The following is a 56029-nucleotide window of genomic DNA, read 5'->3' as shown; positions in this document are numbered from 1 at the left end:
CGTCTACCAAAAGCCGAGAATGCCAATGGCCATGCGGTCACGATCAAGCGCACCGATGCGTCGACCAACCCGCTGACGGTGACGGAGATCGGCGGGCCGGGGCCGGACGGGCGCGCGCTGTCGCTGGGAAACCGGTACGACTTCGTCACGCTGGTGTCGAACGGGGCCGGCTGGTGGGTTGTCGCCGGCAACAGCCAGCCCGGCAACGCCCACTATCACGACACCCCCGGCCTGTTCGAGCCGGATTTGAACCAGCAGCTCTATCTGGTCAGCGCCTGGAGCGGGGCGGTGGAGGTGCGGCTGCCGGCGCCGTCGGCGCCGCATGCGGTCGGGCGGACGGTCACCGTCAAGAAGTCCGACACCGGCGGCAACCGCGTCACCGTCACCCAGACCGGCGGCGGCGGGCCGGACAACGAGGCCATCGCGCTGACCGCGCAGGGCCATGCGGTGACGGCGATGTCGAACGGCGCCGGCTGGCACATCCTGGGGCGGAATCCATGACAGGGAAGGACGACGACAGCTTTGCCGGCTTCGTCCAGGGCTGGAACGCCATGGTGGAGCTGAAGACCCCCGCCCACCATGCGGAGATGGCGGGATGGCTGGAGGAACATGTGGCCGGGCCGAACCGGCGGATGCTGCTGATGGCCTTCCGCGGGTCGGGCAAATCGACCCTGGTCGGGCTGTTCGCGGCCTGGCTGCTGCTGCGCGATCCCAACCGCCGGCTGCTGGTTCTGGCCGCCGACCTGAAGCTGGCGATGAAGATGGTGCGCAACGTCAAGCGCATCCTGGAACGCCATCCCGGCTGCAGCCATTTGAAGCCGCCGACCAGGGAGCGCGACCAGTGGGCGGCCGACCGCTTCACCGTGGTGCGGCCGATGGAACTGCGCGACCCGTCGATGGCGGCAGCCGGCATCGGCGGCAACATCACCGGCAGCCGCGCCGACGTGGTGATCTGCGACGACGTGGAGGTGCCGCGCAACGCCGACACCGCGGTGAAGCGGGCGGCCCTGCGCGAGCGTCTGTCGGAACTGGAATATGTGCTGGTGCCGGGCGGGGCGCAGCTCTATGTCGGCACGCCGCATGCGCAGGACAGCCTCTATGCCGAGGAGACCGACGACGGCAGCCCGCCCTTCCTGGACGGGTTCGAGCGGAAAGTCCTGCCGGTCTATACCGAGGATGAGCAGGGCAAGCGCACCTACACCTGGAAGGAGCGCTTCGGCGAGGCGCATGTCGCCCGCATCCGCAAATCCACCGGCCCCAACAAATTCACCAGCCAGATGCTGCTGCGCCCGGTCAGCATCACCGACGGGGTGCTGAATGTCGACAATCTCGGCCGCTACGATGCGGAGCTGGAGTATCGCGAGGCGCTGGGCCGCGCGGTGCTGACGCTGGACGGGGTGAAGCTGGTGTCGGCCACCTGCTGGTGGGACCCGGCCTTCGCCCGGCCGGCGGGGGAGGGGGACGGCAGGAGCAGGGGTGGCGACGGCAGCGTGGTCGCCGCGGTCTTCGCCGGGGAGAACGAGCGCTTCTACCTGCACCGGGTGCTGTATCTGGCCGTCGATCCCAAGGCGGAGGAGACGGAGGCCGACCAGCAATGCCGGCAGGTTTCCCGCTTCCTGGCCGACAACCATTTGCCGGCGGTCCACATCGAGATCAACGGCCTTGGCCGTTTCCTGCCCGGACTGCTGCGCAAACGGCTGCGCGACGATCGGCTGGCCGCCGGGGTGGTCGAGCAGAACAGCCGCACGCCCAAGGCGGATCGCATCATCAAGGCCTTCGACGCCCTGCTGGCTGATCGCCGCCTGCTGGCCCATCGGCAGGTCTGGCAAACGCCGCTTATCCGCGAAATGCGCGACTGGCGCCCTGACGGCCGGTATCGCGGGCCCGACGACGGGCTGGACGCGGTGGCCGGCTGCCTGGGAGCCGAGCCCTACCGCTTCGACCGCAGCACCGCCGCGCCCGAACGCCGCCCCGACTGGCGCGGTGCGGGGACGGTGATGGCGCCGGCGGACTGGGATCTTTGAATGTGGCGGTCGCCCGCTCTCTGAAGTCGAAGTCTGCATCCCGTCCTCTCGACCGTCATTCCCGCAAAGGCGGGAATCCGGCGCGTTCAAGAACTTGGATGCGGAGCTTCCTGGATCCCCGCCTTCGCGGGGATGACGGTCGGTTGGGCGGCGTTCCGGCTTAAAGGGCAGGCAGCCGAGAAGATTTTTGTTTTCGACATCCCCACACCATACGAACGGGAGACCCCGATGCATGATGCCCTGACTGGAGGCCTGGATCTCGCCTGGTGGATCACCGCCGTCGAGCTGCCGGCAATGGGCGGGCTGTTCTGGCTGATCGCGCGGGTGCGCAAGGATGCGGACAGCGCGCTGGACGATCTGCGCAGCCGGGCCGAGGAGGCTCAGGCGCAGGTGCGCGAGAGCCTTGCCGCATACAAGCTGGAGGTCGCGAAGACCTATGTCTCCTTCGCGACGCTCAAGGACGTGGAACAGCGGCTGACCGACCACCTGCTGCGGATCGAGACGAAGCTCGATTCGGGCTTCATGCCGTTCGAGGGCGGGCGGCGCTGACCGGGGCCTTGACCTTGACCGGGACCTTGACCGGGCGGGCCGGCTCAGTCGGCGTGATGGATCATCGCCTGGTAGATCTTCCAGGCGACCTCGACCGACACGCCGCCGGCCCGCGCGCCGGCTGCCAGCATGGTGGCGCTCGGCTTCAGCGGGACCGCGGTCTGACCCGGTTCGCAAAGCGCGCCCATGGCGGTGACCGAGGCGCCCAGATTGGTATCGCAGGGCTGGCTCTTCTTCATCAGGGGCATGGCAATCGCGTTCATGGCGGGTCCTCCGTTGACTTGGAACCGTCACAGCAAAAGCGGTGCCAACCGGTGTGAACGGCCTGAAGTCAGGGAATCGCGGAGGTTGAAGGGGCGACCCGGCCGATCCGGCGGCGAAGGGCGCCGCCGAATTTCAAAAATACCCGCAAAATGCCGAATAGTTTCGAGTGTGCTTTGCAAAATGCAACGCGCGAAGCGTGCGGAATTGCATTCGGGGAGTCGATCTTGCGTTGTGCCGTGGTGAGCAGAGCGGTGGGTTTCCAACCTGCTGCGAAGCTGCGGCTTCGAGGTCTCTGGCCGGTGGCCGCGCGTTGGGTTAGTGTCCCACCGCCATGACCGACCGCATCATTCATCACATGTGCCGCGCGGACGAGTGGGACGCCGCCCGCCCGGCCGGCCGCTATCCCGGCTCGTCCCAGGATGTCCAGGACGGCTTCATCCATTTCTCGACCGCCGCGCAGGTGGTGGAGAGCGCCGCCAAGCACCGCGCCGGCCAGGACGGCCTGCTGCTGCTGACGGTGGACGCCGACCGGCTGGGCGACGCCCTGCGCTGGGAGCCGTCGCGCGGCGGGCAACTGTTCCCGCACCTCTACGGGCCGCTGCCGGTGGATGCCGTGCTGCGCGTCGATCCGCTGCCGCTGGGGCCGGACGGGCGCCATGTCTTCCCGGCCGGCTTTCCCTTCACCCTTCAGGACCTCGTTCCGTGATCGACTTCTATCCGCTTGCCGGGCCGCTGCTGTTCCGCTTCGACCCCGAGACCGCGCATGGCCTGACCATCAAGGCGCTGAAGTCGGGACTGGTCCCGCCGGCCCGCGGCAAGGACGAGCCGGCTCTGCACACCCGCGTCTGGGGGCTGGACTTCACCAACCCGGTCGGGCTGGCTGCCGGCTTCGACAAGAATGCCGAGGTGGTCGACGCCATGCTGAACCTGGGCTTCGGTTTCGTCGAACCCGGCAGCGTCACCCCGCGGCCCCAGCCCGGCAACCCGCGCCCCCGCCTGTTCCGGCTGGTGGAGCAGCGTGCGGTCATCAACCGCATGGGCTTCAACAACGAGGGGCTGGAGGCCTTCGCCCAACGGCTGGAGCGCCGCCGCGAGAAGGCCAGGCGCGCGCCCGGCATCGTCGGCGCCAACCTGGGCAAGAACAAGGACACGGCGGATGCCGCCGACGATTACGTGATCGGCGTGCGCCGGCTGGCGCCGCTGGCCGACTATCTGGTCGTCAACGTCTCCTCGCCCAACACGCCGGGACTGCGCGCGCTGCAGGGCCGCGATCCGCTGCGCGCCCTGCTGGAGCGGGTGCTGGAGGCGCGGGCCGCCTGCGGCCTGAGCCGCAATCCGCCGCTGCTGCTGAAGATCGCCCCCGACCTGACGGTGGAGGACAAGAGCGACATCGCCGCGGTGGCGCTGGAGTCCGGCATCGATGGGCTGATCGTCTCCAACACGACCATCGCCCGGCCCGACATCATCCCGGCGGCGATGCGCGGCGAGGCCGGCGGCCTGTCCGGCGCGCCGCTGTTCGAGCCCTCGACCTCCGTCCTCCGCGAGATCTACGCGCTGACCGGCGGCAGGCTGCCGATCGTCGGGGTGGGCGGCGTGGCGACGGGCGAGGACGCCTATGCCAAGATCCGGGCCGGCGCGTCGCTGGTGCAGCTCTATTCGGCGATGGTCTATGCCGGGCCGGCGGTGGTGCACCGCATCCGCCGCGAACTGGCGGAGCTGCTGCGTCGCGACGGCTTCCGCTCCGTCGCCGAGGCGGTGGGGGCGGATCACCGCTGAGGGTCCGCAGGATGCGGCGGGCAGGGGCGTAGCATTAACGGATCGTCAAGCGGGTGTCCCGACAGTGGGTCCCAGGGTTGGGACACCCGCGCGGTTCCGTGTCATGCTCCTGCCGGAGGCTGCGCACCCGTGAAGGCCCTGACCGCCGACCTCCGCCCCGGAACCGCCGCCTCATCCGCGGCCGTTCCCTTCACCCTGGTTCCCGCGATGACCCTGCTGACGCACCTCGTCTATGCGCTGGCCTATCTGATCGCCGGGGTTTCGGCCGGCGCGGCGCTGTGGGCGCTGCGCCCGGAGGCCGATCCGCTGGTGGCGTTGCTGGCCGGCGCGCTGGTGGCGCTGGCGGGCGCACTGGTCCATGACGTGGTGACGCGGCTGGAGCGCGAGCGCAAGGCCGCCCGCCGCATCGCCCGGCTGAATGAGCGGGTGGAGGAACTGGCCCATCTGCTGGACCAGCGGCTCGCCGCCGATCCCGGCGCCCAGCCAGACGGCGGGGGCCGCTACGACGCGGTGATGCAGGAGGTGAGGCTGCTGCAGTCGCTGGTCGCCCGCCTGACCGAACGGCGCGCGCCCCGGCCGCCGGCCGCCAGTGCGGAGCGCCGCCCCGCGCCGGCCCCGTCCGTCACCGCTCCGTCCACCGCCGCGCCGTCCGCGCCGGTGGCCGTGCCGATGGACGACGCCGCGGTGCTGGAGGCGGTGCGCGACGCGCTGAAGGCCGACCGCATCGACGTCTATCTCCAGCCCATCGTCAGCCTGCCCCAGCGCAAGCATCGCTTCTACGAGGTGTTCTCGCGCGTGCGGGCCGCCGACGGGCAGCAGATCATGCCCGACCGCTATCTCGACATCGCCGAGCGCGAGGGGCTGATCGCCACCATCGACAATCTGCTGCTGGTCCGCTGCGTCCAGCTGATCCGCGAGACGGAGCGGCGCCAGCACGCCATCGGTTTCTTCGCCAACATCTCCGCCGCGACGCTGGCCGATGCGGAGTTCATGCGCCAGTTCCTGAACATGATGGCGCAGAACCACGCCCTGGTGCCCAAGCTGGTGTTCGAGTTGAGCCAGCACGATCTGCGGGTCGGCGGGGCGGTGACGATGGGCATCCTGTCGCAGCTGGCGCGGCTGGGCTTCCGCTTCTCCATGGATCAGGTGACGGATCTCGCCATCGACCTGGACCGGCTGCTGCGCCACGAGTTCCGCTGCATCAAGCTGGACCGCGCGCTGGTGCTGGACCCCGCCAATGCCGGGCGCATCCGCGAACTGCGCCACCGCTGCGCCGCCGAGGGCATCGACCTGATCGTCGAGAAGATCGAGACGGAGAACCAGCTGGTCGATGTGCTCGACACCGGCTTCGACTTCGGCCAGGGCTATTTGTTCGGTGAGCCGAGGCTGAGCCGGAAGCCGGAGTGAGGCGTGGACGATGATGCCCCCACCCTAACCCTCCCCCGCTGGCGCGGGAGAGGGGACTGCCGCCGCTTCGCATAAGGCACCCTCTCCCTCGAAGAGGGGGAGGGTCGGGGAGGGGGCCGGCGCAGCAACATTTTGCAGTGCAGGGAAAGCGCACTGCGCCAGTCCTTTCCCCTTGATTTCCGCCACCGCGCTTGACATTCCCCCACGCGGCGATGGAAATTTCGCGTTCCCGGCCAAGTCCGGGCACCCGATGCGGGTGAGACCAACACTAGTGAAATGGTGACTTCGGTGACGTCCAACATCGCCATCACGCTGCCCGACGGCAGCGTGCGGGAGTTCGACCGGCCGGTGACGGGGCTCGAGATTGCCCAGTCCATCGGTTCGCGCCTGGCCAAAGATGCGCTTGCCGTCAAGATCGACGGCACGGTGAAGGACCTCACCACCACCGTCACTACCAACGCCAAGATCGAGATCGTCACGCGCAATCACGCCGACGCCCTCGAGGTCATCCGCCACGACGCCGCCCATGTGCTGGCCGATGCTGTGCAGAAGCTGTATCCCGGCACGCAGGTCACGATCGGCCCGTCGATCGCCACCGGCTTCTACTATGACTTCGCGCGCGACGAGCCGTTCACGCCCGAGGATCTGGAGAAGATCGAGGCGAAGATGCGCGAGATCGTCGGGGCCGACATCCCCATCGTCCGCGAGGTCTGGGACCGTGACGAGGCGGTCGCCTACTTCAAGAAGCTCGGCGAGCATTACAAGGCCGAGCTGATCGAGGCGATCCCGCAGGGCGAGCCGGTGTCGATCTACCGCCAGGGCGACTGGCTGGATCTGTGCCGCGGGCCCCACGCCATGACGACGGGCAAGGTCGGCCAGGGCTTCAAGCTGATGAAGGTGGCCGGCGCCTATTGGCGCGGCGACAGCCGCAACCCCATGCTCCAGCGCATCTACGGCACCGCCTGGCGCGACGAGAAGGAGCTGAAGGCCTACCTGCACCAGATCGAGGAGGCGGAGAAGCGCGACCACCGCAAGCTGGGCAAGGAACTGGACCTGTTCCATGTGCAGGAAGAGGCGGTCGGCTCGGTGTTCTGGCATCCGAAGGGCTGGACGCTCTACCAGACGCTGGAAACCTACATCCGCACCAAGCTGAAGGCCGCCGGCTATGTCGAGGTCAAGACGCCGCAGCTGATCGACAGCTCGCTGTTCAAGGCGTCGGGCCACTGGGACATGTATGGCGACAACATGTTCAAGGTGGAAGCCGACGGCGGCGAGAAGCTGCTGGGCATCAAGCCGATGAACTGCCCCGGCCATGTCCAGATCTTCCGGCACGGCCTGCGGTCCTACCGCGACCTGCCGATCCGCATGGCGGAGTTCGGCGCCTGCCACCGCAACGAGCCGTCGGGCGCGCTGCACGGCATCATGCGCGTCCGCGCCTTCACCCAGGACGACGCCCACATCTTCTGCACCGAGGATCAGGTGCAGAGCGAGGCGGCCGAGTATTTCAAGCTGCAGCTCGGCGTCTACAAGGACCTGGGCTTCGACAAGATCTCGGTGAAGCTGGCTCTGCGTCCGGACGTCCGCACCGGCGCCGACGAGCTGTGGGACCGGGCCGAAGGCGCGCTGGCCCAGGCGCTGCGCGACGCCGGGCTGGAGTATGAGGAACTGCCGGGCGAGGGCGCCTTCTATGGCCCCAAGGTCGAATTCCACCTGACCGACGCCATCGGCCGGACCTGGCAGTGCGGCACGCTGCAGTACGACCCGAACCTGCCGGAACGACTCGATGCCAGCTATATCGGCGAGGATGGCGCCCGCCATCGGCCGATCATGCTGCACCGGGCGATCCTGGGGTCGATGGAACGCTTCATCGGCATGCTGATCGAGCATTACGCCGGCAAGTTCCCGCTGTGGCTGTCGCCGGTGCAGGTCACCGTCGCCACCATCACCAGCGAGGCCGACGGCTATGCCGAGGAAGTGGCGAAGCTGTTGAAGCGCAAGGGCCTGCGCGTCGAACTCGACACCCGCAACGAGAAGATCAATCTGAAGGTCCGCGAACACAGCCTGCAGAAGGTCCCCCTGATGCTGGTTGTCGGAAAGCGGGAAGCGGATGAGCGGACGGTCGCGCTCCGCGTGCTGGGCGGCAAGGATCAGGAAATTCTTGCCCTCGACGCCGCGGTGGCTAAACTGGTTGAGGAAGCGAGATCGCCTGCCGGCGAGACCGTGACCGACTCGCCGTTTTAACCGACCGCGCGACGCCGCCGGCCCGTCCTCTGGACGGCCGGCTTCCGCGTGGTTTCAGACCATGGAGAAGCGTCCATAGCCAGGATTCCGTCCGAAGCCGCCCCGACCCGCGATGGCCCGCGGGTTAACCGGGAGATCTCGGCTCGTTCCGTTCGTCTCGTCGGTGCCGACGGCGAGATGATCGGGGTGGTGTCGTTGCGCGATGCTCTGCTGGCCGCTGAGGATGCCGGTCTCGATCTGGTCGAGATCGCTCCCCAGGCGGAACCGCCTGTCTGCAAAATCCTCGACTATGGCAAGTTCAAGTACGAGGCGCAGAAGAAGGCGAACGAGGCCCGCAAGAAGCAGAAGATCATCGAGGTCAAGGAGATCAAGCTCCGGCCGAACATCGATGACAACGACTATGACGTGAAGATGCGCTCGGCGCGCCGTTTCCTCGAGGAGGGCGACAAGGTCAAGGTGACCCTGCGCTTCCGCGGCCGTGAAATGGCGCACCAGGATCTGGGTATGAATGTGCTGGTCCGCGTCCGCGACGAGCTGGAGGCGCTGGCGAAGGTCGAGCAGATGCCGAAGCTCGAAGGTCGCCAGATGGTCATGGTTCTGGCTCCGCGCTGACGCGGGGCGAGGGTACGGAAAAGGCCCGTCCGGGATGCCGGACGGGCCTTTTTCTTTGCTGAATGCGGCAGTGCCTTGCCCCCTCCCTAACCCTCCCCCGCTTCGCCGGAGAGGGAAATCTGCCGCTTCGACACTTACTCCCTCTCCCGCAAAGCGGGGGAGGGTCGGGGAGGGGGCAACCTGCTCTCGACTTTCCTCAGCGCAGCGGCCGGTCGTCGACGATGACGACATAGCAGGTGTGGCGGGTGAATTTGGCGCAGTTGTCCAGGGCGCCGCGGCGGGCGGCGTCCTCGCTGGGCATGCCGGACTTCCAGCCGAAGGCGCCGTCCTGCGACACCGCGAATGCCTTGCGCCCGGCAGCCTCGACATAGGCGCCGAACTTGTCGCGGCCGGTGGCAGACAATTCCTGCGGCGGCTCCAGCCTGACGCGGGTGCCACGCGGTGGTTCCGCCGGGGTGGCATCGGCGGAGGCGGCGCCGGCCGGGCGGTCGTTGAGATAGGCGATGCGGCAGCCCTTCTGGGTGTGGGACGCGCAATTCTCCAGCGCGCCCTTCTGCGCCTCGTCCAGGCTGCGCATGCCCGACTTCCAGCCATAGGCGCCATCGGGCGACACGGCGAAGGCCTTGTTGCCGCCGGCCTCGACATAGGCGGGGAACTTCGCGCGATTGGCGGCGGACAGCTCCGGCGGCGGCGGAAGCGCCGGCAGCGACAGCGTCATCGGCGTGTCGCGCAGCACCAGCCCGTTCTTCGCCAGGAACCGGTCGACCATCGGCGTCCATTGCGGGATGGCGGTGCTGAAGAAGCCATGCCCGTCCTTGCCGGTGGGCGGGGCGGCGATGAACTCCGCCCGTCCGCCCTCATGAATGAAGGCCTCCCACAGGCGCCGGGCGAGGTCGGGGCCGAAGAACAGGTCGTTCTCGGCATAGATCCACAGGGTGGGAACGCGCGAACTGCGGCCCAGCGTGCCGAAGGCGGCGACCAGCCGGTTCTCCTGGCAGACCTCGTTGTCGGCGACGGAGCCGCGGCCGCCGGCGAAGCTGATGGCGGCCTTCAGTCCCGGCGGCGGATCGGCGCTGAGCGCGATGCTGGCAAGCCCGCCGGCCGAGACGCCGACCGCGACGATGCGGCTGGCGTCGGCGAAGGGTTGGGCCGCGACATAGCGGACGGCCTGACGCAGATCCTCGGCGCTCTGGTGGGCGGAGTGCAGGTAGTCGGGGTTGCTGCAGGCGCCGGTCGTCTCGCTGTAGGGACCGTCCGATCCGCCATAGCCGCGCCGCATCACCGCCACCACCGCCCAGCCGCGCCGCGCGAATTCGCGGGCTTCCGGCAGATAGCGCAGCGGTGTCATCTGCGCCCGGTCCGCCGGGTTGCGCGGCGTGCCATGGCTGAGCAGAACGATGGGGTAGGGGCCGGGGCCGTCCGGCCGCAGCAGCATCGCCTCCAGCGTGGCGGAACTGCCGTCGGGGAAGCGCGCGGGGATCGACAGCACCGTCTGCGTAAGCCCCTCCGCCAGGGCGGGACCGCAGCACAGCAGCATGAACAGCAGGGGAAGCAGGCGGCGCAGGGTCATGGTCGGCGCAGTCTCCGCGACGGAAAGGGGCTGCGCTCTTGTACGCCAACTTTGGCTTGGCGTCAGGGGGGAGGTGCATGCTTGCGATTGCCCCCTCCCTAACCCTCCCCCACCTTCGGTGGGAGAGGGGACCGCCGCCGCAATTGCGCGTAACTCCCTCTACCGCCGAAGGCGGGGGAGGGAAGGGGCCCATGCGTCAGCATGGGAAGGGAGGGGGCAACGCCGTCCTACTCCACCCCCTGCCGCGCCACGCGCAGCGCTTCCGCCAGAACCTCCGCGTCGCCGATGTGGTTGGCGAGCAGCAGGATCAGCTTGGCGTTCATGCGGGTGCTCTGGTCGGGGGTCAGGTCGCGGTGGCTGTCGATCAGCAACTGGTACACGTCGTCCGGGCTGGCGAAACGCTGCTCGGTCATCAGTTTGGCCATGGGTGCAACTCCGGGAAATCAGGGGATCAGCGGCCGGTGGCGCGGTCCAGCGCGGCGGACAGGGCGGCGGCGTCGAAGCGGCGCCAGCGGGCGGCGATGTGCTGGTCGGGGCGGATCAGATAGACGCTGCCCGGCGTCAGGTCGTAGCGCTCGCGCAGGCGGCCGGCGCTGTCCACCAGCTCCCCGGCGATGCCGCGACGCCGTTCGGTCACCGCATGCCAGGCCAGCGGCAGCGGCCCGGCGGCGAGACCGTCCAGCGCTTCCGCCACCTCGGCCGGAACCGGCCCGTCACCAGCGGCGTAGAGCACGGTGAAGCGCCCGTCCAGCGCCTCCATCAGCCAGCCGGCATGGCCGTCACGCTCCACCGGCGCGTCGGTGGCGGGGGCGCCCGGCACCATCTTGCCGGCGAAGGCGTCGGTGTCCGGCGTGTTCAGCGGGCTGTCGGTGTAGGTGGTGGGGGTGGAGAGCCGGCCGGAATTGACCAGCGAGCGGGCGAAGGGCTGGTCGACCGCAAGCTCCAGCACCGCGTCGCGGAAGACGCGGCTCATCTCGCTTTTCGGCGTGATGAAGTCGGTGGAGCGGGTGGAGTTCAGGATGTTCTCCTTGGCCGCCGCCACCCGTTCGTCGCTGTAGCTGTCCAGCAGCGAGTCCGGCGCCTTGCCGTCCAGCACCAGCGCCAGTTTCCACACCAGATTGTCGGCGTCGGGCACGCCGCTGTTGGCGCCGCGGGCACCGAAGGGCGAGACCTGATGGGCCGAATCGCCGGCGAACAGGATGCGGCCATGGCGGAAGCGCTCCAGCCGGCGGCACTGGAAGGTGTAGACAGACACCCATTCCAGTTCGAACGGCGTGTCGGCGCCCAGCATCGCCTGGACGCGGGGGATGACGCGCTCCGGCTTCTTTTCCTCCTCCGGGTCGGCGTCCCAACCCAGCTGGAAATCCAGGCGCCAGACATTGTCGGGCTGCATGTGCAGCAGGGCCGACTGCTTGCGGTGGAAGGGCGGGTCGAACCAGAACCAGCGTTCCGCCGGGAAATCGGCCTTCATCACCACGTCGGCGATCAGGAAGCGGTCCTTGAACACCTCGCCCTGGAACTCCAGCCCCAGCATCTTGCGCACCGACGACTTGGCGCCGTCGCAGGCGATGACCCAATCGGCCTCCACCGCATGGACGCCATCGGGCGTCTCGACCTGAAGCACGACATGGTCGCCTTCCTGCTTGGCCGAGATGACGCGCGACAGCCAGCGCAGGTCGATCAGGTCGTGCTTCCGCGCTTCCGTGACCAGGAAATCCTCCAGGTAATATTGCTGGAGGTTGATGAAGGCGGGGATCTTGTGGTCCGGCTCCGGCAGCAGGTCGAACTGGTAGACCATGCGGTCGCCGTTGAAGACCTTGCCGATCTTCCACACCACGCCCTTGTCGATCATGCGCTGGCCGACGCCCAGCCGGTCCCACACCTCCAGCGCGCGCTTGGCATAGCAGACGGCGCGGCTGCCGACGCTGACGGTGTCCTCGGCGTCGAGCACCACCACCGGCACGCCCTTGCGCGCGAAGTCGAGCGCGGCGGTCAGCCCGACCGGACCGGCGCCGATGACCACCACCGGATGGCGCCGGACGGTGCCGGTGCGCTGTTCCTCCGACGGGACAAAGCTGTATTTCGGATAGCTGAAAGTCGCGTGCATTGGGCGTTTCCTCCCCCGGAAACCATGACAGGACGCGTTGGCGGCCCGGCCGCGGAGCGGCCGGCTTTGCGGTGATTTGTTATTGTTGCCAACGATACAGTTTCATTTGATACCAATCAAGCCCCGATCCGAAGGATTGGAGAGGGAGTCGGTGAAGCGATACAGACATGCTCACTATGACGGAAAATCAGTATCGCGTACAGCGTACGGCGGTGTAGCCTCGTGGCAAAAGACCGGATAGAGACACCGAGGAACGCCTGACCATGCCCAACCCGACCGTCAACCCCACCTTGCCGCGCCCGACCGTCTACGCCATCGACGGCGTGATCCCCGTCATCGACCCGACCGCCTTCGTCCATCCCTCCGCCGTCCTGATCGGCGACGTGGTGGTGGGGCCGGGCAGTTATGTCGGCCCCTGCGCCAGCCTGCGCGGCGATTTCGGCCGGATCGTGCTGCAGCGGGGCAGCAACGTGCAGGACAACTGCACGATCCACGCATTCCCCGGCCATGACGCCATCGTCGAGGAGGACGGGCATGTCGGGCATGGCGCGGTGCTGCACGGCTGCATCGTCCGCCGCAACGCGCTGGTCGGGATGAATGTGGTGGTGATGGACGGGGCGGAGATCGGCGAGGAGTCGATCGTCGCCGCCATGGCCTTCGTCAAGGCTGGCTTCGTCGTGCCGCCGCGCACGCTGGTGGCCGGCCTGCCGGCCAAGGTGATGCGCGACCTGCGGCCGGACGAAATCGCCTGGAAGTCGGAAGGGACGGAGGAATACCAGCGCCTCGCCCGCCGCTCGCTCGCCACCATGGTCGCCTGCGCGCCCCTGGAGGCGGAGGAACCCGGCCGCGGCCGCGTCGATGCCGGCACCAGCCAGCCGCTGCACAAGGTGAAGGGAGGCTGAGCGGCCCCCCTCCCTCTACTCCTCCACCGGCTCCGTCTGCGCGCTGACCGGCGCCGGGCGGGCGGCCAACTGGTCGGCGCGGGCTTGCAGCTTGGAAAGCAGCGTGTCGAGCTGGGTGCGTTCGTCGATCGACAGGGCGTCGGTGACTTCCTCCTCATAGGTCAGGGCCATCGGCACGATCTCCGCATAGATCGCCAGCGCCTTGGGCGTCAGGGTCAGCAGGGCCTTGCGCCGGTCGGTGTCGCCCGATTCGCGCAGGATCAGGCTTGAGTCGAGCATGCGGCTGATGGCACGGCTGACCTGCACCTTGTCCATCGCGGTGCGTTGCGCGATCTCTCCCGCGCTCATCGTCTCGCCGCCGCCCAGCACGGCGATGATCCGCCATTCCGGGATCGTGATGCCGAACCGCTTCTCGTACAGCTTGGCCAGCGTGTGGCTGACCGTGTTGGCCAGCACCGACAACCGGTAGGGCAGGAAGCGCGTCAGGTGCAGCGCCGGGATGTCGGCCGGCGCCGCTGCGGGTTTGGCGGAGATTTTGGATGATGCGGTGCTGGAACGGCGGGCGGGCGGCATCGGCGGGCGTCGTCTGTGATGAAGGTCGCGGGTGGTCCCATCCTGCGCTGTAATTTGGCTCTTGCAACAGTTTCAAACGAAACTAAAATGGTGGCAACGGAACAAGTCTGCCGGTGCCCGTCGCGGATGGGGCCGGCGGCATCGAGGGGGAAGCGCCAATGAAGAACTGGATTTCGTTTCCGAAGGTCGAGGGCACCGCGTCGCGTCAGGCCCATGTCCGGCTCCCCGCCGGCACCTACGAGCGCGAGATGGGGCGCGAGGGCTTCTTCGGCCCGGCGACCCAGATGCACCATGCCCACCCGCCGACCGGCTGGACCAGCTTCGACGGCCCGCTGCGTCCGCGCGCCTTCGACCTGAACCATGTGGACCATATGCCCGGCTGCCCGCTGGAGGCGCCGGCCCTGATGGGCAACGGGGCGACCCAGGTGCGGCTGTGGCGCTTCAAGGGCAAGATGGAGCATCTGGTCCGCAATGCCGACGGCGACGACCTGCTGTTCTTCCACCAGGGCGGCGGCCATCTCTACTGCGACTACGGCCATCTGGAGGTGCGCGAGGGCGACTATGTCGTGCTGCCGCGCAACACCTGTTGGCGGCTGGAGACGGACGAGGCGGTGATGGTGCTGATGGTGGAGGCCACCAACGACGCCTACAAGCTGCCGCACAAGGGGCTGGTCGGCACCCACGCCATCTTCGATCCCGCGGTGCTGGACGTCCCGGCGCTGGACGACGCCTTCCAGGCGCAGAAGAACGAGCGCGAGACCCTGGTCCGGGTCAGGAAGCGCGGGCAGCTCTGCGCCATGACCTATCCGTTCAACCCCCTGGACGCGGTGGGCTGGCACGGCGATCTGGCGCCGGTGCGGCTGAACTGGCGCGACATCCGGCCGCTGATGAGCCACCGCTACCACCTGCCGCCCTCGGCGCACAGCACCTGGATCGCGGGCCGCTTCATCATCTGCACCTTCGTGCCGCGGCCGATCGAGTCGGACCCGGAGGCGCTGAAGCTGCCCTATTATCACTCCAACGAGGATTTCGACGAGGTGCTGTTCTATCACCGCGGCCAGTTCTTCTCGCGCGACAACATCCATCCCGGCATGGTCACCTACCACCCCTCGGGCTTCCCGCACGGGCCGCACCCGAAGGCCTACGAGGTGGCGCAGAAGTTCGAGCGCAAGGAGACCGACGAGGTTGCGGTGATGATCGACACCCGCGATCCGCTGGACGTCTACGAGGCGATGGAAGGCGTCGAATGGGGCGGCTACGCCGACAGCTGGAAGGCGAAATGAGCGGCCATAAGGCCGCCGGACGCTGAATTCTGAGGAAGGGAAGAGACCAATGAAGCTGGCAAGTTTGAAGGCGGGCGGGCGCGACGGCACCCTGGTCGTGGTATCGCGCGACCTGACCCGCGCCGCCCCGGTGCCGGACATCGCCCGCACCTTGCAGGCGGCGCTGGACGACTGGACGGCGCTGGCGCCGAAGCTGGAGGCGGCCTATCGCGCGCTGAACGCCGATCCGGCGGCGGGGCAGCCCTTCGACCCGGCCGAGGCGGCCTCGCCGCTGCCGCGCGCCTACCAGTGGGCGGACGGGTCGGCCTACGTCAACCATGTGGAGCTGGTCCGCAAGGCGCGGGGGGCGGAGATGCCGCCCAGCTTCTGGACCGATCCGCTGATGTATCAGGGCTGCTCCGACGGCTTCCTGGCGCCGACCGACCCGATCCCGGCGGCGACCGAGGCCTGGGGCGTCGATTTCGAGGCGGAGATCGCCGTCATCACCGGCGACGTGCCGATGGGCGTTTCGGCCGACGCGGCAGGCGGTCAGATCCGGCTGCTGATGCTGGTCAACGACGTGTCTTTGCGCAACCTGATCCCGGCGGAGCTGGGCAAGGGCTTCGGCTTCTTCCAGTCCAAGCCGGCCTCCAGCTTCTCCCCCGTCGCGGTGACGCCGGACGAGCTGGGCGACGCCTGGGACGGCGGCAAGCTGCACCGGCCGCTGGTGACGACGCTGAACGGCGAGCCCTTCGGCATGCCGGACGCCGGGGTCGACATGACCTTCGACTTCCCGACGCTGATCGCGCATGCCGCCAAGACCCGCCATCTGGCGGCCGGCAGCATCATCGGGTCGGGCACCGTGTCGAACAAGCTGGACGGCGGCCCCGGCAAGCCGGTCGCTGCCGGCGGCGTCGGCTATTCCTGCCTTGCCGAGCTGCGGATGATCGAGACCATCGAGCACGGCGCGCCGAAGACCCCCTTCATGCGCTTCGGCGACCGCGTGCGGATCGAGCTGTTCGACAAGGACGGCGCCAGCGTGTTCGGCGCCATCGACCAGCAGGTGGTGCGGTACGAGGGGCGGTAAGGCGGCAGCGGTCCGATCTGCAGCCCGATCTGCAGGCTGAGTCGAGGGCGTCGGCGGGGTGTGCAAGCATTCCGCAGGCGCCCTTTTCGCATTTGCAGCAATTCGTCCGGCCGTTGGTATCACGATCCACAGTTGCTGGGATAATTGAACGACCTGTCCTGGAATCGCAAAAATCGGCATGTCAGACGGTCATTATCGAATATAAGGTGGCCCCCTTTCCCCATTTGGTGCCGCCTTTCCGTTCATCCCGGAACTTTGGGCGGACCGGACGACGGTGTCGCGATGAAGGCCAATTTCAGGACGAAGATCATCATCGGCGTGGCCGCCGTACTGGCGGTGGGGGCGACCGCGGTTACGGCGGTGTCGCTGGTTCTGACGCGCGACGCCGCGCACAATGCGGCCGTGCTGCTCGCCGCCGAGACGGCCGACCGCCACGGCGCCCAGGTGGCCGCCGATCTGTCCACCGCCCTGAACGCCGCCAGCGCCACCGCGGCGCTGGTGGAGGTGGAGCGGTCCACCGGACGTCCGCGGCGCGAGACGGTGAACCGCTATCTGCGCCGGACGGCGGAGGCCAATCCGCTCTATGCCGGTGTATGGGTGGACATGTCCGACGACGGATTCGACGGGCTCGATCGGGATTTCGCCGCCCATGACCGGACGACCGAGATCCTCGGGCTGCCGAAGACCGGGCGGATGAGCCTGCTTTGGCTGCCGGGGGACAAGGGGGTTCAGGCCGACGACAGCGAGGGCTATCCCTTCTCCGACGTGCAGGAGAAGGAGTACTACAAGGCGGCCGCCACCGCGCGGAAGGCGGTGCTGACCGAACCTTATCTCGATGACTTCACCAAGCGGCTGATGACCAGCGCCGCCGCCCCGGTGATGGACGGCGGCAAGGACGGGCGCGTCATCGGCGTGGCCGGCGTCGATATGGCGCTGACCGGCCTGACCGACCTGGTGCGTGCGGTGAAGCCCTATGGCGACGGTTACGCGGCGGTGCTGACCGGCTCCGGCCTCTATGTCGCCCATCCCGACGGCGGTCGGCTGTCCAAGCCCGCCGACGATCTGCCGGAAGCCGCCCGCCGCGCCGTGGCCGAGGGGCGGGCCTTCGACGGCATCGTGGCGCTGAACGGCGCGCCGCATTATCTGCGGCTGGCGCCGATCCGCTTCGCCGGCACCGATGGCGTCTGGTCCTTCATGGTGGCGGCGCCGCAGTCCAGCGTGATGGCCGACGCCAACCGGCTGACCCTGCTGACGGTGCTGGTCAGCCTGGGCTGCGTCGCGCTCGGCTGTCTGGTGGCGTGGAGGGTTGGTGACGGCATCGCCCGTCCGGTGGCGTCGCTGACCGGGGCGATGACCCGGCTGGCGGCCGGCGACCTGGAGACGGCGGTGCCCGGCGCCGACCGCGACGACGAGGCCGGCGGCATGGCCCGCGCGGTCGAGGTGTTCAAGGAGGGGCTGGTCCGCGCCCGCGAGCTGGACCGTCAGCAGAAGGCCGACTGGCAGGCCAAGGAGGTTCGCGCCGCGGCGCTCGCCGATCTGCAGAAAGGGTTCGAGCAGCGGGTCGGCGGACTGACGGGCGCGTTGGCGTCGGCCGCCCAGCAGCTGGAATCGACCGCGCGCGGCCTGACCGGCATCGCCGACCAGAGCCTGGGCCGGTCGGAGCAGGTGGCGGCTTCCGCCCGCGCCGCAGCGGAGAATGTGCAGACCGCCGCCGCAGCGACGGAGGAACTGTCGGCGTCCGTTCAGGACATCGGCCGGCAGGTCGGGGAATCCGCCCGCATCGCCGACGCGGCGGTGACTGACGTCAGACGGGCCGACGAGGCCGTCGTCGTGCTGGCGGAAAGCGCCGAGCGGATCGGCGCGGTGGTGGAACTCATCAACTCCATCGCCGGGCAGACGAACCTGCTGGCGCTGAACGCCACCATCGAAGCGGCGCGCGCGGGAGAGGCCGGCAAGGGATTCGCCGTGGTGGCGTCGGAGGTCAAGAATCTCGCCAACCAGACCGCCAAGGCGACCGAGGACATCGTCGGCCAGATCAAGGGCATCCGCGACGCCACGCAGGAGGCGGTCACCGCCGTCCAGGGCATCAGCGAAACCATCGCCCAGGTCAGCCGCATCGCGTCCGGCATCGCCGCGGCGGTGGACCAGCAGGCGGCGGCGACCCAGGAGATCGCCCGCAGCGTGATCCAGGCCGCCGATGGGGCGCAGGAGGTCAGCGGCGGCATGGGCGACATCCGGGCCGGCGCCGGGGAGACCGGGGCGGCGGCCGATCAGCTTCTCGCCGCCGCCGCCGCGCTTGCCGGACAGTCGAAGGACCTGAGCCGCGAGATCGACGGCTTCATCGCCGGCGTCCACAGGGCGTGAGGCTGGTCCGACTGACTCAGCCGACCGCCATCAGCCGGTCGGCAGGCAGCGTCTCCGGAATGTGCTGCGAGACGTAGCCTTCGCTGTGGATCTGGTCGTCCCTGGCGCCGAGCGAACGGGCGGCGGCGACGCAAGCTTCGACGAAGGCGGGGCTGCCGGCGGTGAAGATGGCGTGGCCGGACAGGTCGGGGAACAGGTCGGGCAGGATGGTGGGGATGCGGCCCTTCAAATGGTTGGGCGCATCCTCGCGCGTCAGGGTCACCTTGACCTTGAAGTTGCGGTATTTGGCCTGCCAGTAGCTGAGCAGCCCCAACTCGTACACATCGGCCTGGGTGCAGGCGGAGAACAGCAGGGTCACCGGCGGGCGGTAGCCGCGGCGCAGCGCCGCGTCGGTCAGCGCCAGGATGGGAGCGAGGCCGGAGCCGGCGGCCATGCACAGCACCGGGCTGTCCACCGACGGGTCGCCGATGAAGGTGCCGTAGGGGCCGGACAGCTTGACCATGCTGCCGACGGTGAGCGTGTCGTGGATCCAGTTGCTGGTCGGGCCGCCGTCGACGCGGGTCACCTGCAGCACGATCTCGCCGTCCGGACGGGGCGCGTTGGCGATGGAGTAGCAGCGCGGCGGCGCGCCGGCCGCGGCATCGCCCAGCATCACATACTGGCCCGGCCAATAGCGCAGCGGCTGGCCCAGCGGACGCAGGCGCAGCTCCACGATGCGCGGCGTGCGCGGGATGCGGTCGGTGACGATGAACAGCACGTTCTCGCGCGGCGGGAACAGCTTGGGCTGCGCGTCGGCAGTGCCGTATTCGATCACCAGCTCGTCGGAGATCGGCTTGGCCATGCACATCAGGCCATAGCCGTCCTTCCGCTCGGGCTGGGACAGCGCCATGTCCAGCACCATGCCCTGGTCGAACTGGCCGCTGAGAACCTTGACCTTGCATTCGCCGCAAGCGCCGGCGCGGCAGTTGTTGGGCAGGGCGTAGCCGGCCTGTTCCAGCGCCGACAGGACGGTCTCGCCGTCACGGCACTCGACCGTGCGGCCCGAGGGGTGGAGGCGGATGCGGCTCACCGGGGGGATCCTTGGGGCGGGGGAAAGAGCGGAGACGTGATGCCCCCTCCCTAACCCTCCCCCTCTTCGAGGGAGAGGGGACTGCCGCCGCCTCGCAAGCTCTTCCCTCTCCCGCTGAAAGCGGGGGAGGGAGGGGCCCGCGGCGTAGCCGTGGGAGGGAGGGGGCCGTGAGGACTGACCTCAGAACACCGGGATGATCTCGTCCATGTCGACGTCCCGGACTTCCTCGCCGGTGATGCCGACCTCCGGGATCGCCGGGAACGGGATGTTGTAGCGGTCCAGCACGCCCTTCAGGTTCAGCATGGCGTTGCGCCAGTTCTCCTTCTTCGCCTCGTAATCCGGGATGTGGAAACCGGCGTTGCGGGCGATGGCCTCGGCCTCGCGCTGGGTGGCGATGAAGTCGTCGGGCAGGTCCCAGAACTGGGGCGGCGGTTCGAACAGGACGGCGGACAGGAACAGGTAGCCGGCGCGGATCTGCTTGGTGATGATCGACCGGTCCTCCACCGCCAGATGGGGATAGTCGCGCTCCATCACCGACATGCAGATCGCCATGTGGCGGCCCTCGTCGCGGCCGATGTTGCGGAACGCCTCCTTGAACACCGGTTCGCTGCAGCCGGCCGCCATCTGGTGGAAGATGGTCGCCGCCGCGATCTCGCCCATCAGGAAGGAGCTGAACAGAACGGCCAGCGAGTATTTCGGAACCGCCTTCTTGTAGCCGTCCCAATAGCGCCCGCCGTTGTAGTACAGCCAGTGGGCGTTCTTCTGCAGCCGGCGGCCGAGGTCGGTCTTCGGCTCGTAGGTCAGCGGGCTGGTGGCCTCCAGCAGCTTGGTGATGGCCAGACCGCACATCTGCTCGTGGTTCTGCTCGTCGCGGGTGACGGAGAAGAAGCAGCGGCGGACCGGGTCCTCCTCATGCACCTCGTAGGTCTTGATCAGGGCATGGGCGAAGACCGGCGGGGCCGACGCGTCGAACACCGACAGGATGGTCCACCAATAGGCGATGGCCTCCCGCTCCTCCCAGCTGTAGCGCGACACGTCGAAGCTGTCCCAGGGCAGCTTGGCCGGGTCCCAGTTCTCGCGCTGGGCGGCGGCGTAGACCTCTTCCAGCTTCTTGGTCTGCGACACCCAGGACAGCGGATAGACGTTCGGCTGCGGCGTGGCGGGGGGGAACTCCATCGTGTTGGCGATGGGGGTGTAGTCCTTGGACATGGGGGCGTTTCCTCCGGGGGCATTCCGCGGGCGCTCACATTACCATCGGCGCCCTGTGGTCTTTATATGACACAGAAAATCTCCGCTATCAACGGTATCTGTATCATATCGATCGTCCCGGAAAATGATGCCAACCTCCTGATTTCAAATGGGAATGCACACGAATGCGCCGAATTGATCCAGATCAATTCGTTCGCAAAGCTGATTTTATCCGACGTTGGGGTATCGGAAGGTCGGACCCCGCCGGGGTCAGGCGGCTTCGAAACAGGGGATGTTGCCGCGCACCAGATCGCGTGTCGCGGCATCGACGTCGGCGGCGATGCAGGCGTGCATGTAGGCCCGTGCCAGGACGTCCAGCGCGAAATCGGCGTCGTGCGAGCGGCGGCGGAACTCCTCGATCCGAACCGGAGAGCCAAAGACCGCCTGCCAGAAGGTCGGGGTGTCGAGCGGGCCGAAATTCATCGCCCAGAAGCCGAAGTTGGGCTGCCCGACCGTGGTTTCACGCAGCAGCAGCTCGACCTTGGTGTGGCGCGTGTCGGCGGTGATGTGGGCGAAAAGAGTCTCCACCACATCCGGCTCGCCTTCCAGCACCTGCAGGAAGATGCCCTCGAACTCCACCAGGAAGCCGGTGACGCCCAACTCGCGGTTCTTGCGGGCGCTGAACAGGCAGATGTCGGCAAGGGCGCTGTAGGGCAGCCGGTCGACGGCCTCGCTGCGGTAGACGATGGTCAGCATGGGCGGCGTTCCGGTGATGGTCGGTCGGATGACGAGCCAAGCTTACCGCGATGCCTTGTATTTTATGTATGAACTTTGGTCCTAAGGGGCAGCCCCTACGGGCGCCCATTGTCGCAGATCGCTGGTCAGCCCACCGGTATGGTCTCCAGACCGCCGAACCGGCCGTGGAAGGCGGGCTGGGCATCGGGCAGCGGTCCGTTGGCGGTGGTCGCCGCCTGCATCAGGAAGGATTCCGAGGGGCCGGCGAGGCGGCGGTAGAGGTTGCGGGTCAGCATCCGCGATTCCTGGCCCGGCCAGTCCGCCGGCAGCAGGTCGGGCGGCAGCATCGGGTCGCGCAGCAGGATGCGGCGGAAGTCGTGGATCATCAGCGTGCGCAGGACGAAGCAGGCGGCGGGGTCCGGCGCCTCGGCGGCGTCGATCGCCGCCCAGACCGGACGGAAGTGATCCAGGAACGCCGCATAGTCGTGTTCGAGCTGGTCGATGTCCCAGCAGCCGCGCACCAGATCGCGCAACGCGCCGAACCCTTCCGCCCGGTCCAGGCTGGCCTTCATGTGGACGATCTTGTCGGCGACTCCCAACTCGGCCAGCGAGCGGTGCATCGCCGCCTCGTCGCAGTTGGGATGGGCGTAGACGGTGGCCGACGCGGCGCCGAAGCCCTGCCAGGTCAGCTCCCGCCGCAGGGCGTCGCGCGTCTCGGCATCCAGCGCATTGGGCGGCACCATCAGCAGGTCCCAGCCGCGGTCCCATTCGCGGGCCAGCGGCGCGTAGATCCGCCGTTCCGCCGCGGCGAAGCGCTCCTTCCCGCTGTCGGTGACGCGATAGAAGCTGCGCCGGCCGATCTGGGTGTTGGTCAGCCAGTCGTCCTTGCCCAGCCGGAAGACCGAGGTGCGGACGATCCGCTCGCTCATCCCGAACAGCCCCATCAGCTCGATCAGGCTGCCCAGCCACAGCGACCCGCCATGCGGCAGCACCGCGTCGCCATAGACGGTGATGATCAGCGACTTCGCCCGTGGCGCGATGGCTTCGGTCAGCTGGGCGGCAAGGTCTTCGGGGCGGCGCGGGCGGGCCATGCGGGTGGGGCGTCCTTATGGGTGCGGCTTGTGATGCGGGCGGATCGGAACGAGACGGCGCGACGGAGTTGTATACGAAACCCGGTGCCGGTTGGGCCAGTGCCACGACAGCACGGGCGACCGGGGCGGAAGCCGGGCCGGCGGCCGATAGGAGGCAATCCGGACTTTCCGTTTGACAATCATTAATGTGATACACTAGGTTGGGTTCCCAAAGTAAATTTGTGTCATAAAACGAAACGACGATTCCCGGGGCGCAAGCCGGAGGGATCGCAAAGGGAAGGGGAGGCGGGCCGCAACATCCGTACTTCGATTGTGGTCACGCCCGTGAAAATTTTTCTTCCGCAATCATTTCGTTTGAAACATTATGTGAAGCAAATCATCCCGCCGCACCGGGATCGGGCCGCCGCCCGATCCGGTGACAAGGTGGGCAGCACTCGGGAGGACATCATGCGCAAAAGCCTGCTTGCCACCATCGCCTTCACCGCCATGACCGCCATGACGGCGGTGTCCGGCCTGCTGTCCGGGGCGGCGCAGGCCGCGGACCCGATCAAGGTCGGCGCCATCATCTCGGCCACCGGCCCGGCCTCCTTCCTCGGCGATCCGGAGAAGAAGGTGCTGGAGCTGTATGCCGACCGCATCAACAAGGCGGGCGGCGTCGATGGCCGACCGGTGCAACTGACCGTCTATGACGACGGCGGTGCTGCCGACAAGGCGGCGTCCTTCACCAAGCGCCTGATCGAGAGCGACGGCGTCGACGTGATCGTCGGCGGCACGACGACTGCGGCGACCATGGCGGCGGTGCCGCTGGTGGAGCGCGCCGGCGTGCCCTTCATCTCGCTGGCCGGCGCGGTGGTGATCGTGGAGCCAGTGAAGAAGTGGGTGTTCAAGACCCCCCACACCGACCGCATGGCCGCGGAAAAGGTGATGGAGGACATGAAGAAGCGCGGGCTGACCAAGCTGGCGCTGCTGTCGGAGGATTCCGGCTTCGGCAAGTCGGGCCGCGAGCAGACCGTCGCCGTCGCCAAGGAGCGCGGGATCGAACTGGTCGCCGACGAGACCTATGGCGCCAAGGACACCGACGTCACCGCGCAGCTGACCAAGATCAAGAACACCGCGGCCGCCCAGGCGGTTCTGGTGTTCGGCCTGGGCCAGGGTCCGGCGGTGGTCACCAAGAACTACCGCCAGCTCGGCATGTCGCTGCCGCTCTACCAGTCGCACGGCGTCGCGTCGAAGGAATACATCCGTCTGGCCGGCGGTGCCGCCGAGGGTGTCCGCCTGCCGGCCGCCGGTCTGGTCGTCGCCGCCCAGCTGCCCGACAGCGACCCGCAGAAGAAGGTCGTGACCGAGTTCACCAAGGTCTACGAGGACAGCTTCAATTCGGAGGTCTCGACCTTCGCCGGCCATGCCTATGACGGGCTGATGATCGCGCTGGACGCGGTGAAGCGCGCCGGCGGCACCGACAAGGCCAAGCTGCGCGACGCCATCGAGCAGACCAAGGGTTATGTCGGCACCGGCGGCACCGTGACCATGAGCCCGAAGGACCACATGGGCCTGACGCTGGACGCCTTCCACATGGTGGAGGTCAAGCAGGGTGACTGGGCGCTGGTGAAATGAGGGAGGATTTCCGCCCTATCTTAACTAACGCCACGATGCCCCCTCCCTAACCCTCCCCCGCTTTTCAGCGGTGGAGGGGACTGCCGCCGCTTTCCCGTGAGGCACCCTCTCCCGCAAAGCGGGGGAGGGTCGGGGAGGGGGCCTGCGAAGCGGAAACCCAACGATGTTCGCGGAACTGCTGCAATACATGCTGTCGGGGCTGACCATCGGCGCGATCTATGCGCTGGCGGGGCTCGGCTTTTCGATCATCTACAACGCCAGCCACGTCATCAACTTCGCCCAGGGCGAGTTCATCATGATCGGCGGCATGGCGTCGGCCACGCTGACGGCCTCGGGCGTGCCGCTGCCGCTGGCGATCCTGATCGGCTGCGGCGGCGCCATGCTGGTCGGCGTGCTGGTGGCGAAATTCGCGGTCGAGCGCGCCCGCAACGCCTCCACCGTCACCCTCATCATCATCACCATCGGCGCCTCGATCTTCCTGCGCGGCGTCGCGGAACTGGTCTGGGGCAAGGACTTCAAGCGTCTGGACGCCTTTTCCGGCGAGACGCCGATCCAGTTCCTCGGCGCCTCGATGCAGCCGCAGTCGCTGTGGGTGGTGGGCACCGCCGCCGTGCTGATCGTCGCCATCGGCCTGTTCTTCAACCGGACCCTGACCGGCAAGGCGATCCTCGCCACCTCGCACAACCGGCTGGCCGCACAGCTGGTCGGCATCGATGTGAAGCGGGTGGTGCTCGCCTCCTTCGCGCTGTCGGCGGCGCTGGGCGCCATCGGCGGAGCGGTGGTCGCCCCCATCACCTTCTCCTACACCGAGATGGGAATCATGCTGGGGCTGAAGGGCTTCACCGCCGCGGTTCTGGGCGGCCTCGGCCATGGGCCGGGAGCGGTGGCCGGCGGGCTGATCGTCGGCGTCGCAGAGGCGCTGGGCGCCGGCTACATCTCCTCGGCCTACAAGGATGCGGTGGCCTTCGTCATCATCCTGGCCGTCCTTCTCTTCATGCCGAACGGGCTGTTCGGCAAGCGCGGCACCGAACGGGTGTAAGGACTTATCTCCGATGAACGCACTCCTTCACGGGCGGCTGACCGGGCTTCTGGCACTGGGCGCGGTGATCGCGGTCCTGCCGGCCTTCCTGCCCAACAACTTCTATCTCGACATCGCCATCCTGGCCGGCTTCAACGCCGTGGTCTGCGTCGGTCTGAACCTGCTGATCGGCTATGCCGGGCAGATCAGCCTGGGCCATGCCGGCTTCTTCGGCATCGGCGCCTATGCATCGGGCGTGCTGGTCGGCGTCTATGGCTGGCCGCCGATCCTGGCGCTGCTGACCGGCGCCGTGGTGGTCGGGCTGCTGGCCTTCCTGGTCGCCAAGCCGATCCTGCGGCTGAAGGGCCATTATCTCGCCATGGCGACCTTGGGCATCGGCATCATCGTGTCGATCGTGCTGCGCACCGAAAGCGGCCTGACCGGCGGTCCCGACGGCATGATGGTGGAACCGTTCAAGATCTTCGGCTTTGAGCTGTATGGCGAAAAGGTCTGGTACTGGGTGGTCGGCGTGCTGCTGATCGGCGTGGTCTGGCTGTCGCTGAACCTGATCGACAGCCCGATGGGCCGGGCGCTCCGCGCCGTCCACGGGTCGGAGGTGGCGGCCGAGGTGGTCGGCGTCGACACCGCCCGCTTCAAGGTGCTGGTCTTCGTGGTCTCGGCGGTGTTCGCCAGCGTGGCCGGCAGCCTGTTCGCCCATTACGCCGGCCTGATCACCCCGGCCAAGGCCGACTTCTTCAAGTCGATCGAGCTGGTGACCATGGTGGTGTTCGGCGGCATGGCATCGACCTTCGGCGCCGTCGTCGGTGCCGTGGTGCTGACGCTGCTGCCGCAGGCGCTGACCGTCTTCCAGGATTACCAGCAGATCGTGCTGGGCGGCATCCTGATGGCGACGATGGTGTTCATGCCCAAGGGCCTTCTCCCCACCCTGGCGGCGCTGCTCCCGGCGCGGAGGCGGGCATGAAGATGCTGGCGACCAACGCTCATGGGGCTGATCTTTCCCCCGATACCACGTCCCAGGCCCGCCGGGTCGGCCCACCGATCCTGAAGGTGGAGCATCTCAGCCGCGAGTTCGGCGGCGTGCTCGCCATCGGCGATCTCAGCTTCACCGTTGCGGCCGGCGACATCCATTCGATCATCGGGCCGAACGGCGCCGGCAAGACCACGCTGTTCAATCTGGTGACCGGCGTCTACAAGCCGTCGGGCGGCCGGGTGCTGTTCGACGGGGCCGACGTGTCGGGCATGGCGCCCTACAGGCTGGCGGCCCGCGGCATGTCGCGCACCTTCCAGAACCTGCAGATCTTCTTCAACATGACGGCGCTGGAGAACGTCATGGTGGGGCGGCACCTGCACCTGAACACGCGGCTTCTGCCGGCCCTGTTCCGCTTCCCCTCGCTGGTGCGCAAGGACCGCGAGGCGAAGGACCGGGCGGCGCAGCTGATGACGGACGTCGGGCTGGAGAAATACATCGACGCCGACGCCGCCTCCATGCCCTACGGCGCGCTGAAACGGCTGGAGATCGCCCGCGCGCTGGCGTCGGAGCCGAAGCTGCTTCTGCTGGACGAGCCGGCGGCCGGCCTGAACGCCACCGAAAGCCGCGAGATCGACGAGGTCATCAAGACCGTCGCCGCGACCGGCGTCACCATCATCCTGGTGGAACACGACATGAAGATGGTGATGGGAATCTCTCACCGGATCACCGCCCTGAACCAGGGCCGCATGCTGGCCGAGGGCACCCCGCAGGAGGTGGCGGCCAACGCGGACGTCATCGCCGCCTATCTCGGCGCGGCACCGTGAGGGAGGCGCGGAGCATGCTTCTGGAGATCGAGGGACTCAACAGCCATTACGGCCGCATCCACGCGCTGAAATCGGCCAGCCTGACCGTGCGGGAGGGCGAGCTGGTGGCGCTGGTCGGCGCCAACGGCGCGGGCAAGACGACGCTGCTGCGCACCCTGTCCGGCGTCCACCCTGCCAGCAGCGGGCGCATCACCTTCGACGGCTGCGACATCACCCGGATGAAGGCGTCGCGCCGCGTCGCCGAAGGGGTGGTGCAGGTGCCGGAGGGCCGGCAGCTGTTCGGCCCGCAGAGCGTGGAGGACAATCTCCGCCTCGGCGCCTACCGCCGCGGCAGCGGCAAGCCGGACGACGACATCGACCGGCTGTACGAGATGTTCCCGGTGCTGAAGGTCAAGCGCGACCAGCCCGCCGGCACCCTGTCGGGCGGCCAGCAGCAGATCGTGGCCTTGGGCCGCGCGCTGATGGCGAAGCCGCGCCTGCTGCTGCTCGACGAGCCCAGCATGGGGCTGGCGCCGCTGCTGGTGGCGGAGATCTTCGACGCCGTGCAGCGGCTGAAGCGGGAGGGGACGACCATCCTGCTGGTGGAGCAGAACGCCCATGCGGCGCTCGCCATCGCCGACCGCGGCTATGTGATCGAGACCGGCGAGATCGTGCTGAGCGACAGCGGCGCGGCGCTGTTGAGCAACGAGCGGGTGCGGCAGGCTTATCTGGGGCTGTGACGCTTTGATAGAGTGTCGGCTGACGAGTGCCCCCTCCCTAACCCTCCCCCTCTTCGAGGGAGAGGGGACTGCCGCTGTCCTTCACATTAGCTCTCGCCAAGCGTCCTGCCCCCTCTCCCGCGATCGGATCGGCCTTCGGCCGACCGAGAGCGGGGGAGGGATGGGGAGGGGGCAAGCGCAGCATCAACCTAGCGGACCCAAACCGGTGAAACTCCACACCTATTTCCGATCCTCCGCCGCCTATCGCGTGCGCATCGCCCTGAACCTGAAGGGGCTGGCGCCGGAGCAGGCCTTCGTCCATCTGCGCCGGGGCGAGCAGGCCAAGCCACCCTACTCAGACCTCAACCCGGAGCATCTGGTGCCGGCGCTGGAGGTCGACTGGCCGGACGGGCACCATGTGCTGACCCAGTCGCTCGCCATCATCGAGTATCTGGACGAGACGCACCCCACCCCGGCGCTGCTGCCGGCCGATGCGCTGGGCCGGGCGCGGGTGCGGGCACTGGCGCTGGCGGTGGCTTGCGACGTCCATCCGTTGAACAACTTGCGGGTGCTGAACCACCTGAAGACGATGGGCCACAGCCAGGAGGAGGTCGACGGCTGGTACCGGCACTGGATCGCCGTCGGGCTGACCGCGCTGGAGGCGCAGTTGGCGACCGATCCACGCACCGGACGCTTCTGTCATGGCGACGAACCCGGACTGGCCGACATCCTGCTGGTGCCGCAGATGGCGAACGCCCGCCGGCTCGACTGCCCGCTGGACGGCTATCCCACCCTGCTGCGCATCGACGAGGCCTGCCGCGCCCTGCCGGCCTTCGCCGCCGCCGCGCCCGACCGCCAGCCCGACGCGGAGGCCTGATCCGGCGCCCGCCACGCCGGCATCACGCCCGCCTTTTGTCCCCGGCAGATCACATCCCCGCCCGTTGGTGTTAGCGGTTTCGCGACACCCTTCCGTGGTATAGAGGTAACCGGAATCGGGTGGGGGCGGCGGCCGGACGATGCTGGGCAACTTTTCTTCGATGGCGTACGACCTTGCCGAGAACATCGCGGCAAGCGCCTTCGTCGTTCTCGCCTACACTTTCCTGATCCGCCGCTCCGACGGCTGGGGGCTGAACGCCCGCCAGATCGTCTTCGGCGCGGTGATGGCGCTGACCGCTCTCTTCTCCATGGTCCACCCGATCCATATCGGGCCGGGCATCTTCATCGACGCGCGCACGCCGCTGATCGGGCTCAGCGCCCTGTTCGGCGGCCCGCTGTCCGCCGCCATCACCGCCGCGACGGTCGCCGGCTACCGCCTCTATCTGGGCGGGGCGGGTATGGAAGCCGGCGTCGCCAACGCGCTGCTGTCCTTCCTGACCGGCGTCGGCTTCGCGATGTGGGTGAAGCGGCGTGGATTGACGCTCGGCGTCGTGTCGCTGCTGGGCTTCGGCATGCTGCTGACGCTGGTGTCGCTGCTGAGCCTGCTGCTGCTGCCGACCCTGGATCTGGCGCTGCAGGTGGGCCAGCGCACCGCGCCGCCGCTGCTGGCCATCGTCCCGCTCGGCACCCTGTTCCTGGGCGGCCTGCTGTTGCGCGAACAGCGCCAGCACGACGCCGAACGGCGGCTGGGGGAGAGCGAGGCGCGTTACCGCCTGCTGGCCGACAATGCCACCGACATGATCCTGGAGATGAAGGCGGACGGGGCGGTGCGCTATCTGTCGCCGTCGGTGCGCGACATCCTGGGCCATGATCCGGCGGAGATCGTCGGCCGCGCCCCGGCAACCCTGCTGCACCCCGACGATGTGGAGAGCGCCGCGACGGCCTTCGCCGGCATGAATCCGGGATCGCCGCCTGTCACCTTCACCCACCGGCTGCGCCACCGCGACGGCCATTACCTGTGGGTCGAATCCAGCATGCGCCCGACGGTGGGGGCCGACGGCGAGTTCGTGGTGGTCGGCGTCGTCCGCGACGTGACCGAGCGCAAGCGCTATGAGGAGGAGCTGTCCGCCGCCCGCGCCGAGGCGGAGGCTGCCAACCGCGTGAAGTCCGAGTTCCTGGCGTCGATGAGCCACGAGATCCGCACGCCGCTGAACGGCGTCATCGGCTTCGCCGACCTGCTGCTGGGCACCGACCTGTCGGCCGAACAGCGCCAGTATGTGGCGCTCCAGCGCGAGGCCGGGCGCGGGCTGCTGGCGATCATCGGCGACATCCTGGATTACTCGAAGATCGAGGCCGGCAAGCTGGAGCTGGAGGAACGCCCCTTCGACCTGCACCGGCTGCTGCGCGACTGCCGCGACCTGATGAGCAACGCCGCCTCGCAGAAGGGGCTGCTGCTGCAGCTGTCGCTGGGAGGCACGGTGCCGCGCTTCGTGCATGGCGACGAGGCGCGCATCCGCCAGATATTGCTGAACCTCGTCGGCAACGCGGTGAAGTTCACCGAACGCGGGTCGGTTCTGGTATCGGCCGGGCTGCTGTCGGCGGAGGACGGCGAGGGGGCGCCGGTCCTGCTGCGCTTCTCCGTCAGCGACACCGGACCCGGCATCGCGTCGGTCGAAAAGGCCAACCTGTTCCAGCGCTTCAGCCAGGGCGACCGGTCCACCACCCGGCGCTATGGCGGCACCGGGCTCGGCCTCATCATTTCGAAACAGCTGTCCGAGCTGATGGGCGGGTGCATCGGCGTGCAGAGCAGTCCGGGCGTCGGCAGCACCTTCTGGTTCGAACTGCCGCTGCCGGTCGCCGCCGCACCGGGGCTGGCCGCCGAACGCCGGGAGGCCGCGGCGACGCGCTGCGCCCGCATCCTGCTGGCCGAGGACGTGCCGATGAACCAGATCGTCACCTCCTCCATCCTCTGCAAGGCCGGCCATACGGTCGAGGTGGTGGAGGACGGCGTGCTGGCGGTCGAGGCGATGCGCAAGGGCGAGTTCGACCTCGTCCTGATGGACATGCAGATGCCACGCATGGACGGCTTGCAGGCGACCGCGGCGATCCGTCAGCTTGGCGGACGGCGGGGTGCCGTGCCCATCATCGCGCTGACCGCCAATGCGCTGACCGATCAGCTGCAGCTTTGCCTGGATGTCGGCATGAACGACCATGTGACCAAACCGATCGAGCGCGACACCCTGCTGTCGGCGGTCGACCGCTGGCTCGACGCCGGGGCGGAGGATGCCCAGGACGACGCGGCCGTGCTGGCCGGAGTGGCTCCAGTCTCCGACACTCCGCCGGTGCTGAACCTCGCGACGCTGGAAACGCTGGCCGAAACGCTGGGCGCCGATGTGCTGCCCCGCTTCGTCAACGGAACGCTGGCCGAGCTGGCCCTGCGCGCCGACCGCATCAGCGAGGCGGAGTCGGGGAAGGCCGCGGCGGCCGACGCCCATGCCATGGTGTCGCTGGCCGGCAATGTCGGCCTGCTGGAACTGTCGCGCATCGCCCGCAAGCTGCAGCATGCCTGCGAGCAGGAGCGGCCGGACGCGCCGATGCTGAAGGCGGACCTGCGCGACGCCGTCAACCGCGCCTCCGCCGCGCTCCAGGCGGCGTTGCCCACGCTGGGCGTGGCGGTGGAGACGGCGCGCTGAAGCTTTCGTCTACCGGTTGACGATCAGGGCGACGCCGGCCACGGCGACGGCGGCGCCGACCCAGGCGCCCAGCGCCGGGCGCTGCCCCGTCAGCAGCCACATCATCGGCAGGATCAGGACCGGGCTCAGGGCCGACAGGGTGGCGACCACCCCGGCATTGCCGTGGGCCAGCCCGACCAGCAGCAGGGTCATCCCCAGCCCGACGCCCAGCAGCCCGTTGCCGGCGATCTGCAGCATCAGCTTCGGCGTCAGCCCGCGCGGCAACAGCATCCCGCCCAGCATCCCGCCGAACCGTCCACCGGGCATCTCGCCGCCGGCCATCGCCGCGCCGCCGCCGCGGATCGCCGACAGGGCGCCGATCGCCGTGAACATCAGCGCCGCCGTGGTGACCCGCACCGCGGCCGAGGCGATCGGGTCGGCGCCCGCCGCCATCACCGGCTTGGCGATGATCGAGCCGGCGGCCTGCCCGACCGCCGCCAGCAGGCAGACCGACACGCCGGCCAGCAGGCTGCCCTGGATCGCCTCCCAGCTGTGGGTGGATCCGGAGCGCAGAGCCACCGCCAGCATCACCCCCAGCGTGACCAGCGCCACGCCCAGGACGGTCCAGGGCCCCAGCGCCTCTCCCAGCAGGGCATAGGCGAGCAGGGCGGTCAGCGGCGCGTTGGCGGCGTAGATCACCACATTGCGGCGCGGTCCCAGCCGGCTGAGCGACCAGAACAGCGCCATGTCCCCCACCACGATCCCCAGCAGCCCAGACAGCGCCAGCGTCAGCGCCGATCCCGTATCCAGCGTCTGCCAGCCGCCCATCAGCGTCGTGGCGATCAGCAGGGCGGTGGCGACGATGGTCAGCCGCACGCGGTTGAAGGCGATGGAGCCGAGCACCCGCACCGGTCCGATGGCGATCAGGCCGCCAGCGGCCCAGCACAGCGCCGCGCCCAGCGCGGCCATGTTGGCGATCATGATGGAAGTATGGACCGTCTGTTTGGAGAGGGGGGCTGAGAAGGGGGGACCAGCACTCTACAGCCGATGCACGCTGCCTGCGAAATGAGCAAGATGCATGGCCGGGCCGATCTTCCGTCCGTCCGCCGGAACCGCGCCCTGTCCCACGCCGTTGATTCGGTCGGAACACGCCTCTTGTGGCATTGCCGATCCGAGGAGCACGCGACCGATGCGGACAGATTTAATGAGGCTTGGCACCGTCGCCCCCGTCGCCCTGCTCGTGGCGGCCGGGCTTCTCTGCGCCCGGCCGGCAGCGGCCCAGACGGGAGGAGCGGCGCCGGCGGGCTGCGCCGCGATGGTGGAGCAGTTCGCCGCCGACCAGGGACTGTCGACCGAACCGCCGCCGGTCGCCGTTCCCGGCACCGCTGCGCCCGGCCTGTCCGGTTCCTCGCCGCGCGACGAGCAGGGGTCGGGCGTCAGCAGCGGCGAGCTGGCGCAGTCCGGCGGCATGGTGGCGCCGCCCGCCGTCGGCGATCAGGCGGTGATCCAACCGCCGGCCATCGGCAGCAACATGCCGACCGCCCCTGCGGTCGGTCCCCAGGCCAATTCGCGCGCCAAGCCGGACAGCGGGCCGGGCGGTTCGGGCGGCGTCGACGGGATGATGGGACAGGCGGCGCGGAACGCCCAACTGGAATCGCTGGTCACCGCCGCCCGCAGCGCCGCCCGCGACGGCGACGAGTCCCGCTGCATGAGCAGCCTCGACGACGCCCGCCGCCTGTCGCGGACGGCACCCGGCGGCCATGGCGGCTGACCCGAGCCGCCGGTTCTCTGAACCGCGACCAGTTCTCTGAACTTCAAGGAGCGATGCATGACGTCTAGGCTTGGACCCTATCCGCCCGCGCCGCCGCGCGAACCGCCCGTGCCCGGCGAGCCGATGCCGGTGCCGGGCGATCCGTCGCGCCCGCCGCTGGGGGAGCCGCCGGGACCGATCCCGGTTCCGCCGCGCGAACCGCCGCCCGTGCCTGACCGTCTTATGGACCGCCTGATGGGCTGACGCCCGCCCGCACGGGCGTCACAGATGCGATTTCCCAGCCCGTCCGGCCTATTCGGAGCGGTCCCGACTTGCCAAGAGCGCCCGGACGGGCGATGTGTCAGGGGTTGGCGTCCGCCGGTCCAGAAGATGGCCGGCATGGGCGCCGCTTCTGTTTGCCGGAGTTCGGGTTTCCCATGCACAATCAGCCGCCCCGCAGCCACGTCTTTCGCCAGCCCAACGTCGTCGCCACCCAGGTGACGGCCACCGTTAAATGGTTCAACCCCGAACGCGGCTACGGCTTCGTCAAGGTCGGCGACAGCGGCAAGGACGCTTTGCTGCCGGCCTCGCTCGTCGTGCCCGCCGGCCACACCACCCTGCCGGACGGCGCCACCGTCGTCGTCGACATCGTCGAGGACCGCAAGGGCCAGCAGGTCAGCGTCCTGCATTCCGTCGACCTCTCCACCGCCGCTCCCGCCCGTCCGCAGGCGCGCGACCGTGGCTTCGGCGATCGGGGCGGCGACCGGGGCGGCGACCGCGGCTTCGGCGACCGTGGGGGTCGCGGGTTCGGCGATCGCGGGGCCGGTGATCGCGGCTTTGGGGCGCGCCGCGATGCCGGCGGTCCGCGTGAGCGCAACTTCGGTGATCGGGGCGGCGACCGCGGCGGCTTCCAGGGCCGTGGGCCGGATCGCGGCCAGGATCGGGGCTTCCAGGATAGGGGCTTCCAGGACCGTGGCGGCTTCCAGGGCCGGGGCCAGGATCGCGGCCCGCGCCCGCCGCAGGCCAGCGGCCCGACCAGCGAGGTGGGCGCGACCGTGAAGTGGTTCAACGGCGGCAAGGGCTATGGCTTCGCGCAGCCCGACGACGGCGGGCGCGACGTCTTCATCCCCGCCCGTGCGCTGGAAAGCGCCGGCCTGCGCGGCCTGGACGACGGCCAGCGCGTGCGCATGACCGTCCGCCAGGGCGAAAAGGGGATGGAAGCGGTCAGCCTCAAGATCGAGTGACCGCCTCCACCGTTTCATAACCTGCCGTCAGCTGTCCGACGGCACCGAGGACTGGCCCAGATGCGCCGCCGCTTCCCGCTGGTTGCGGGCGGCGACGTCGTCCGGGATCGCCAGCCCGGCTTCCGGGCTGTTGACATGGGGGCCGCCGGAGTTGCGGCGGTCCTCCTCCTCGATCTCGCGCACGGCCTGCGCCCAATGGTCGAGATGGCGGTGGTCGGGCCGCCCTTCCTGTTCCCAAAGCTGATAGGCCCGTTCACGGACCCGCGGGTCGTTGGGACCCAGATTGTGTTCCATGATGGTCGGCTCCAGTTGCTGAAGGGGGCCGTCAGGTCCGGTCCGGCTGGGAGGGGGAGGAAATCCGTTCCAGCGCGTCCTGAACCACACGGTCGTTCTTGGCATCGGTGGCAAGGTCGCCCAGCGAGACGATGCCGGTCAGCCGGTCGTTGCGGTCCACCACCGGCACCCGCCGGACCTGCTGCCCGGCCATCAGTTCGGCCACGCTGCCGACCGGGTCGTCCTCGTAGCAATAGCGCGGGTTGGCGGTCATCACCTCCGACACCTTGCAGCGGTCGGGCTGCTTCCCGGCGGAAATCGCCCGGACGGTGATGTCGCGGTCGGTCACCACGCCGACAAGATCCCGCCCGTCGCAGACGGGAAGGATGCCGACGTTCAACTGGTCCATCAATTGCGCGGCCCGGCGGATGCTGTCGTCGGGCCGTACCGTCTGCACGTCGCGGGTCATGATCTCGCGGATTTTCATGCGGGAGCTTCCTGGAACAGTGGCGGAGGGCACGGTGGCGGAGGGGTGCGGTACTCCTGTCCCGTCCCCAACAGATGCGCCGGTCCGCCGTCCCGCTCAACCTATCCAGTAGAGTGGATCCACCCCGAAGAGCAGGGGGTGCAGCATCAGCATGCCCCCATAGGCGGCAAGCCCGCCGGCCAGCCGCGCCGGTCCCATCTCCGCCAGTCCGCGCAAGGTCCCGCGCCAGCCCTGCGGCCCCGCCAGCGGCAGCAGCGAGGTCTCCGCCCGGAAGGCGCGGCCGCCGGGGCTGCGGCGCAGCACGATCTCGTTCTTCACCAGCGCGAACAGGGCGATGGCCGCCATGGTGCCGAACAGCAGCACGCGGCGCCCGTCGCCGGTGGCGTTCAGATGGGCCAGCGCCCACAGCAGCAGCGCCAGACTGCCCGGCGCGCGGGTCAGGCGGTAGACGCCGCGCGGCGGGTTCGGCTCGTTCTGGCTGCCGAAGCGGGTGGTGACGCGGGCGACCAGCAGCAGGAAGACGATGGGCATCACCACGGCGACCAGCGGCGCCGACCAGTCGAAGGGGGTGAACACCACTTCCCCGCCGTCGGCGGCGCGGTAGGCCAGCACGAACAGGGCCAGCGTCACCAGGGAGCCGACGGAATGGATCGTCGCGAAGCCGCCGCGGCCGAGCCGGGCGATCAGGGCGGGCCGCACCCCCGGCCAGGACGGCAGGGCATGGCTGAGGAACAGCAGGGCGGCGGCGAGGGTGAGGGATGCGGTCATGATGGAGACACCAAACCGTGGACGAACGACCCCCGCCTTGATTGGAGTCAAGAAGACGGGAAATGGGGAACGCCCGCATGGCCCGCGCGGTTCACAGGTGGAGACCGGCTCATCCCCCGACCCTTGTGGACCCCCGACCCCTGTGGACACCATGACCGAGTGGATCATCCAGATCGTGCAGCAGTTCGGCTATCTCGGCATCTTCCTGATGCTGATCCTGGCCCGCGTGCTGCCGCCGGTGCCGGCGGAGACGGTGATCCCGCTGGCCGGCATGGGCGCCGCGACGGGGGAGTTCAACCTGCTGCTGGTGGCGCTGGCCGCCGGGGCTGGATCCGCCGTCGGGGAACTGGTGTGGTATCTGCCGGCGCACTGGATGGGGCGCGAGCGGTTCGAGGCCTTCCTGCGCCGCCACGGCCATTGGCTGACGGTGAAGCCGGAGCAGGTCCATCGCGCCACCGAATGGTTCGCCCGGCGCGGCGGCCTCGCCGTGCTGCTGTGCCAGCCGCTGCCGGGGCTGCGCACGCTGATCTCCGTTCCCGCCGGGGCCTGCGGGCTGCCGATGGGGGTGTTCCTGCTCTATGCCGCCGCCGGGGCGGCGCTGTGGTCGCTGGTGCTGGCCGCCACCGGCTATCTGGTGCGGGTGGGCTTCCCCTGGGTCGCCGACTGGATGGTGCCGGCGACTCTGGTGCTGTTCATCGTCCTGCTGGGGACCTATGTGCTGCGGCTGGTGCGCCACCGCCGTGACAACCGTCGGGAGGAACGCCGGGCGGCGCGCAGCGAGCTTCCAGGCGGCGGAGGTTGAATGCCTGCGGAACCTTCTCCCCGCCTTGCGCGTTTGAGGCGCGAGACATCCCCGAAAGGACATGGCCCCAAAGGACGTTGTCCAGAAGGACATGGCCTTCCGGCCAGACCCCGGTTTCCGGCGTGAAGCCCGATCCGAAAGGAACCGATCCGATGACCCGCAAATCCGCAATGACGATCCGGTGGCGAGCCGCCGCCGTGCTGTCGGCGGCGCTCGGCATGGCCGCCTGCGCTTCCGACGTGCCGCCGCCCACCGCCCAGCTCGGCGCCGCTTCCCAGGCGGTGCAGGAGGCCGAGCGCGCCAACGCCCTGCAATATGCTCCGGTGGCGCTGCAGAGCGCCCGCGACAAGCTGGCCGCCGCCGACAAGGCGATGCGTGCCGACGAACGCACCCGTGCCCGCCGCCTGGCCGAGGAGGCCCGCGTCGATGCCGAACTGGCGGCGGTGACCGCGCAGCGCGCGGTGACGCAGCAGGCCGCCACCGCAGTCCGCAAGTCCGCGACTCCCAACGCCCCGCAGTCCGCTGCCGCGCCGAACGCGGCGCCGGTCTACAGCGGGTCGAGCTATGGCACGTCCGGTTACGGCGATTCCAACCTGAGCGGCTCCAGCTACGGGGCACCGGCCACCGTTCCGAATGCAGTTCCGCCTGCCGTTCCGCCCGCGCCGGCCGGCTCCCTCGGCACCATTGACGGCACCAGCACCGGCACCAGCTGGGGCTACAGCTATCCGGAGGTGCGTCAATGACCGCGTTCGCTCCCCGCACCATCCTCATGCTGGCCGGGCTGGGCCTCGGGCTCGCCGGTTGCGCCACCCAGCCGACCGACAGCGCCGCCCTGACCCAGGCGCGCCAGGACTACAGTCTCGCCGCCGCCAATCCGCAGGTCGCCGGCAACGCCCCCCTGCAGCTGCGCGACGCCGAGCAGGCGCTGCGCCGGGCCGAGGCGCTGCGCGACCAGGGTGCCGACGCCGCCGAGGTCGACCATCAGGCCTACATCGCCAGCCGCCGGGTGCAGATCGCCCAGGAGACGGCCGGGGTGAAGGGCGCCCAGACCGTGGTCGCCAACGCCGACACCTACCGTCTCCAGGCCCGCAACACGGAGCTTGAGCAGCAGCTGCGCGACCTGCAGGCGCAGCGGACCGAGCGCGGGCTGGTCATGACGCTGGGCGACATCCTGTTCGCCACCGGCCGGGCGGAGCTGACCCCCGGCGCCTATGACCGCATCGACCGGCTCGCCCGCTTCCTGCAGGCGCAGCCCGGCCGCACCATCCGGATCGAGGGCCACACCGACAACACCGGCAGCGACGCCACCAACCTGCGCCTGTCGGAGGCCCGCGCCAACGCCGTCCGCGACGCGCTGACCGCCCGCGGCGTCTCGCCGTCGCGCATCGTCACCCAGGGCATGGGCGAGGCGCAGCCGGTCGCCAGCAACAGCAACGACGCCGGCCGCCAGCAAAACCGCCGCGTCGAGATCGTCATCTCCGACGACGGCAGGGTCGCGGAGACGCGGTAAGGGCTCAGCGCGTCACCCTTCAGGTCCCCGCCCCCCGCGCAGGCGTCAGTCGTGCGGGGGGTGCTTTTTTGCATGCATGGCCCGGAAGACACCCCAGGCCCCGGCAGCCAGCCCGGCCGTCAGCAATGCCGCGGCGCCGGCCCGCAGGGCGGAGCGCGGCGGCGAGGGCAGGCGCTTCCACGGCGCCCAGGCCTCGTCCGGGTCGTCCGGGTCGGCGATGCGCAGGGCGGCGAAGGCCTGTTCGGTCAGGCTGGGATCGCTGGCCGGCAAATCCGCCAGCCGGCGGCCGGACGGCCGGCACAGCCGGTCGATGGCGGCCACCACGCTGCCGGTCTTCCCGATCTCCGCCTCCAGCCGGTCCTGCCCGATGCCCATATGTTCGGCCAGCAGGCGATTGCGCACGCCCTCGATGGCGACCTCCGCCCGGTCCCGCTCCGGTCCATCCTCCCGCGGCGCCTCGATGGTCAGGTCGCATTCGGTGTCGTAGCCCATCGACCGGTTGTTCAGGTTGGACGAACCGATGCGCAGCAGCCGGCCGTCGACCGCCACCACCTTGGAATGGACGATCACCGGCTGGCCTTTTTCCGTCACCGGGGTCAGGGCACGCAACCGGCCGAAGCGGTCGGCCTCGCGCAGGCAGCGCAAGGCAACCGAGCGCGGCGTGTCCATCGCCATGCGGTCGAACCAGCTCGGGCTTTCCATCGACACCACCAGCACCACCTCCGGCCCGTCGGGTTCGGCCAAGCGGCGGGCCAGCGCCTCGGCGACGCGGGCTGAGGCGAAATACTGGTTTTCCAGATAGATCGTCCGCTCCGCCGCGGCGATGGCGGCGAAGGTCAGGGCCTCGCTCTCGCGGATCGCCGGTCGCTCGGCGGTCGCCGGCACGGTGCGCGACACGCCGACCTGCGCGTCGGTGAGGATCGGGTGGGTGCAGTCGGGCAGGGGGCAGTCCGGCCAGGGATCTTGATCGGAGGAGTCCGGATCGGGGGGAGGACAGGGCTCCAGCGTCTCGCCGGTGGCGCTGCGCCAGCGCTCCCGCGCCAGTTCGCCGAGCGCGCGGGCGGCATCGCCGTCGACCATCATCATCACGTCGTGGCGCGGGCCATAGGGCTCGCCGTTCGGACAGCGGCGGCGCGGGTCGTCGTCGCGATGCTCGGACGTGTCCCAGCGGTCGAAGGAGAAGTCGATCCCGCCGCAAAAGGCCAGCGCGTCGTCGATCACCAGCAGCTTCTGGTGCTGGGCGGCGCCGACCGGCAACTCGCCGTCCAGCCGGGCTGTCAGCCGGCGGCCGGTGCTGCGGTCCAGCCGTTCCAGCGGTTCGTGCGGGTGGTCCAGCGCTATGGGAAAGGGCATGTCCCATTTCAGCGCCCGCACATGCAGGCCGGCGTTCCTGCGCATCAGCCGGGCGAGGAAGCGGCCCAGCGTCTCCCGGCTGTCGGGATCGAGGCGCATGCGCGGGTCGATGTCCCAGCCGACCAGCAGGATCGACTGCCGCGCCCGCTCCATCGCGGCGCGGGCCGCGACGAAATAGTCGGCGCCGTCGACCAGCACCGCCACCCGCCCGGCCCGCTCGGTCCGCCAGCAGGTAAGGCCGGGGCGGAGTACCGGGCCGGTTGCCGGCCGTGTTGGTCCGGGCTCGGCGGCGATGGCGGGAATGGCGGAGGGGTTGAGCTTCATCGGGGCACGTCGGGAATATGGGCGGCGGACCGTCCGCCTCGCGGCTTGAACCCCGGTGCAGGCGCGTTGTTCCCGCATGGCCGGCTGGGCTTCCGTATCTCGCCGAAGGAGACCGGTGCGGTACGCCTTTGCCGCAGGTTTCCCAAAAAAGAACAGGCGAAGACCGAAACCAAGTTCGTGCTGTCCTGTTCTAAACCGGTGAAAGACGCGAGGCACATGCCGGAAGTCGCGAAGCGGCTCAAGGCGCGACGTTAGCCTCATTTCGGAAGACGCCCGAATGCGAGGCGTTGCCACCATGAAGGAGTTCGAGGATGCGTAACCTGATGATCGGCGCCGTTTCTGCGGTTCTCCTGATGGCCGCACCGGCCATGGCCCAGACGGCTCAGTCAGAGAGCCCCGGCACCGTCAAGAGCGGCGGCGCCTACGACACCGCTCCGAGCAGCAGCGGCTACACCGGCCCGGATGGCGTCGTCCGCACCGCGCCGGGCGCCACCACCTCGCCGTCGGCCGGTTCCTCGACCGGTGGTGTGGACATGCCGGGCACGTCCGGTTCGTCCGGCACCTACAGCAACGGCTCGGGTTCTTCGATGCCGGGCGTGACCACCGCGCCGTCGGGCATGGGCAACAACACCGGCAGCACCGTCCCGCGCGACAACCAGACCGCCACCGGCACCCACTGCCCGCCGGGCACCCCGAACTGCGGCCCGGACCAGGGCGGCAGCCAGTAACCTTCCCCATCGCGGCAGTCACCGCGGGCGCCCCGGAGCCATCCCTCCGGCGGCGCCCGCGTCGTTTTGGACGCCGGCGAATGCCCGGGCAGGGCGCCGGGAAGGGTGATGCGACGCAGGCGCGCCGTCAGCCGCGCGCCGTCAGCCGGGGGCGCGAACCGAACGGCGGGGCGGAGCCTCCGCGAAATCGTCCAGCGGAGCGGTGCCGGCGGCGGTGGCGACCAGATGGCGGAACAGCGCCTGCTGGCGGTTGTCGGCGACCAGATATTCCGGATGCCATTGCACGCCGATCAGGAAGGGCTCGTTCGGCGCCTCGATGCCCTGGACGATGCCGGCCCGCTCGCGGGCGACGACGCGCATCCCGTCGCCGACACGGTCCACCGACTGGTGGTGCAGGGCGTTCACCCGGCATTCGGCGATGCCGAGGATGCGGTAGAGCCGGCTGTCCGGCTCGATCCGGATGCGCTTGCGCGGCAACACGGTGCGCATGTGCGGCGCTTCCTCGTACACTTCGTGGATGTCGATGTGGAGCGAGCCGCCGCGGTGGACGTTGATCATCTGCGAACCGCGGCAGATGCCCAGCACCGGCAGCGCGATCTTCGCGGCGCAGTCCAGCGCCCGCATCTCCAGCCGGTCGCGTTCGGGATCGATGCGGATTTGCGGGCGGGCGGATTCGCCATAGAGCGAGGCGTCGATGTCGTCGCCGCCGCCGACCACCAGCGCGTCCAGCCGGTCGATGGGAAAGGGTGACTCGGCCGTGATGCGGACCGACGAGGCACCGGCCCGCCACAGGGCCAGCCGGTTGGCCATGGCGGCGATGCGGCTGCCATGGATCGAGGCGGTGATGCCGACCAGCGGCCGGGACCTGCCGACGATGGATGCCATGGCGATCCCCTCAGTCCGCCTGACGGGCGGAGTCGTCCCGGGCGGAGTCGTCCACGGCGCCGTCCTGGCCGGCGGCTCCACCCGGCGTCGAATTGCGCAGGGTCGGATCGGCGGCGAGCAGGGCGTCGACGCGCTCGGCCCAGCCGTCCAGCTGCTGCGCCTCGGCCGCCCGGCGGTAGTCGGTGCCGAGACCGTCCAGCAGGGCGCGGTCGGCGGCCAGCCGCTCCACCGTCACCCAGCGGTTCCAGTCGGCGGCGAGCGACCAGCCGGGGTCGCTCAGCCGCGCGTTGGGCAGCCGGTAATGGAAGGTCGGACGCGGGCGGATATGGGGGTCCTGCATCGCCGCGGCCAGCCGGTCGCGGTCGAGATGGGCGAACAGCGGGAACAGGTCAAGCTCGCGGTTGCGGGTCGGGTTGTCGGCCAGATAATCGTCGATCAGCCCGCCGAGATCGGGACGGTAGGCGGGATCCACCACCTTGGCGGCATAGGGCGTCGGGAAGGCGGCGATGAAGCCCGACAGCCGCCGGGTGACGTCGACGCGGATCTCCCGCCGCAGCCAGGGGGCCAGCAGCAGGAAGGCCTTCAAGCTGTCCAGCAGGTAATCGGCGTCGGTCCGCGCCACTTCCGGATTGAAATGCAGGCCGAAGGCGAAGAGCGGGCTGGCCTCCGTCCCGGCGGCGCCCAGCGCGCGCAGGCGGGCGACCATCTCTTCCAGCTCCGGCATCTGCTCCACCGTCACCGGCGGTGCGGCGATCTCGAAGGGCATTACAAGGCTGCCGATGTTGCCCCACAGCGGACGCAACGGGTCCAGCATCGCCGCTCCCCCCTTGCCGCTGTGGGCGGAGCGCATGTCCAGCTCCACCGTGAAGTCGCCGAGCCGGGTGCCCGTCACCAGACATCGGTGCGGGTTCTCGACGGCGACCGTTCCGCCGAACAGCCTGTGCACGCAGGCCGCGGCCGACGGCGCGTCCAGGTCGGCGAATTCAAGTTCCACCCCCACGCGGCGCGGCGTGCCCTGGGGAGTGGTGCGGAGCGGGGGGAGGAGGAAGGGTGTGGTCATTGCAAGCCATCAACAGCGTATTCCGCACGCTGTTCCCTGACCGGAACCTTGGCGCAAATCCGGCGATGGGGAAAGTTGTTGATCATCGCGCAGGGGATGAATCAAGGCGGTGGAGCGGGCATACCCCTTTCGACGATAACCATCCGATGGTGGTATGTTTGGAGTTTAGATATTAATGCCGCTCGATTACCGGCACTTTAGAGAAAATCTTCCGACTTTCGTTCATGTCCTTCCGTTTATGCTGTGCCGCAGTTCTCTAAATTAACCGGCGCTTAACCATAAGTGCGTTAGCGATAGACACGCGGCACGGTGGCGCATCTGTGTTCCATCCGGTCGGCTTCGCGGAGGAGCCTCGTCTACGCCATGACCCTTCTGGCACGCCTCTTCATCCTGGTCCTGCTTGCGGTGCTTCCGGCGATCGGGATCCAGATCTACAGCGTGCTCGAACAGCGGGCGGAGCGCGAAGCCGATGTTACGCTCCAGGCGGAGCGGCTCCTGCGTCAGGTGGAAAGCGAGCATTTCCGCATCATCGACAGCGCCCGCCTGATGGTCACCGCTGTGACCGAGACGCGGTTCCTGCGCCGGGGCGAGATCGAAAACTGCCAGTCCTATCTGGAACGGCTGGCCGCGCGCTCCGCCGATTACCGGACCCTGTCGATCACCGACGCCGAAGGCCGCATCCTGTGCAGCGCCGACCCGTCGCGCATCGGCGCCTCGCTGGCCGCCCAGCCGCATTTCCGCCGGGCGATAGGCCAGGGGCGCTTTTCCGTCGGCGAATGGACGATCACCCACTCCGGCGACGCCGGCGGTGAATTGCCGGTCGCGGCTCCTTACGCCGATGCCGAAGGCCGGCGGGCCGGGGTGGTCGCGCTGTCGCTGGACGTGTCGCGGCTGGCCGCCATGTTCGCCGCCCGTCCGATGCCGGAGAACACGACCCTGACCGTCGCCGACCGGTCCGGCACCGTCCTGGTGAAGCTGCCGGGCACCCTTGGCCGCGCCGGCGAACGGCTGCCCGACAGCTATCTGACGCTGCTGTCGGAAAGGGAGACCGGCGTGGCCACGCGGCCTGGACTGGACGGCGTGTCGCGCATCCTGGCCTACTCCCCGCCGTCCGCAGGCATCCGCGACCTGTTCATCAGCGTCGGCGTCGACCGTGGCGCCGCCATGGGCGTGGTGGACCGCGCCACCCGCGACGGGCTGCTGATGACCCTGTCAGGCTTCCTGGTCGCTGCCGCCGCCGCCTGGATCGGCGGCACCCTGTTCATCCGCCGCCCGGTCGACGCGCTGGTCTCGGCTGCCCGCGACTGGAGCGAGGGCAAGACCGCCACCCGCGTCAAGCTGTCCGACCGCTCGTCGGAGATCGGACAGCTCGGCCACGCCTTCGACATGATGGCCGACCGGCTGGAAGCGCGGGAAGCCGCGCTGCGCCAGTCGGAGGGCCACATCCGCGCCGTGCTGGACGCGCTGCCGGCCTTCGTCGGCGTGCTGACGCCGGACGGGGCGGTGGCCCAGGTCAACCGCGTCGCGGCCGATGCCGCCGGGCTGCCGGCCGCGCGCATCATTGGCCGTCCCTTCGACGAGATCTGCTGGCTGTCCTTCGACGAGGCCGGGCGCGAGCGGCTGCGGCAGGCGCTGGCTCTGGGGGCGGGCGGGCGCTCCTCCCGCTTCGACGCCGGGCTGCGGCTGGCACCGGGGAGGGAGACGGCATCGCGGGAGACGGCCCAGCGCGAAATGACGGTGGACGTCAACCTGACCCCGATGGTCGACGCCGACGGCCATGTCACCCACCTGATCGCGACGGGCATCGACATCACCGAGCGCAAGCGCACCGAGGAGGCGCTGCGCGTCGCCGAGGAGCGCGTGCGTACCGGCCTGCGCAATTCCGGCGTGGTGGTGTTCAACCAGGACCAGGATTTGCGCTACACCTGGGCACATTCGGAGTGGCTCGGCGTCGCTCCCGACGCGCTGATCGGCCGCACCGACGCCGACCTGTTCGACCATGGCGAGGATGCCGATGGCATGATGGCGCTGAAGCGCCGGGTGATGGAGAGCGGTGTCGGCGCGCGGGAAGAGGTGCGCATCCGCAGCAAGGGCGAGGACCGCTTCTTCGACCTGACCGTCGATCCGCTGCGCGACCCGTCCGGCCGGGTGGAGGGCGTCACCTGCGCCGCCGTCGAGGTCACCGACCGCAAGAAGGCCGAGGCCGAGCTGCGCCGCGCGCGGGAGGAGGCCGATCAGGCCAACGAGGGCAAGTCGAAGTTCCTCGCCGCCGCCAGCCACGACCTGCGCCAGCCGGTGCAGTCGCTCTACCTCTTCACCGCGGCGCTGAGCGACCGGCTGCAGGGCAATCCGGCCCTGCCGATCCTCGACAACATCCGCCAGGGGCTGGACACGCTGAAGACCCTGCTGGACGGTCTGCTGGACATGTCGCGGCTGGAATCCGGCAAGATCGTCGCCACCCCGGTCGAGGTGCGGCTGAACCAGCTGCTCGGCCGGCTGGTCGCCGAATACGGCCCACGCGCCGCCCAGAAGGGGCTGGAACTGCGCGCCGTGCCGACCCGCGCCTGGGTCCGCACCGATCCGGCCCATCTGGAACGCATCCTGCGCAATCTGGTCGAGAACGCGCTGCGCTACACCACCAAGGGCAAGGTGCTGCTGGGCTGCCGCCGGACGCCGTCCGGCATGCGGGTGGAGGTGTGGGACACCGGCAGCGGCATCCCCGCCGACCGGCTGGAGGACATCTTCGAGGAGTTCACCCAGCTGGGCGAGCGCAGCGAACGCGGCCTCGGCCTCGGTCTGGCGATCGTCAAGCGCCTGTCGCGCCTGCTCGGCCATCCGGTGACGGTGCGCTCGTGGGAGGGCCGGGGCTCGGCCTTCGCGGTCGAGCTGCCGCGGGTGATCCTTGGCACTCCCAAGGCCAACTCCCGGAGCACGCCGCGTCCGGCCGGCGGCACCGCCGCCGCCGCGGCGACGCTGGCGCGCCACTCCGTCGCCAACGATGCGGCCACCAACGCCGCCGCCAACTCCGCCGCCAACTCCGCTGCCAACGACCGCGGGCAGGCGATCAGCGCCATCGCCAACGCCTTCGGCGGCAGGCGGAGCGGCGGCGGGGCCGCGAAGGCGGGAGCGGCGACGATCGCCGCCCCGGCGGCCACCGGGGCTACTGCGGCCAAGGGCATGGTGCTGGTGATCGACGACGAGGCGATCATCCTGCTCGGCCTCAAGGCGATCCTGGAAGGCTGGGGCTATGACGTGCTGACCGCCAAGTCGGGCGATCAGGCGCTGGAACGGCTGCGCGCCGACGGCCGCTGCCCGCAGATCGTGCTGGCCGACTACCAGCTCCAGCAGGGGCGCACCGGTCCGGAGGCGGTGAGCGCCGTCCAGACCATGCTGGGCCAGACCATTCCCGGCATCATCCTGACCGGCGACACCAGCACCGAACGCCAGGAGGAGGCCGAGCGCCGCGGTTTCCGCATCCTGCACAAGCCGGTCTTCCCCAACGACCTGCGCCGGATGATGGCGAGCGCCGGGGCGGCGTGAGGGGAGCGCGGATGTATCGTTACGTCAGCCCGCCGCGAAGGCGTCGAAGAACAGCCCCGCCGTCTCCTGGTTCGCGTGGCGGCGGGAGAGCTGGTAGCTGAGTTCGAGGATGTTCTTCGCGGGCACTTGGCAGGGCATGAACAGCTTGCGCACCAGCAGAGTGGCCGCCAATTCCTGCACCAGATGGAAATGGCTGTTCGCCCAGGCCGCTTCCTTAAAATGGACGATCTTGAAGCGGCTGAGCCGGAACGCCAGGACCCCGGCGATCTTGCCGGGTGAAATGCCGTGGGTACGGGAGCGGCGCGCCTGCATCGCCTGCACGTCGATTTCCGCCTCGTCGATGGCGAGGGCGAGCTCCTGCTGGCTGTACTCGACGCAGGACAGGGGCAGCCGGAAGACGCGGCACGCCTCGATCAGGAAGCCGACATAGTCCGTGTAGATCTGCTGTCGGATATTATCGGAAATAATGATCGGGGGAGCGGATGCCGCCGCACCGGCGCCGCCGCTCATTCCTGTTCGATACCCAACAGCCGGCGGAAGGCCGCGACGTCGACGTCGTCGGACGCGTTCCGCTCCAGCGAGCGGCGGACCAGCGCATCCAGTTCTTCCGAGGTGCGGATGCCGTGGTTCAGGCAGACCTCGCCGCGGCTGCCACGCAGGCTCATCATCGTCCTGATCGACTCCTGAAGGAGTTCGGGATTGTCGACGACGTCCTGAAGGTTTGGCATGGCGCTAACCCATGTTGTTCGCCCCGGTTCGCGCATAGCGCGGATCCGAAGGCCGGGTTCGAGGGCTTGTACACACAGGTAGGTTCCTAGCTACCTACCTATCCGATGGGGTAGGGCAACGGTCGCCTAGGGTCAAGCGCTTCTTTCGAGAGAGTGGCGCTTCCGCACCACACGCTCCGGTGTCGGAGCCAGCTGTCTCCGGGCTGCCGGCCGGGAAAGCTGTTCCCAGCCGGCAGTTTATCGGCGCACAGCCTTACTTCGCCAGATTCCGCAGCACGAAGTTCAGCACGCCGCCGTTCCTGTAATACTCGACCTCGTCCAGCGTATCGATGCGCAGCAGGAGCGGGTAGGTCTCCACCGTGCCGCTGGCGCGGGTCAGGGTCAGCGTGACGTCCTTGCGCGGGCGCAGGTCCTGTTCGATGCCGGCGATGTCGAAGGTCTCCGATCCGTCCAGCTTCAGGTCGGCGCGGGTGACGCCGTCCTTGAACTGCAGGGGAAGGATGCCCATCCCGACGAGATTGGAGCGGTGGATGCGCTCGAAGCTCTCGGCGATCACCGCGCGGATGCCCAGCAGGCGGGTGCCCTTCGCCGCCCAGTCGCGGCTCGACCCCGTGCCGTATTCCTTGCCGGCGACCACCACCAGCGGCACGCCCTCGTCGGCGTAGCGCATGGCGGCGGTGTAGATCGGCAGCCGCTCGCCCGACGGGTAGTGCTTGGTCTCGCCGCCTTCCACGCCGGGGATCAGCTCGTTGCGGATGCGGATGTTGGCGAAGGTGCCGCGCATCATGACTTCATGGTTGCCGCGGCGGGCGCCGTAGCTGTTGAAGTCGCTGGGCCGCACCTGATAGCTCAGCAGATACTCGCCGGCCGGACTGGTTTTCTTGATCGAGCCGGCGGGGGAGATGTGGTCGGTGGTGATCGAATCGCCCAGCACCGCCAGCGCCCGCGCGCCGCGCACGTCCGACACCGGGTCCGGCGTCTTGGTCAGGCCGGTGAAGAAGGGCGGCAGCTTCACGTAGGTGGAGCCTTCCTGCCACTGGTAGGTCTGGCCTTCCGCCGTGGCGATGGCCTGCCACTGTTCCGGACCCTTGAACACGTCGGAATAGCGGCTGCGGAACATCTCGGCGGTCAGCGAGGCGTCGATGGCGTCCTGCACCTCGCGGTTGCTCGGCCAGATGTCCTTCAGATAGACCGGGCCGTCGGTGCCGGTGCCGAGAGGCTCCTTGGTCAGGTCGATGTTCAGGTTGCCGGCCAGCGCATAGGCGACGCAGAGCGGCGGCGAGGCCAGATAGTTGGCGCGGGTGTGCGGGTTGACGCGGCCTTCGAAGTTGCGGTTGCCCGACAGCACGGCGCCGACCACGAGGTTGCCCTCCTCCACCGCCGCGGCGATCGGCTCCGGCAGCGGGCCGGAATTGCCGATGCAGGTGGTGCAGCCATAACCGACGATGTTGAAGCCGATGCGGTCGAGGTAAGGCTGCAGCCCGGCCTTGGCGAGATAATCGGTGACCACCTGCGATCCCGGTGCCAGCGAGGTCTTGACCCACGGCTTCTGCTTCAGCCCCTTTTCCACCGCCTTCTTGGCCAGCAGGCCGGCGGCGACCAGCACCGCCGGGTTGGAGGTGTTGGTGCAGGAGGTGATGGCGGCGATGACGACGGCCCCCTGTTCCAGGCTGTAGTCGGCGCCCTGGACCGGAACCGCCTTGTTCGGATCGTCGGCCTTGTAGGCGTCGATCATGTCCTTGGCGAAGCCCTGGGCGATGCCCGACAGGGCGACGCGGTCCTGCGGACGCTTGGGGCCGGCCAGCGACGGCTCCACCGTCGCCATGTCCAGTTCCAGCACCTCGGTGAAGACCGGATCGGGGCTGCCCGGCTCGCGCCACATGCCCTGGGCCTTGGCATAGGCCTCGACCAGCGCCACGCGGTCGGGGTCGCGGCCGGTGAAGGTCAGGTAGCGGATGGTCTCGGCATCGATCGGGAAGATACCGCAGGTGGCGCCATATTCCGGCGCCATGTTGCCGATGGTGGCGCGGTCGGGCAGCGTCATGCTGTCCAGACCCGGCCCGAAGAACTCCACGAACTTGCCGACCACGCCCTTCTTGCGCAGCATCTGGGTGACGGTCAGCACGAGGTCGGTGGCGGTCATGCCCTCCTTCATCCGGCCGGTCAGCTTGAAGCCGACGACCTCCGGGATCAGCATGGAGATCGGCTGGCCCAGCATCGCGGCCTCCGCCTCGATGCCGCCGACGCCCCAGCCAAGGACGGACAGGCCGTTGACCATGGTGGTGTGGCTGTCGGTGCCGACCAGCGTGTCGGGATAGGCCACCGGCTTGCCCGACGGGTCGGCGTCGGTCCACACCACCTGCGACAGGTATTCGGTGTTGACCTGATGGCAGATGCCGGTGCCCGGCGGCACGACGCGGAAATTGTCGAAGGCCTTCTGGCCCCAGCGCAGGAAGGCGTAGCGTTCCAGGTTGCGCTCGAACTCCAGGTCGACGTTCTTCTGGAAGGCGTCGGCGCCGCCGAAATAGTCGACCATCACCGAATGGTCGATGACGAGATCGACCGGTACCAGCGGGTTGATCCTCGTCGGGTCGCCGCCCAGCGACGCCATCGCCTCGCGCATCGCCGCCAGATCGCAGACCGCGGGCACGCCGGTGAAGTCCTGCATCAGCACGCGCGCCGGGCGATAGGCGATTTCACGGTCGGACCGCTTGTCGACCAGCCATTGGGCCACCGCCTTCACGTCGTCGACGGAGACGGTGCGCCCGTCCTCGAACCGCAGCAGGTTTTCCAGCAGCACCTTCATCGAGAACGGCAGCCGCGACAGATCGCCGAGACCCGCCTCCTCGGCGGCCTTCAGGCTGAAATAGTCGTAGCTCTTGCTGCCGGCGGTAAGGGAGCGGCGGGTCTTGAGCGAATCTTGGCCGGTGAAGGTGGTCACGGGAAAGACTCCTTGGCTTCTGTGGCTTTTGGATCCGGCCGTCCGGATCGTGGCTTTTGGTTCGGGCGGGCACCTGGAACGATGCCTGTGAAGATGCTTCTCGTCGGATGGACTGGAAGGCCGCCGGACAGGACGCGCCATACAGCCAAGATGTAGGGCGCAAGGCCGGTCTATCAACGCGCCACATGACCCCCGCCGCAAGACAAAGGAGGCAGTCCTGCCCAGGGGCCGAGACTTGATATGCGCTTCGGTATTGGAAACGGTTACGGCGCGGTGGTCTATACATTACAAAGTTTTAGGCTATCCGGAATTGAATATGCCTTTCAGCGATTTCGTTGCCGGTCTAGTCTGCTGCGCGTGAGCCGGTACGGACAGGGGGGCAGGCGATGCAGGGCAAGGGTGGTCTTTGGGATACGATCCGCACGGTGGCGGTCGCGGGACTGGTCGCCCTCGGCGCCCGTTCGGTGGTGGCGCAGCCCTTCCACGTCCCGTCGGGATCGATGGAGCCGACGCTGGAGGTCGGCGACTTCCTGTTGGCCAGCAAATTCCCCTACGGATACAGCCGCTACTCCTTCCCGCTCGATGCGTTTCCGATCGCCGGGCGGGTGCTGGGCCATGCGCCGGAGCGCGGCGACATCGTGGTGTTCCGCTTGCCGCGCGACCCGGCGCAGACCTATGTGAAGCGGCTGGTCGGGCTGCCGGGCGATGTCGTGCAGATGCGGGGCGGCGTTCTGTATGTGAACGGCCAGCCGGCGGCGCTGGAGCGGGTGGAGGATTTCGTCGAGACGGCGGCCGACGGCGGGCGCCGGACCATTCCGCAATTTGTGGAGCATCTGCCGGGTGGGCCGGCACACCGGGTTCTGCATGCGGCCGGGCGCGATGGTCTTGACGACACCCCGCCGCTGCGGGTGCCGGACGGCCATTATTTCATGCTGGGCGACAACCGCAGCAATTCGCTGGACAGCCGGGTGGCGGCGTCGGCCGGCGGCGTCGGCTTCGTCCCCGCCGAAAACCTCGTCGGACGGGCCGATCTGCGGCATTTTTCCGTCGATCCTTCGGCATTGGACGAACCGACCCGCTGGCCGGCCGCCCTGCGGCTCGACCGCATCGGGCTGATCCGATGACGGTCGCGGCCTATCACGCCGGCTTCATCGCCACGTAGCGGACGAAGCGCAGGCCGCTGCCCAGCACCCGCAGCCGCGCCCACCACAGCGCAAGCTCCCGCTTCAGTGCCGCCAGCACCGGTGCCGGCGGGGGGACGGCGTTTGCCAGCGTGTCGGCCAGCGTCCGCACGCGGTCGATGATGTGGCGGCGGTGCAGCTGGGTCAGATCCTCCGAAATGCGGAGGTCGAGGTTGCGCTGGGTCAGCTCGTCGGCCATGCGGGTGGCGGTCCAGGGATAGACCTCCATCGGCTCCTCCTCCCGCCAGCCGTTCCAGGCGTCCCAGGAACCGGGGGTGCCGTCGATCACGTAATCGAACAGGGCGATGCCGCCCTTGGGCTTCACGCAGTCGCCGACGCGGTCGAGGAACAGCTCCTTGTCGCGCAGCCGGTGGACGATGCGGTCGGCCATCACGAGGTCGAAGCTGCCGGCCTGGTTGAAATGCTCCGGGTCGTAATGGGCGATGGGCGCCTTCTTCGACAGGCCCAGCGCCTTCGACCGGTCCATCGCCAGCTTCGCCAGCAGCGGCGACGGCTCCAGCCCGGTCACCCAGGTGTCGCAGCTCTCCACCAGCGCGCGGGCGGTGCCGCCGAGGCCGGCCGACAGATCCAGCACGCTCTTGGCCGGGTTCAGCCCGAAGGAGCGGACGGAGTCGACCATCCACGCCGCCTCTTCCGGCCCGGTCATGTCCTGGCCCCACAGAAGCTGCGCTCCCTCGCTGCGCGCCGGCGACCAGACGGGTTCGCCGTGACGGTCGAGCTGCATCAGCGCCAGCCGGTCCAGTTCCGGATTGCCGCCGGCCGTTGGCGGGTCGGACGATGCCGCGGGCAGGGTGGCGGTACCGACCGCATCCACCGGTCCGGGCTGGCGCAGCTCCGCCAAGTTACGCAGGTCAGCCCGGTGCGAGACGCGGGGCAGGCGGGACAGGTCATAACCCTCCCACCAGGCGGCCAAACGGATGCGCCAGTCGGGGTTACGCCACCGCTCCAAATCCTGCGGACTGATCTGCGGAACCACGCATCTGTCCTTTCCAGGTCAACGGGCGCCCTACCATACCAACCCTTCTGAGGCATGACATAGACATTCGGCGCTGTGATTTAGAAGTAGGTGTGACCGATTTGTCTGTCAAGAAACCAATATTTAACGATTTCGACTTTGTTTTTCTCAATTGTTCGAAAATTTTACAGGTTTTTGTCTGTGAGCCTGCTGAGTGCGGGCATTGCGGCAGAGGTGCTGCCTCACTATACTCCGGTCGCAACCGACGAAGGGGGCTTCGCGTGCCGATCGAAACCGGTGAGTCCACCGGCAATCCGTGGACCGTGCTGACCAGCACGACGAAATACGAGAACGCCTGGATGGAGGTGGTCGAACACAAGGTTCTGACCCCGAAAGGCGCCCCGGGCATCTACGGTGTCGTCCACCCCCGCAGCATCGCCACCGGCGTCGTGCCGATCCATGACGACGGCACGGTGACGCTGGTCGGCCAGTACCGCTTCCCGTTGAAGCAATACAGCTGGGAAATCCCCGAAGGCGGCGGGCGCAAGGGGTTGGAGCCGCAGGAATCCGCGGCGCGCGAACTGCGCGAGGAGACCGGCCTGACGGCGCGGCGCTGGATGCCGCTGATGAAGCTGCACCTGTCCAACTGCATCACCGACGAGGTGGCTTATACTTTCGTCGCCTGGAGCCTGGAGCAGGGCGAGTCCGCTCCCGACGAGACCGAGGTTCTGGCGGTGCGCCGCCTGCCTTTCGCCGATGTGATCGACATGGTGCTGGACGGTGCCATCACCGACGCCATGGCGGTCGCCAGCCTGCTGAAGCTGCGGGTTCTGGCGGCGGAAGACGGGCTGCCCGAAGATCTCGCAAGCATTCTGCGCCTGTGACCTGCTTGCTCATCGGATCTCAATGACCGTCGTTTCCGGCCACGCCGTCGCCATCGATTTCGAAACCGCCAACGAGACCCGCACCAGCGCCTGCTCAATCGGCGTCGCCTGGATCGAGGACGGTCGCGTGACCAGGACGGAGGAGCATCTGATCCGCCCGCGCGAGCTGCGCTTCAACTCCTTCAACAGCGCCATCCACGGCATCCGGGAAGAGGACGTGGCCGACGCCCCCGAATTCCCGGAGGTGTGGGCGACCTTGCGCGAACGGGTGCAGGGCCGGCTGATCCTGGCCCACAACGCCGCCTTCGACATCAGCGTGCTGCGCCACACCCTGACCGATTACGGTCTGGACTGGCCGGCCTGCGACTATCTCTGCACCGTCGTGATGGCGCGGCGTGCCTGGCCGACGCTGACGGCGCACCGGCTCAACCATCTGGCCGACTTCCTGGGCATCGCGCTGGACCACCATCATGCCGGCAGCGACGCCGAGGCCTGCGGCCGCATCGCGCTGGCCGCCGCGGCGGAAATGGGGCTGCGCGGCTTTGGCGAGATTTCCCGCACCGGGATCAATCCGGGCCGCATCGCCCCCGGCGGCTATTCACCGTGCAAGGGTGGCAAGGCGCCGCCACGGCGTCCGCGCGTCGTGGTGTGACGATTCAGCCGAGGCTTCCCCGCGGCTGGCCCCTGCGCTAGGCTCCCGCTCCACCGTATGAAGGAGCGAGCCGCATGCTGTTCATGTTCCATTGCGTCGACAAGGCGGGTGCCGCCGATATCCGCGCCGCCAACCGTGCCGAGCATCTTGCCTATCTGGAGGCCAACGCCGACCGCATCTTCGTCGCCGGCCCGCTGCTGTCGGACGACCAGAGCGGCATGGTCGGCAGCCTGTTGATCGTCGAGTGTGCCGATGCCGCCGCGGCACAGGACTTCGCCTCCGGCGACCCCTATGCCAAGGCCGGCCTGTTCGACAGCGTGGCGATCCGGCCCTGGCGCCGCGTCTATCCCAAGGCCTGAGCGGGAGAGCGCCGGCGATGGCCTATTGGCTGGTGAAATCCGAGCCGTTCAAATATTCCTGGGACCGCATGGTCGCCGACGGCCGGACCCATTGGGACGGGGTGCGCAATTACCAGGCGTCCAACAATCTGAAGGCGATGGAGGTGGGCGACCGCGCCTTCTTCTATCACTCCAACGAAGGGCTGGAGATCGTCGGCATCGTCGAGATCGTCCGCACCTATTACCCGGACCCCAGCGACGAGTCCGGCCGCTTCGGCATGGTCGACGTGGCCCCGGTGATGCCGGTGAAGACGCCCGTCACGCTGAAGCAGATCAAGGCCGACCCGCTGCTGCAGTCGATGGCCCTGGTCCGCCAGTCCCGCCTGTCGGTCTGCCCGGTCAGCGATGATGAGTGGGCGCGGGTGTGCGATCTGGCGGGGGTGGGTGTGCCGGCTTGAGGGGGGTGCTGCCGCATGCCCCCTCCCTAACCCTCCCCCGCCTTTGGCGGTGGAGGGGACTACCGCCGCTTCGCAGAAGGCACCCTCTCCCGCCTTAGCGGGGGAGGGTCGGGGAGGGGGCAAACGCCGACACGCTCCCCACTCAATCGAAACAACTGCTACTCAGCCGCGTCCTGCATCGCCGCGCGGAAGTCGGTGGTGGCCTGCAGCATGCGCCGGGCGACGTCGGCCATGCCGGCGGCGGAGGTGGCGGTGAGGGGCGCGCCCAGGGCGCGCAGCGTGGCGTCGATGGCCGTCATGCTGGTGCGGTCGGCCAGACCGGTCAGGCGGCCGGCGGTGTCGCCCGCTTCGGGAAGATCGTCCGCGTTGGTGGTGCTGGCCATTGCGATCCTTGCCGCCGATGATCGTTACCGTGATGCAGCAACTCTATAGCTGTCAGTCGGTTAAGGTCGGGTTAAGCAAGGGATCGTTCGTTAGGGCGCGGACATGGCGCATGCTGCACCGCGGCGCGGCGGATGGTCGCGGCACCCGGTCCCCCCTGTTTCCGGTCCGAACGGTGCCGGAACCTGCGTGCCTTGGTATGCTTGAGGAAGAAACAGTCTCGCGCTGCAAAATCAGCGACACAATCCTCCTTTGGTCGGGGGGCCTGCGGGGGCCGATTTGCTTGTTCGTCCCGCAACTTGTGTGGATAATGCCGCTCAATTCCGGGCGGCGGCCCGCCGCCCTGCAACATCTTCCGGCCAATTCGGAAGCAACGGGGGAATCGCACTCATGACCGACAACAGCTTCTTTCCGGTGAAGCCCGAGATCGCGGCGACCGCCCACGTGAACGCGGAAGCCTATGCCCGCATGTACGAGCAGTCGGTCAAGGACCCCGAGGCGTTCTGGGGCGAGCAGGGCAAGCGGCTCGACTGGATCAAGCCCTACAGCAAGGTGAAGGACGTCAACTTCAACGACGACGTCCACATCCGCTGGTTCCACGACGGCACGCTGAACGTTTCCGCCAACTGCATCGACCGTCACCTGGCGACCCGCGGCGACCAGACCGCGATCCTGTTCGAAGGCGACGACCCCGGCGTTTCCAAGGCCATCACCTATAAGGAACTGCACGAGAAGGTCAGCCGTCTCGCCAACGTCCTGAAGAAGAACGGCGTCAAGAAGGGCGACCGCGTCACCATCTACCTGCCGATGATCCCGGAGGCCGCCTATGCGATGCTGGCCTGCACCCGCATCGGCGCCATCCACTCCATCGTCTTCGGCGGCTTCTCGCCCGACAGCCTGAAGGACCGCATCGTCGACTGCGACAGCCACTTCGTCATCACGTCGGACGAGGGCCTGCGCGGTGGCCGCAAGGTGCCGCTGAAGGCCAACGCCGACAAGGCCGTGGCCGGCGCGCCGATGGTCAAGCATGTGCTGGTCGTCAAGCACACCGGTGGCGACGTCGCCTGGACCGAGGGCCGCGACCTCTGGTACCACGAGGAGATGGAGAGCGTCTCGGCCGACTGCCCGCCAGAAGAGATGAGCGCCGAGGATCCCCTGTTCATCCTCTACACCTCCGGGTCGACCGGCAAGCCGAAGGGCGTGCTGCACACCACCGGCGGCTATCTCGTCTATGCGTCGATGACCCACCAGT

54 protein-coding genes (2 of these 54 only partly in view) are annotated in these 56029 nt (G+C 68.8%); 33 read left to right on the top strand and 21 right to left on the bottom strand.

The genetic code is table 11. The features are described 5' to 3' along the window. The 3 genes from FZ029_RS04070 to FZ029_RS04060 form a co-directional block, all read left to right on the top strand. Positions 1–501 carry the final stretch of a glycosyl hydrolase family 28-related protein gene (locus FZ029_RS04070; RefSeq protein WP_149268111.1) on the top strand. 1530 nt of this gene lie to the left of the window's left edge, so only the last 501 of its 2031 coding nucleotides appear in the window; the start codon falls outside the window, past its left edge; its stop codon occupies positions 499–501. After that, positions 498–2024, top strand: a complete 1527-nt coding sequence (gene terL, locus FZ029_RS04065) for a phage terminase large subunit (protein WP_149268110.1) — start codon at positions 498–500, stop codon at positions 2022–2024. Before FZ029_RS04070 ends, terL begins: the two co-directional genes overlap by 4 nt. A 228-nt stretch (positions 2025–2252) precedes the next feature. Then, the gene (locus FZ029_RS04060) at positions 2253–2573 is read left to right on the top strand and encodes a hypothetical protein (RefSeq protein WP_109075942.1); all 321 of its coding nucleotides are present in this window, start codon (positions 2253–2255) and stop codon (positions 2571–2573) included. Between the two features lie 44 nt (positions 2574–2617). On the opposite strand, the gene FZ029_RS04055 is transcribed toward FZ029_RS04060, so the two are convergent. After that, on the bottom strand, positions 2618–2836 hold the full coding sequence (locus tag FZ029_RS04055) for a hypothetical protein (RefSeq protein ID WP_149268109.1): 219 nt from the start codon (positions 2834–2836) through the stop codon (positions 2618–2620). 332 nt (positions 2837–3168) lie between these two features. On the opposite strand from FZ029_RS04055, the gene FZ029_RS04050 reads away from it, so the two are divergent. The 5 genes from FZ029_RS04050 to infC all read left to right on the top strand — a co-directional run bounded on the left by FZ029_RS04050 (position 3169) and on the right by infC (position 8873). Further along, positions 3169–3543: a DUF952 domain-containing protein gene (locus FZ029_RS04050; RefSeq protein ID WP_085090219.1), complete on the top strand. Its 375-nt coding sequence runs from the start codon at positions 3169–3171 to the stop codon at positions 3541–3543. Beyond that, complete coding sequence (locus FZ029_RS04045; protein ID WP_149268108.1) at positions 3540–4613, top strand: quinone-dependent dihydroorotate dehydrogenase; 1074 nt, start codon at positions 3540–3542, stop codon at positions 4611–4613. Before FZ029_RS04050 ends, FZ029_RS04045 begins: the two co-directional genes overlap by 4 nt. 129 nt (positions 4614–4742) lie before the next feature. After that, positions 4743–6020, top strand: a complete 1278-nt coding sequence (locus tag FZ029_RS04040; protein WP_247892140.1) for an EAL domain-containing protein — start codon at positions 4743–4745, stop codon at positions 6018–6020. A 276-nt stretch (positions 6021–6296) separates the two neighbouring features. After that, positions 6297–8261, top strand: coding sequence for a threonine--tRNA ligase (thrS, locus tag FZ029_RS04035; protein WP_136704571.1), 1965 nt, complete (start codon positions 6297–6299; stop codon positions 8259–8261). A gap of 84 nt (positions 8262–8345) precedes the next feature. Continuing rightward, the gene (gene infC, locus FZ029_RS04030; protein ID WP_042696225.1) at positions 8346–8873 is read left to right on the top strand and encodes a translation initiation factor IF-3; all 528 of its coding nucleotides are present in this window, start codon (positions 8346–8348) and stop codon (positions 8871–8873) included. Between the two features lie 196 nt (positions 8874–9069). Here infC and FZ029_RS04025 read toward each other — a convergent pair whose 3' ends face one another. The 3 genes from FZ029_RS04025 to FZ029_RS04015 all read right to left on the bottom strand — a co-directional run bounded on the left by FZ029_RS04025 (position 9070) and on the right by FZ029_RS04015 (position 12550). Beyond that, positions 9070–10443, bottom strand: a complete 1374-nt coding sequence (locus FZ029_RS04025; protein ID WP_149268106.1) for a CocE/NonD family hydrolase — start codon at positions 10441–10443, stop codon at positions 9070–9072. A 227-nt stretch (positions 10444–10670) separates the two neighbouring features. Next, entirely contained in the window at positions 10671–10868 is a 198-nt protein-coding gene (locus tag FZ029_RS04020; protein ID WP_149268105.1) for a DUF2783 domain-containing protein, read from the bottom strand. A gap of 26 nt (positions 10869–10894) precedes the next feature. Beyond that, entirely contained in the window at positions 10895–12550 is a 1656-nt protein-coding gene (locus FZ029_RS04015) for an FAD-dependent oxidoreductase (RefSeq protein ID WP_149268104.1), read from the bottom strand. A gap of 263 nt (positions 12551–12813) precedes the next feature. Here FZ029_RS04015 and FZ029_RS04010 point away from each other — a divergent pair, with 263 nt between their 5' ends. After that, entirely contained in the window at positions 12814–13452 is a 639-nt protein-coding gene (locus FZ029_RS04010) for a transferase hexapeptide repeat family protein (RefSeq protein WP_149268103.1), read from the top strand. Between the two features lie 15 nt (positions 13453–13467). Here FZ029_RS04010 and FZ029_RS04005 read toward each other — a convergent pair whose 3' ends face one another. Beyond that, entirely contained in the window at positions 13468–14025 is a 558-nt protein-coding gene (locus tag FZ029_RS04005; protein WP_149268102.1) for a MarR family transcriptional regulator, read from the bottom strand. Between the two features lie 158 nt (positions 14026–14183). Between FZ029_RS04005 and FZ029_RS04000 the strand changes: the two genes are divergently transcribed. From FZ029_RS04000 to FZ029_RS03990, 3 genes are all read left to right on the top strand, one after another. Continuing rightward, positions 14184–15308: a homogentisate 1,2-dioxygenase gene (locus FZ029_RS04000; RefSeq protein ID WP_149268101.1), complete on the top strand. Its 1125-nt coding sequence runs from the start codon at positions 14184–14186 to the stop codon at positions 15306–15308. Positions 15309–15357: 49 nt separating this feature from the next. Then, the gene (locus FZ029_RS03995; protein ID WP_149268100.1) at positions 15358–16374 is read left to right on the top strand and encodes a fumarylacetoacetate hydrolase family protein; all 1017 of its coding nucleotides are present in this window, start codon (positions 15358–15360) and stop codon (positions 16372–16374) included. 282 nt (positions 16375–16656) lie between these two features. Further along, positions 16657–18738 carry a methyl-accepting chemotaxis protein gene (locus tag FZ029_RS03990; RefSeq protein ID WP_149268099.1) on the top strand — a complete coding sequence of 694 codons (2082 nt, stop codon included), beginning with the start codon at positions 16657–16659 and terminating at the stop codon, positions 18736–18738. Positions 18739–18754: 16 nt separating this feature from the next. Here FZ029_RS03990 and FZ029_RS03985 read toward each other — a convergent pair whose 3' ends face one another. The 4 genes from FZ029_RS03985 to paaX form a co-directional block, all read right to left on the bottom strand. Continuing rightward, a complete protein-coding gene (locus FZ029_RS03985; RefSeq protein WP_149268098.1) occupies positions 18755–19807 on the bottom strand; it encodes a 2Fe-2S iron-sulfur cluster-binding protein in 1053 nt (350 codons plus the stop codon). 180 nt (positions 19808–19987) lie between these two features. Beyond that, a complete protein-coding gene (locus tag FZ029_RS03980; protein ID WP_014248747.1) occupies positions 19988–21016 on the bottom strand; it encodes a hypothetical protein in 1029 nt (342 codons plus the stop codon). Positions 21017–21265: 249 nt separating this feature from the next. Beyond that, entirely contained in the window at positions 21266–21751 is a 486-nt protein-coding gene (locus FZ029_RS03975) for a BLUF domain-containing protein (protein ID WP_149268097.1), read from the bottom strand. Positions 21752–21876: 125 nt separating this feature from the next. Beyond that, a complete protein-coding gene (gene paaX, locus FZ029_RS03970; protein ID WP_149197930.1) occupies positions 21877–22821 on the bottom strand; it encodes a phenylacetic acid degradation operon negative regulatory protein PaaX in 945 nt (314 codons plus the stop codon). A gap of 447 nt (positions 22822–23268) precedes the next feature. Here paaX and FZ029_RS03965 point away from each other — a divergent pair, with 447 nt between their 5' ends. The 7 genes from FZ029_RS03965 to FZ029_RS03935 all read left to right on the top strand — a co-directional run bounded on the left by FZ029_RS03965 (position 23269) and on the right by FZ029_RS03935 (position 31535). Beyond that, positions 23269–24435 carry an ABC transporter substrate-binding protein gene (locus tag FZ029_RS03965; RefSeq protein ID WP_149268096.1) on the top strand — a complete coding sequence of 389 codons (1167 nt, stop codon included), beginning with the start codon at positions 23269–23271 and terminating at the stop codon, positions 24433–24435. A gap of 163 nt (positions 24436–24598) precedes the next feature. Then, entirely contained in the window at positions 24599–25474 is an 876-nt protein-coding gene (locus FZ029_RS03960) for a branched-chain amino acid ABC transporter permease (protein WP_109156963.1), read from the top strand. A 13-nt stretch (positions 25475–25487) separates the two neighbouring features. Continuing rightward, positions 25488–26435 (top strand): branched-chain amino acid ABC transporter permease, encoded by a 948-nt coding sequence (locus tag FZ029_RS03955; protein ID WP_149197932.1) that lies wholly within the window; start codon positions 25488–25490, stop codon positions 26433–26435. Continuing rightward, the gene (locus FZ029_RS03950; protein ID WP_149268095.1) at positions 26432–27268 is read left to right on the top strand and encodes an ABC transporter ATP-binding protein; all 837 of its coding nucleotides are present in this window, start codon (positions 26432–26434) and stop codon (positions 27266–27268) included. The genes FZ029_RS03955 and FZ029_RS03950 overlap by 4 nt, the downstream gene beginning before the upstream one ends. Before the next feature lie 14 nt (positions 27269–27282). Then, entirely contained in the window at positions 27283–27987 is a 705-nt protein-coding gene (locus FZ029_RS03945; RefSeq protein ID WP_109048004.1) for an ABC transporter ATP-binding protein, read from the top strand. Between the two features lie 205 nt (positions 27988–28192). Beyond that, entirely contained in the window at positions 28193–28843 is a 651-nt protein-coding gene (gene maiA / locus FZ029_RS03940; RefSeq protein WP_149268094.1) for a maleylacetoacetate isomerase, read from the top strand. A 160-nt stretch (positions 28844–29003) separates the two neighbouring features. Continuing rightward, positions 29004–31535: an ATP-binding protein gene (locus tag FZ029_RS03935; protein ID WP_149268093.1), complete on the top strand. Its 2532-nt coding sequence runs from the start codon at positions 29004–29006 to the stop codon at positions 31533–31535. 9 nt (positions 31536–31544) lie between these two features. On the opposite strand, the gene FZ029_RS03930 is transcribed toward FZ029_RS03935, so the two are convergent. Continuing rightward, positions 31545–32495 carry a DMT family transporter gene (locus FZ029_RS03930; RefSeq protein ID WP_149197937.1) on the bottom strand — a complete coding sequence of 317 codons (951 nt, stop codon included), beginning with the start codon at positions 32493–32495 and terminating at the stop codon, positions 31545–31547. Positions 32496–32718: 223 nt separating this feature from the next. Between FZ029_RS03930 and FZ029_RS03925 the strand changes: the two genes are divergently transcribed. The 3 genes from FZ029_RS03925 to FZ029_RS03915 all read left to right on the top strand — a co-directional run bounded on the left by FZ029_RS03925 (position 32719) and on the right by FZ029_RS03915 (position 34508). Beyond that, positions 32719–33285: a hypothetical protein gene (locus FZ029_RS03925; RefSeq protein WP_247892139.1), complete on the top strand. Its 567-nt coding sequence runs from the start codon at positions 32719–32721 to the stop codon at positions 33283–33285. A 57-nt stretch (positions 33286–33342) separates the two neighbouring features. Beyond that, positions 33343–33528 carry a hypothetical protein gene (locus FZ029_RS03920; protein WP_149268091.1) on the top strand — a complete coding sequence of 62 codons (186 nt, stop codon included), beginning with the start codon at positions 33343–33345 and terminating at the stop codon, positions 33526–33528. A gap of 173 nt (positions 33529–33701) precedes the next feature. Then, positions 33702–34508, top strand: a complete 807-nt coding sequence (locus FZ029_RS03915) for a cold-shock protein (RefSeq protein WP_149268090.1) — start codon at positions 33702–33704, stop codon at positions 34506–34508. Positions 34509–34535: 27 nt separating this feature from the next. Here FZ029_RS03915 and FZ029_RS03910 read toward each other — a convergent pair whose 3' ends face one another. From FZ029_RS03910 to FZ029_RS03900, 3 genes are all read right to left on the bottom strand, one after another. Continuing rightward, complete coding sequence (locus FZ029_RS03910) at positions 34536–34802, bottom strand: DUF2934 domain-containing protein (RefSeq protein WP_149268089.1); 267 nt, start codon at positions 34800–34802, stop codon at positions 34536–34538. A gap of 31 nt (positions 34803–34833) precedes the next feature. Beyond that, positions 34834–35268: a CBS domain-containing protein gene (locus FZ029_RS03905; RefSeq protein ID WP_149197942.1), complete on the bottom strand. Its 435-nt coding sequence runs from the start codon at positions 35266–35268 to the stop codon at positions 34834–34836. A 96-nt stretch (positions 35269–35364) separates the two neighbouring features. Then, positions 35365–36036: an NnrU family protein gene (locus tag FZ029_RS03900; protein ID WP_149268088.1), complete on the bottom strand. Its 672-nt coding sequence runs from the start codon at positions 36034–36036 to the stop codon at positions 35365–35367. A gap of 151 nt (positions 36037–36187) precedes the next feature. On the opposite strand from FZ029_RS03900, the gene FZ029_RS03895 reads away from it, so the two are divergent. From FZ029_RS03895 to FZ029_RS03885, 3 genes are all read left to right on the top strand, one after another. After that, positions 36188–36838, top strand: a complete 651-nt coding sequence (locus FZ029_RS03895) for a DedA family protein (protein ID WP_149268087.1) — start codon at positions 36188–36190, stop codon at positions 36836–36838. 152 nt (positions 36839–36990) lie between these two features. Then, the gene (locus FZ029_RS03890) at positions 36991–37581 is read left to right on the top strand and encodes a DUF4398 domain-containing protein (protein WP_149268086.1); all 591 of its coding nucleotides are present in this window, start codon (positions 36991–36993) and stop codon (positions 37579–37581) included. Further along, positions 37578–38348 (top strand): OmpA family protein, encoded by a 771-nt coding sequence (locus FZ029_RS03885; protein WP_149268085.1) that lies wholly within the window; start codon positions 37578–37580, stop codon positions 38346–38348. Before FZ029_RS03890 ends, FZ029_RS03885 begins: the two co-directional genes overlap by 4 nt. Positions 38349–38393: 45 nt before the next feature. Here FZ029_RS03885 and FZ029_RS03880 read toward each other — a convergent pair whose 3' ends face one another. Beyond that, positions 38394–40025 (bottom strand): phospholipase D-like domain-containing protein, encoded by a 1632-nt coding sequence (locus tag FZ029_RS03880; RefSeq protein WP_149268084.1) that lies wholly within the window; start codon positions 40023–40025, stop codon positions 38394–38396. Positions 40026–40336: 311 nt separating this feature from the next. Here FZ029_RS03880 and FZ029_RS03875 point away from each other — a divergent pair, with 311 nt between their 5' ends. Next, complete coding sequence (locus tag FZ029_RS03875; RefSeq protein ID WP_149268083.1) at positions 40337–40753, top strand: hypothetical protein; 417 nt, start codon at positions 40337–40339, stop codon at positions 40751–40753. A gap of 141 nt (positions 40754–40894) precedes the next feature. Here the strand turns inward: FZ029_RS03875 and FZ029_RS03870 are convergent, their stop codons facing one another. Together FZ029_RS03870 and FZ029_RS03865 are read right to left on the bottom strand one after the other, a co-directional pair. Beyond that, positions 40895–41638, bottom strand: a complete 744-nt coding sequence (locus tag FZ029_RS03870) for a gamma-glutamyl-gamma-aminobutyrate hydrolase family protein (RefSeq protein ID WP_149268082.1) — start codon at positions 41636–41638, stop codon at positions 40895–40897. Positions 41639–41648: 10 nt separating this feature from the next. Next, positions 41649–42698, bottom strand: a complete 1050-nt coding sequence (locus FZ029_RS03865) for an amidoligase family protein (protein ID WP_149268081.1) — start codon at positions 42696–42698, stop codon at positions 41649–41651. Between the two features lie 363 nt (positions 42699–43061). Between FZ029_RS03865 and FZ029_RS03860 the strand changes: the two genes are divergently transcribed. Beyond that, positions 43062–46238 carry a PAS domain-containing protein gene (locus tag FZ029_RS03860; protein WP_149268080.1) on the top strand — a complete coding sequence of 1059 codons (3177 nt, stop codon included), beginning with the start codon at positions 43062–43064 and terminating at the stop codon, positions 46236–46238. A 24-nt stretch (positions 46239–46262) separates the two neighbouring features. On the opposite strand, the gene FZ029_RS03855 is transcribed toward FZ029_RS03860, so the two are convergent. The 3 genes from FZ029_RS03855 to acnA all read right to left on the bottom strand — a co-directional run bounded on the left by FZ029_RS03855 (position 46263) and on the right by acnA (position 49907). Then, the gene (locus FZ029_RS03855; RefSeq protein ID WP_149268079.1) at positions 46263–46748 is read right to left on the bottom strand and encodes a hypothetical protein; all 486 of its coding nucleotides are present in this window, start codon (positions 46746–46748) and stop codon (positions 46263–46265) included. Next, a complete protein-coding gene (locus FZ029_RS03850) occupies positions 46745–46966 on the bottom strand; it encodes a hypothetical protein (protein WP_149268078.1) in 222 nt (73 codons plus the stop codon). Before FZ029_RS03850 ends, FZ029_RS03855 begins: the two co-directional genes overlap by 4 nt. A 253-nt stretch (positions 46967–47219) precedes the next feature. Beyond that, on the bottom strand, positions 47220–49907 hold the full coding sequence (acnA, locus tag FZ029_RS03845; protein WP_149268077.1) for an aconitate hydratase AcnA: 2688 nt from the start codon (positions 49905–49907) through the stop codon (positions 47220–47222). Positions 49908–50293: 386 nt separating this feature from the next. Between acnA and lepB the strand changes: the two genes are divergently transcribed. Continuing rightward, the gene (gene lepB, locus FZ029_RS03840; RefSeq protein WP_149268076.1) at positions 50294–51031 is read left to right on the top strand and encodes a signal peptidase I; all 738 of its coding nucleotides are present in this window, start codon (positions 50294–50296) and stop codon (positions 51029–51031) included. Positions 51032–51044: 13 nt separating this feature from the next. Here lepB and FZ029_RS03835 read toward each other — a convergent pair whose 3' ends face one another. Beyond that, the gene (locus FZ029_RS03835; RefSeq protein WP_149268075.1) at positions 51045–52085 is read right to left on the bottom strand and encodes a class I SAM-dependent methyltransferase; all 1041 of its coding nucleotides are present in this window, start codon (positions 52083–52085) and stop codon (positions 51045–51047) included. A gap of 260 nt (positions 52086–52345) precedes the next feature. Between FZ029_RS03835 and FZ029_RS03830 the strand changes: the two genes are divergently transcribed. From FZ029_RS03830 to FZ029_RS03815, 4 genes are all read left to right on the top strand, one after another. Next, the gene (locus FZ029_RS03830; RefSeq protein ID WP_149268074.1) at positions 52346–52948 is read left to right on the top strand and encodes an NUDIX hydrolase; all 603 of its coding nucleotides are present in this window, start codon (positions 52346–52348) and stop codon (positions 52946–52948) included. A 22-nt stretch (positions 52949–52970) separates the two neighbouring features. Beyond that, positions 52971–53600 (top strand): 3'-5' exonuclease, encoded by a 630-nt coding sequence (locus FZ029_RS03825; RefSeq protein ID WP_149197957.1) that lies wholly within the window; start codon positions 52971–52973, stop codon positions 53598–53600. 74 nt (positions 53601–53674) lie between these two features. Next, positions 53675–53959: a YciI family protein gene (locus FZ029_RS03820; RefSeq protein WP_149268073.1), complete on the top strand. Its 285-nt coding sequence runs from the start codon at positions 53675–53677 to the stop codon at positions 53957–53959. Positions 53960–53976: 17 nt separating this feature from the next. Further along, positions 53977–54396 (top strand): EVE domain-containing protein, encoded by a 420-nt coding sequence (locus FZ029_RS03815; protein WP_109443178.1) that lies wholly within the window; start codon positions 53977–53979, stop codon positions 54394–54396. A gap of 158 nt (positions 54397–54554) precedes the next feature. Here FZ029_RS03815 and FZ029_RS03810 read toward each other — a convergent pair whose 3' ends face one another. Beyond that, entirely contained in the window at positions 54555–54779 is a 225-nt protein-coding gene (locus tag FZ029_RS03810; RefSeq protein WP_149268072.1) for a hypothetical protein, read from the bottom strand. 388 nt (positions 54780–55167) lie between these two features. Here FZ029_RS03810 and acs point away from each other — a divergent pair, with 388 nt between their 5' ends. After that, positions 55168–56029, top strand: partial view of an acetate--CoA ligase gene (gene acs / locus FZ029_RS03805; RefSeq protein WP_149268071.1) — the 5' end (the start) only. It continues 1079 nt past the right edge of the window; only the first 862 of its 1941 coding nucleotides appear in the window; it begins with the start codon at positions 55168–55170; the stop codon falls past the right edge of the window.

The organism is Azospirillum sp. Sh1, assembly GCF_008365135.1.
In the GTDB taxonomy this organism is placed as follows: Bacteria; Pseudomonadota; Alphaproteobacteria; order Azospirillales; family Azospirillaceae; genus Azospirillum; species Azospirillum oryzae.
The sequence above is the reverse complement of the archived record's forward strand: the minus strand, read 5'-3'. Positions and strand labels throughout refer to the sequence as shown.

Bases quoted from the DNA above. Each gene is read 5' to 3' on its own strand.
- FZ029_RS03870 (WP_149268082.1), bottom strand. From the start codon at position 41,638: ATGGCATCCATCGTCGGCAGGTCCCGGCCGCTGGTCGGCATCACCGCC.
- lepB (WP_149268076.1), top strand. From the start codon at position 50,294: ATGCAGGGCAAGGGTGGTCTTTGGGATACGATCCGCACGGTGGCGGTC.
- FZ029_RS03820 (WP_149268073.1), top strand. From the start codon at position 53,675: ATGCTGTTCATGTTCCATTGCGTCGACAAGGCGGGTGCCGCCGATATC.
- FZ029_RS04055 (WP_149268109.1), bottom strand. From the start codon at position 2,836: ATGAACGCGATTGCCATGCCCCTGATGAAGAAGAGCCAGCCCTGCGAT.
- FZ029_RS03885 (WP_149268085.1), top strand. From the start codon at position 37,578: ATGACCGCGTTCGCTCCCCGCACCATCCTCATGCTGGCCGGGCTGGGC.
- FZ029_RS03910 (WP_149268089.1), bottom strand. From the start codon at position 34,802: ATGGAACACAATCTGGGTCCCAACGACCCGCGGGTCCGTGAACGGGCC.
- FZ029_RS03900 (WP_149268088.1), bottom strand. From the start codon at position 36,036: ATGACCGCATCCCTCACCCTCGCCGCCGCCCTGCTGTTCCTCAGCCAT.
- FZ029_RS03865 (WP_149268081.1), bottom strand. From the start codon at position 42,698: ATGACCACACCCTTCCTCCTCCCCCCGCTCCGCACCACTCCCCAGGGC.
- FZ029_RS03915 (WP_149268090.1), top strand. From the start codon at position 33,702: ATGCACAATCAGCCGCCCCGCAGCCACGTCTTTCGCCAGCCCAACGTC.
- FZ029_RS03975 (WP_149268097.1), bottom strand. From the start codon at position 21,751: ATGCTGACCATCGTCTACCGCAGCGAGGCCGTCGACCGGCTGCCCTAC.
- FZ029_RS03995 (WP_149268100.1), top strand. From the start codon at position 15,358: ATGAAGCTGGCAAGTTTGAAGGCGGGCGGGCGCGACGGCACCCTGGTC.
- FZ029_RS03935 (WP_149268093.1), top strand. From the start codon at position 29,004: ATGGCGTACGACCTTGCCGAGAACATCGCGGCAAGCGCCTTCGTCGTT.
- FZ029_RS03815 (WP_109443178.1), top strand. From the start codon at position 53,977: ATGGCCTATTGGCTGGTGAAATCCGAGCCGTTCAAATATTCCTGGGAC.
- FZ029_RS03810 (WP_149268072.1), bottom strand. From the start codon at position 54,779: ATGGCCAGCACCACCAACGCGGACGATCTTCCCGAAGCGGGCGACACC.
- FZ029_RS03875 (WP_149268083.1), top strand. From the start codon at position 40,337: ATGCGTAACCTGATGATCGGCGCCGTTTCTGCGGTTCTCCTGATGGCC.
- FZ029_RS04025 (WP_149268106.1), bottom strand. From the start codon at position 10,443: ATGACCCTGCGCCGCCTGCTTCCCCTGCTGTTCATGCTGCTGTGCTGC.
- FZ029_RS03930 (WP_149197937.1), bottom strand. From the start codon at position 32,495: ATGATCGCCAACATGGCCGCGCTGGGCGCGGCGCTGTGCTGGGCCGCT.
- terL (WP_149268110.1), top strand. From the start codon at position 498: ATGACAGGGAAGGACGACGACAGCTTTGCCGGCTTCGTCCAGGGCTGG.
- FZ029_RS03855 (WP_149268079.1), bottom strand. From the start codon at position 46,748: ATGAGCGGCGGCGCCGGTGCGGCGGCATCCGCTCCCCCGATCATTATT.
- FZ029_RS04050 (WP_085090219.1), top strand. From the start codon at position 3,169: ATGACCGACCGCATCATTCATCACATGTGCCGCGCGGACGAGTGGGAC.
- FZ029_RS03920 (WP_149268091.1), top strand. From the start codon at position 33,343: ATGACGTCTAGGCTTGGACCCTATCCGCCCGCGCCGCCGCGCGAACCG.
- FZ029_RS03905 (WP_149197942.1), bottom strand. From the start codon at position 35,268: ATGAAAATCCGCGAGATCATGACCCGCGACGTGCAGACGGTACGGCCC.
- FZ029_RS03980 (WP_014248747.1), bottom strand. From the start codon at position 21,016: ATGTCCAAGGACTACACCCCCATCGCCAACACGATGGAGTTCCCCCCC.
- FZ029_RS03955 (WP_149197932.1), top strand. From the start codon at position 25,488: ATGAACGCACTCCTTCACGGGCGGCTGACCGGGCTTCTGGCACTGGGC.
- FZ029_RS03895 (WP_149268087.1), top strand. From the start codon at position 36,188: ATGACCGAGTGGATCATCCAGATCGTGCAGCAGTTCGGCTATCTCGGC.
- FZ029_RS03925 (WP_247892139.1), top strand. From the start codon at position 32,719: ATGAGGCTTGGCACCGTCGCCCCCGTCGCCCTGCTCGTGGCGGCCGGG.
- FZ029_RS03945 (WP_109048004.1), top strand. From the start codon at position 27,283: ATGCTTCTGGAGATCGAGGGACTCAACAGCCATTACGGCCGCATCCAC.
- FZ029_RS03890 (WP_149268086.1), top strand. From the start codon at position 36,991: ATGACCCGCAAATCCGCAATGACGATCCGGTGGCGAGCCGCCGCCGTG.
- FZ029_RS03950 (WP_149268095.1), top strand. From the start codon at position 26,432: ATGAAGATGCTGGCGACCAACGCTCATGGGGCTGATCTTTCCCCCGAT.
- FZ029_RS04005 (WP_149268102.1), bottom strand. From the start codon at position 14,025: ATGCCGCCCGCCCGCCGTTCCAGCACCGCATCATCCAAAATCTCCGCC.
- FZ029_RS03850 (WP_149268078.1), bottom strand. From the start codon at position 46,966: ATGCCAAACCTTCAGGACGTCGTCGACAATCCCGAACTCCTTCAGGAG.
- FZ029_RS03990 (WP_149268099.1), top strand. From the start codon at position 16,657: ATGAAGGCCAATTTCAGGACGAAGATCATCATCGGCGTGGCCGCCGTA.
- FZ029_RS04010 (WP_149268103.1), top strand. From the start codon at position 12,814: ATGCCCAACCCGACCGTCAACCCCACCTTGCCGCGCCCGACCGTCTAC.
- FZ029_RS03960 (WP_109156963.1), top strand. From the start codon at position 24,599: ATGTTCGCGGAACTGCTGCAATACATGCTGTCGGGGCTGACCATCGGC.
- FZ029_RS03965 (WP_149268096.1), top strand. From the start codon at position 23,269: ATGCGCAAAAGCCTGCTTGCCACCATCGCCTTCACCGCCATGACCGCC.
- paaX (WP_149197930.1), bottom strand. From the start codon at position 22,821: ATGGCCCGCCCGCGCCGCCCCGAAGACCTTGCCGCCCAGCTGACCGAA.
- FZ029_RS04060 (WP_109075942.1), top strand. From the start codon at position 2,253: ATGCATGATGCCCTGACTGGAGGCCTGGATCTCGCCTGGTGGATCACC.
- FZ029_RS04015 (WP_149268104.1), bottom strand. From the start codon at position 12,550: ATGCACGCGACTTTCAGCTATCCGAAATACAGCTTTGTCCCGTCGGAG.
- FZ029_RS03825 (WP_149197957.1), top strand. From the start codon at position 52,971: ATGACCGTCGTTTCCGGCCACGCCGTCGCCATCGATTTCGAAACCGCC.
- thrS (WP_136704571.1), top strand. From the start codon at position 6,297: ATGGTGACTTCGGTGACGTCCAACATCGCCATCACGCTGCCCGACGGC.
- FZ029_RS04000 (WP_149268101.1), top strand. From the start codon at position 14,184: ATGAAGAACTGGATTTCGTTTCCGAAGGTCGAGGGCACCGCGTCGCGT.
- FZ029_RS03880 (WP_149268084.1), bottom strand. From the start codon at position 40,025: ATGAAGCTCAACCCCTCCGCCATTCCCGCCATCGCCGCCGAGCCCGGA.
- FZ029_RS04020 (WP_149268105.1), bottom strand. From the start codon at position 10,868: ATGGCCAAACTGATGACCGAGCAGCGTTTCGCCAGCCCGGACGACGTG.
- FZ029_RS03860 (WP_149268080.1), top strand. From the start codon at position 43,062: ATGACCCTTCTGGCACGCCTCTTCATCCTGGTCCTGCTTGCGGTGCTT.